52 protein-coding genes and 1 pseudogene (2 of these 53 cut by a window edge) are annotated in these 56378 nt (G+C 67.4%); 24 read left to right on the forward strand and 29 right to left on the reverse strand.

Going from position 1 to position 56378, the window contains the following annotated elements:
- Window positions 1–274: the beginning of an ABC transporter ATP-binding protein gene (locus JQ639_RS15745; protein WP_211966827.1), read on the reverse strand. Its footprint begins 851 nt before the window's first position; the window shows 274 of its 1125 coding nt (coding positions 1–274); the start codon lies at window positions 272–274; its stop codon lies beyond the left edge, outside the window.
- Window positions 275–480: 206 nt separating this feature from the next.
- Complete coding sequence (locus JQ639_RS15750; protein ID WP_211966826.1) at window positions 481–3144, reverse strand: sensor domain-containing protein; 2664 nt, start codon at window positions 3142–3144, stop codon at window positions 481–483.
- A 275-nt stretch (window positions 3145–3419) separates the two neighbouring features.
- Between JQ639_RS15750 and JQ639_RS15755 the strand changes: the two genes are divergently transcribed.
- Entirely contained in the window at window positions 3420–4517 is a 1098-nt protein-coding gene (locus JQ639_RS15755; RefSeq protein ID WP_211966825.1) for an NAD(P)/FAD-dependent oxidoreductase, read from the forward strand.
- A gap of 387 nt (window positions 4518–4904) precedes the next feature.
- Here JQ639_RS15755 and JQ639_RS15760 read toward each other — a convergent pair whose 3' ends face one another.
- On the reverse strand, window positions 4905–5090 hold the full coding sequence (locus JQ639_RS15760) for a YdcH family protein (protein WP_211966824.1): 186 nt from the start codon (window positions 5088–5090) through the stop codon (window positions 4905–4907).
- A gap of 345 nt (window positions 5091–5435) precedes the next feature.
- On the opposite strand from JQ639_RS15760, the gene JQ639_RS15765 reads away from it, so the two are divergent.
- A complete protein-coding gene (locus JQ639_RS15765) occupies window positions 5436–5642 on the forward strand; it encodes a YdcH family protein (RefSeq protein WP_211967233.1) in 207 nt (68 codons plus the stop codon).
- Window positions 5643–5666: 24 nt separating this feature from the next.
- Here the strand turns inward: JQ639_RS15765 and JQ639_RS15770 are convergent, their stop codons facing one another.
- Complete coding sequence (locus JQ639_RS15770; RefSeq protein ID WP_371745097.1) at window positions 5667–6527, reverse strand: GGDEF domain-containing protein; 861 nt, start codon at window positions 6525–6527, stop codon at window positions 5667–5669.
- A 404-nt stretch (window positions 6528–6931) separates the two neighbouring features.
- Between JQ639_RS15770 and purE the strand changes: the two genes are divergently transcribed.
- The 3 genes from purE to rpsU all read left to right on the forward strand — a co-directional run bounded on the left by purE (window position 6932) and on the right by rpsU (window position 9007).
- Window positions 6932–7420 (forward strand): 5-(carboxyamino)imidazole ribonucleotide mutase, encoded by a 489-nt coding sequence (purE, locus tag JQ639_RS15775; RefSeq protein WP_211966822.1) that lies wholly within the window; start codon window positions 6932–6934, stop codon window positions 7418–7420.
- Entirely contained in the window at window positions 7417–8541 is a 1125-nt protein-coding gene (locus JQ639_RS15780; RefSeq protein WP_211966821.1) for a 5-(carboxyamino)imidazole ribonucleotide synthase, read from the forward strand. The genes purE and JQ639_RS15780 overlap by 4 nt, the downstream gene beginning before the upstream one ends.
- A 172-nt stretch (window positions 8542–8713) precedes the next feature.
- Entirely contained in the window at window positions 8714–9007 is a 294-nt protein-coding gene (rpsU, locus tag JQ639_RS15785; RefSeq protein ID WP_211966820.1) for a 30S ribosomal protein S21, read from the forward strand.
- A gap of 85 nt (window positions 9008–9092) precedes the next feature.
- Here the strand turns inward: rpsU and JQ639_RS15790 are convergent, their stop codons facing one another.
- The 11 genes from JQ639_RS15790 to JQ639_RS15840 all read right to left on the reverse strand — a co-directional run bounded on the left by JQ639_RS15790 (window position 9093) and on the right by JQ639_RS15840 (window position 21812).
- The gene (locus JQ639_RS15790) at window positions 9093–9896 is read right to left on the reverse strand and encodes an alpha/beta hydrolase (protein ID WP_211966819.1); all 804 of its coding nucleotides are present in this window, start codon (window positions 9894–9896) and stop codon (window positions 9093–9095) included.
- 95 nt (window positions 9897–9991) lie between these two features.
- The gene (locus tag JQ639_RS15795) at window positions 9992–10942 is read right to left on the reverse strand and encodes a hypothetical protein (RefSeq protein WP_211966818.1); all 951 of its coding nucleotides are present in this window, start codon (window positions 10940–10942) and stop codon (window positions 9992–9994) included.
- A gap of 322 nt (window positions 10943–11264) precedes the next feature.
- Window positions 11265–12359 carry a calcium:cation antiporter gene (locus tag JQ639_RS15800; protein ID WP_211966817.1) on the reverse strand — a complete coding sequence of 365 codons (1095 nt, stop codon included), beginning with the start codon at window positions 12357–12359 and terminating at the stop codon, window positions 11265–11267.
- 101 nt (window positions 12360–12460) lie between these two features.
- A complete protein-coding gene (locus JQ639_RS15805) occupies window positions 12461–13300 on the reverse strand; it encodes an enoyl-CoA hydratase-related protein (protein WP_211966816.1) in 840 nt (279 codons plus the stop codon).
- Between the two features lie 79 nt (window positions 13301–13379).
- Window positions 13380–14780 (reverse strand): NAD(P)(+) transhydrogenase (Re/Si-specific) subunit beta, encoded by a 1401-nt coding sequence (locus JQ639_RS15810; protein WP_211966815.1) that lies wholly within the window; start codon window positions 14778–14780, stop codon window positions 13380–13382.
- Window positions 14781–14802: 22 nt separating this feature from the next.
- On the reverse strand, window positions 14803–15126 hold the full coding sequence (locus tag JQ639_RS15815; RefSeq protein WP_211966814.1) for a proton-translocating transhydrogenase family protein: 324 nt from the start codon (window positions 15124–15126) through the stop codon (window positions 14803–14805).
- An 11-nt stretch (window positions 15127–15137) separates the two neighbouring features.
- The gene (locus JQ639_RS15820; RefSeq protein WP_211966813.1) at window positions 15138–16268 is read right to left on the reverse strand and encodes a Re/Si-specific NAD(P)(+) transhydrogenase subunit alpha; all 1131 of its coding nucleotides are present in this window, start codon (window positions 16266–16268) and stop codon (window positions 15138–15140) included.
- 72 nt (window positions 16269–16340) lie between these two features.
- Window positions 16341–16493, reverse strand: coding sequence for an aa3-type cytochrome c oxidase subunit IV (locus JQ639_RS15825; protein WP_211966812.1), 153 nt, complete (start codon window positions 16491–16493; stop codon window positions 16341–16343).
- A 226-nt stretch (window positions 16494–16719) separates the two neighbouring features.
- Window positions 16720–18627 carry a M3 family oligoendopeptidase gene (locus JQ639_RS15830; protein ID WP_211966811.1) on the reverse strand — a complete coding sequence of 636 codons (1908 nt, stop codon included), beginning with the start codon at window positions 18625–18627 and terminating at the stop codon, window positions 16720–16722.
- Window positions 18628–18786: 159 nt separating this feature from the next.
- Window positions 18787–19572 carry a DUF4198 domain-containing protein gene (locus tag JQ639_RS15835; RefSeq protein ID WP_249123176.1) on the reverse strand — a complete coding sequence of 262 codons (786 nt, stop codon included), beginning with the start codon at window positions 19570–19572 and terminating at the stop codon, window positions 18787–18789.
- Window positions 19569–21812 carry a TonB-dependent receptor gene (locus tag JQ639_RS15840; protein WP_211966810.1) on the reverse strand — a complete coding sequence of 748 codons (2244 nt, stop codon included), beginning with the start codon at window positions 21810–21812 and terminating at the stop codon, window positions 19569–19571. Before JQ639_RS15840 ends, JQ639_RS15835 begins: the two co-directional genes overlap by 4 nt.
- Before the next feature lie 200 nt (window positions 21813–22012).
- Between JQ639_RS15840 and nikR the strand changes: the two genes are divergently transcribed.
- The 4 genes from nikR (at window position 22013) to JQ639_RS15860 (ending at window position 28581) form a co-directional block, all read left to right on the forward strand.
- Window positions 22013–22468, forward strand: a complete 456-nt coding sequence (gene nikR, locus JQ639_RS15845; protein WP_211966809.1) for a nickel-responsive transcriptional regulator NikR — start codon at window positions 22013–22015, stop codon at window positions 22466–22468.
- Window positions 22469–22566: 98 nt separating this feature from the next.
- Window positions 22567–24102, forward strand: a complete 1536-nt coding sequence (locus tag JQ639_RS15850; protein WP_211966808.1) for a sigma-54-dependent transcriptional regulator — start codon at window positions 22567–22569, stop codon at window positions 24100–24102.
- A gap of 312 nt (window positions 24103–24414) precedes the next feature.
- Window positions 24415–26640 (forward strand): L,D-transpeptidase family protein, encoded by a 2226-nt coding sequence (locus JQ639_RS15855; protein ID WP_249123175.1) that lies wholly within the window; start codon window positions 24415–24417, stop codon window positions 26638–26640.
- A 300-nt stretch (window positions 26641–26940) separates the two neighbouring features.
- Window positions 26941–28581 carry a peptidoglycan L,D-endopeptidase MepK gene (locus JQ639_RS15860; protein ID WP_211966807.1) on the forward strand — a complete coding sequence of 547 codons (1641 nt, stop codon included), beginning with the start codon at window positions 26941–26943 and terminating at the stop codon, window positions 28579–28581.
- A gap of 185 nt (window positions 28582–28766) precedes the next feature.
- On the opposite strand, the gene JQ639_RS15865 is transcribed toward JQ639_RS15860, so the two are convergent.
- A complete protein-coding gene (locus JQ639_RS15865; protein WP_211966806.1) occupies window positions 28767–29045 on the reverse strand; it encodes a DUF2312 domain-containing protein in 279 nt (92 codons plus the stop codon).
- Between the two features lie 386 nt (window positions 29046–29431).
- Between JQ639_RS15865 and JQ639_RS15870 the strand changes: the two genes are divergently transcribed.
- From JQ639_RS15870 to JQ639_RS15880, 3 genes are all read left to right on the forward strand, one after another.
- The gene (locus JQ639_RS15870) at window positions 29432–30874 is read left to right on the forward strand and encodes a caspase family protein (RefSeq protein WP_211966805.1); all 1443 of its coding nucleotides are present in this window, start codon (window positions 29432–29434) and stop codon (window positions 30872–30874) included.
- 95 nt (window positions 30875–30969) lie between these two features.
- Complete coding sequence (locus JQ639_RS35315; protein ID WP_349644701.1) at window positions 30970–31740, forward strand: tetratricopeptide repeat protein; 771 nt, start codon at window positions 30970–30972, stop codon at window positions 31738–31740.
- 114 nt (window positions 31741–31854) lie between these two features.
- Window positions 31855–32496: an OmpA family protein gene (locus tag JQ639_RS15880; protein ID WP_211966803.1), complete on the forward strand. Its 642-nt coding sequence runs from the start codon at window positions 31855–31857 to the stop codon at window positions 32494–32496.
- 53 nt (window positions 32497–32549) lie between these two features.
- Here the strand turns inward: JQ639_RS15880 and JQ639_RS15885 are convergent, their stop codons facing one another.
- Complete coding sequence (locus JQ639_RS15885; RefSeq protein WP_211966802.1) at window positions 32550–32882, reverse strand: DUF1244 domain-containing protein; 333 nt, start codon at window positions 32880–32882, stop codon at window positions 32550–32552.
- A gap of 203 nt (window positions 32883–33085) precedes the next feature.
- Between JQ639_RS15885 and JQ639_RS15890 the strand changes: the two genes are divergently transcribed.
- Window positions 33086–33682, forward strand: coding sequence for a DUF1036 domain-containing protein (locus tag JQ639_RS15890; protein ID WP_211966801.1), 597 nt, complete (start codon window positions 33086–33088; stop codon window positions 33680–33682).
- The gene (gene pyk / locus JQ639_RS15895; protein WP_211966800.1) at window positions 33679–35115 is read left to right on the forward strand and encodes a pyruvate kinase; all 1437 of its coding nucleotides are present in this window, start codon (window positions 33679–33681) and stop codon (window positions 35113–35115) included. The genes JQ639_RS15890 and pyk overlap by 4 nt, the downstream gene beginning before the upstream one ends.
- Before the next feature lie 88 nt (window positions 35116–35203).
- Here the strand turns inward: pyk and JQ639_RS15900 are convergent, their stop codons facing one another.
- The 4 genes from JQ639_RS15900 to ykgO form a co-directional block, all read right to left on the reverse strand.
- Complete coding sequence (locus JQ639_RS15900) at window positions 35204–35629, reverse strand: OsmC family protein (RefSeq protein ID WP_283811641.1); 426 nt, start codon at window positions 35627–35629, stop codon at window positions 35204–35206.
- A 131-nt stretch (window positions 35630–35760) separates the two neighbouring features.
- On the reverse strand, window positions 35761–36726 hold the full coding sequence (locus JQ639_RS15905; protein ID WP_211967229.1) for an alpha/beta fold hydrolase: 966 nt from the start codon (window positions 36724–36726) through the stop codon (window positions 35761–35763).
- 184 nt (window positions 36727–36910) lie between these two features.
- A complete protein-coding gene (locus JQ639_RS15910; protein ID WP_249123173.1) occupies window positions 36911–37555 on the reverse strand; it encodes a tetratricopeptide repeat protein in 645 nt (214 codons plus the stop codon).
- A 129-nt stretch (window positions 37556–37684) separates the two neighbouring features.
- On the reverse strand, window positions 37685–37810 hold the full coding sequence (ykgO, locus tag JQ639_RS15915; RefSeq protein ID WP_006611362.1) for a type B 50S ribosomal protein L36: 126 nt from the start codon (window positions 37808–37810) through the stop codon (window positions 37685–37687).
- A gap of 360 nt (window positions 37811–38170) precedes the next feature.
- Here ykgO and JQ639_RS15920 point away from each other — a divergent pair, with 360 nt between their 5' ends.
- A complete protein-coding gene (locus JQ639_RS15920) occupies window positions 38171–39040 on the forward strand; it encodes an amidohydrolase family protein (protein ID WP_211966799.1) in 870 nt (289 codons plus the stop codon).
- Between the two features lie 112 nt (window positions 39041–39152).
- Here the strand turns inward: JQ639_RS15920 and JQ639_RS15925 are convergent, their stop codons facing one another.
- Genes JQ639_RS15925 through JQ639_RS15945 form a run of 5 tightly spaced genes read right to left on the reverse strand, consistent with a single transcriptional unit; the run spans window position 39153 to window position 44587 of the window.
- The gene (locus JQ639_RS15925; protein WP_211966798.1) at window positions 39153–40706 is read right to left on the reverse strand and encodes an ABC transporter substrate-binding protein; all 1554 of its coding nucleotides are present in this window, start codon (window positions 40704–40706) and stop codon (window positions 39153–39155) included.
- Window positions 40707–40732: 26 nt separating this feature from the next.
- On the reverse strand, window positions 40733–41731 hold the full coding sequence (locus JQ639_RS15930) for an ABC transporter ATP-binding protein (RefSeq protein WP_211966797.1): 999 nt from the start codon (window positions 41729–41731) through the stop codon (window positions 40733–40735).
- A complete protein-coding gene (locus JQ639_RS15935; RefSeq protein ID WP_211966796.1) occupies window positions 41728–42738 on the reverse strand; it encodes an ABC transporter ATP-binding protein in 1011 nt (336 codons plus the stop codon). The genes JQ639_RS15930 and JQ639_RS15935 overlap by 4 nt, the downstream gene beginning before the upstream one ends.
- A gap of 9 nt (window positions 42739–42747) precedes the next feature.
- Window positions 42748–43641 carry an ABC transporter permease gene (locus JQ639_RS15940; protein ID WP_211966795.1) on the reverse strand — a complete coding sequence of 298 codons (894 nt, stop codon included), beginning with the start codon at window positions 43639–43641 and terminating at the stop codon, window positions 42748–42750.
- A 4-nt stretch (window positions 43642–43645) separates the two neighbouring features.
- Window positions 43646–44587, reverse strand: coding sequence for an ABC transporter permease (locus JQ639_RS15945; RefSeq protein ID WP_211966794.1), 942 nt, complete (start codon window positions 44585–44587; stop codon window positions 43646–43648).
- A 178-nt stretch (window positions 44588–44765) separates the two neighbouring features.
- On the opposite strand from JQ639_RS15945, the gene JQ639_RS15950 reads away from it, so the two are divergent.
- From JQ639_RS15950 to JQ639_RS15970, 5 genes are read left to right on the forward strand one after another with little or no spacing between them, the layout of a single operon-like run.
- Complete coding sequence (locus tag JQ639_RS15950) at window positions 44766–45809, forward strand: LacI family DNA-binding transcriptional regulator (protein ID WP_211966793.1); 1044 nt, start codon at window positions 44766–44768, stop codon at window positions 45807–45809.
- The gene (locus JQ639_RS15955; RefSeq protein ID WP_211966792.1) at window positions 45809–47251 is read left to right on the forward strand and encodes an amidase; all 1443 of its coding nucleotides are present in this window, start codon (window positions 45809–45811) and stop codon (window positions 47249–47251) included. The genes JQ639_RS15950 and JQ639_RS15955 overlap by 1 nt, the downstream gene beginning before the upstream one ends.
- Window positions 47248–48294 carry an aldo/keto reductase gene (locus JQ639_RS15960; RefSeq protein ID WP_211966791.1) on the forward strand — a complete coding sequence of 349 codons (1047 nt, stop codon included), beginning with the start codon at window positions 47248–47250 and terminating at the stop codon, window positions 48292–48294. Before JQ639_RS15955 ends, JQ639_RS15960 begins: the two co-directional genes overlap by 4 nt.
- Window positions 48291–49142: an amidohydrolase family protein gene (locus tag JQ639_RS15965; protein WP_211966790.1), complete on the forward strand. Its 852-nt coding sequence runs from the start codon at window positions 48291–48293 to the stop codon at window positions 49140–49142. Before JQ639_RS15960 ends, JQ639_RS15965 begins: the two co-directional genes overlap by 4 nt.
- On the forward strand, window positions 49136–49576 hold the full coding sequence (locus JQ639_RS15970; RefSeq protein ID WP_211966789.1) for an RbsD/FucU family protein: 441 nt from the start codon (window positions 49136–49138) through the stop codon (window positions 49574–49576). The genes JQ639_RS15965 and JQ639_RS15970 overlap by 7 nt, the downstream gene beginning before the upstream one ends.
- Window positions 49577–49588: 12 nt before the next feature.
- Here the strand turns inward: JQ639_RS15970 and JQ639_RS15975 are convergent.
- Window positions 49589–49927: pseudogene (locus JQ639_RS15975) on the reverse strand (DUF3175 domain-containing protein); the annotation flags it as partial.
- 59 nt (window positions 49928–49986) lie between these two features.
- Between JQ639_RS15975 and JQ639_RS15980 the strand changes: the two are divergent.
- Window positions 49987–50469 carry a YbaK/EbsC family protein gene (locus tag JQ639_RS15980; protein ID WP_211966788.1) on the forward strand — a complete coding sequence of 161 codons (483 nt, stop codon included), beginning with the start codon at window positions 49987–49989 and terminating at the stop codon, window positions 50467–50469.
- 209 nt (window positions 50470–50678) lie between these two features.
- Window positions 50679–51869, forward strand: a complete 1191-nt coding sequence (locus JQ639_RS15985; RefSeq protein WP_211966787.1) for an ABC transporter substrate-binding protein — start codon at window positions 50679–50681, stop codon at window positions 51867–51869.
- Between the two features lie 242 nt (window positions 51870–52111).
- Here the strand turns inward: JQ639_RS15985 and JQ639_RS15990 are convergent, their stop codons facing one another.
- The gene (locus tag JQ639_RS15990; RefSeq protein ID WP_211966786.1) at window positions 52112–53791 is read right to left on the reverse strand and encodes an acyl-CoA dehydrogenase family protein; all 1680 of its coding nucleotides are present in this window, start codon (window positions 53789–53791) and stop codon (window positions 52112–52114) included.
- A gap of 110 nt (window positions 53792–53901) precedes the next feature.
- On the opposite strand from JQ639_RS15990, the gene JQ639_RS15995 reads away from it, so the two are divergent.
- Window positions 53902–54807, forward strand: a complete 906-nt coding sequence (locus JQ639_RS15995; RefSeq protein ID WP_211966785.1) for a LysR family transcriptional regulator — start codon at window positions 53902–53904, stop codon at window positions 54805–54807.
- 172 nt (window positions 54808–54979) lie between these two features.
- Window positions 54980–55381, forward strand: coding sequence for a hypothetical protein (locus tag JQ639_RS16000; RefSeq protein WP_249123172.1), 402 nt, complete (start codon window positions 54980–54982; stop codon window positions 55379–55381).
- A gap of 24 nt (window positions 55382–55405) precedes the next feature.
- Here the strand turns inward: JQ639_RS16000 and JQ639_RS16005 are convergent, their stop codons facing one another.
- Window positions 55406–56378 carry the 3' portion of a gamma-glutamyltransferase family protein gene (locus JQ639_RS16005; protein WP_211966784.1) on the reverse strand. Its footprint extends 605 nt past the window's final position, so 973 of the gene's 1578 nt are visible here — the last part of the coding sequence; its start codon lies beyond the right edge, outside the window; its stop codon occupies window positions 55406–55408.

Genomic DNA, 56378 nt, shown 5'->3' on the forward strand with positions numbered 1-56378 from the left:
TCATGTTGACCGGCCGCCGATACGGCGGCACCGGCGCGATGTCCGTGCCATCGAGCAGGATCCGGCCCTCATCGGGCGCCTCGAAGCCCGCGAGCATGCGCAGCAGCGTGGTCTTGCCGCAGCCGCTCGGCCCGAGCAGGGCGAAAAACTCGCCGGCCTGGATATCCAGCGACAGGCCGTCCACCGCGGTGAAGCTGCCGAACCGCTTGACCACCGCAGCGACACGGAGAAGCGGCTGCGGCCCCGGCGCGGCGGCTTGCCGACGATCAGTCATGACCCATTGCCCCCTCGACCACTGGACCAGCACCCGCCGGCGCACCGCGCCCCCGCCGTTTCACCAAGATGCCGAACCTCCTTCAACCTTGATGACGAAAACCCGCCACGGCAATCGGCCGGACGGGCTGCGAGGTCAAGGGGATTTTGGTCGCGGATGGATCTTGAGGCCGATGGCTCCGGTCCACGGGCTGGCGGCTGGCAGCCTCAGCCGGTCTTGCGGGCCTCGGCCTCGTGCCAGGGGGCGCCGACCACGGCGGCATACTGCGCGATCGGCGCCGGACGGCCGAGCAGATAGCCCTGCACCTGGTCGCAGTTCTCCTGGGCGAGGAAGGTGAGTTGCTCCTGGGTCTCGACGCCCTCGGCAACGATGGAGATGTCGAGGCCGTGGCCGAGCCCGATCATGGCGCGGATGATCGCTGCCGACTGGGCGTTGCGGCCGAGATTGAGCACGAAAGTGCGGTCGATCTTGATCTTGTCGAACGGGAACGCCTGCAGGTAGGTGAGCGACGAATAGCCGCTGCCGAAGTCGTCCATGGCGATCCGCACGCCGAGCGCCTTGAGTCGGCGCAGCAGCGACAGGCCGCGGTCGAAGTCGTCGATCAGCACCCCCTCGGTGATCTCCAGCTCCAGCCGGCCCGGTTGCAGCCCTGTTTCCAGCAGGATCGAATGCACGAGGCCGACGAGATCGCCGTGCTTGAACTGGGCGGGCGAGAGGTTGACGGCCACCTGCATCGGCTTCTCCCAGGAGGCCGCCTCGCGGCAGGCCTCGCGCAGGATCCACTCGCCGAGTTCGACGATCAGGCCGCTCTCCTCGGCCAGCGGGATGAAATCGCCGGGCGGAACGAAGCCCCGCGTCGGATGAATCCAGCGCGCCAGTGCCTCGAAGCCGACGAATTCCGGATCGATCACACCATGACCGGTGAAGGCCTGCGGCTGATAGTACAGCGACAACTGGCCGTTGCGGACGGCGGCCGCGAGCTCCTGCAGCAGCACGCGGCGATCGCGGATCTGCTGGTCGGTCTCCGCCTCGAACACGATAACCGAGCCGCGCCCCTTGGCCTTGGCGCGGAACAGCGCAAGGCTGGCATTGGCGAGCAGCGACGCCGCATCCGTGCCGTTGCGCGGGAAGATCGAGACGCCGATGGTGAGCCCGGTGCGCATCGACTTGCCGTCGATGATGAACTCGTCGCCCATGACGTCCATCAACTGCTCGGCCAGTGCGAGCCCTGCCCGGGGCTGCGGCCCGTCGATGATCAGTCCAAACTCGTCGCCACTGAGGCGCGCCACAACGCCGCCGCGCGCGGCTTCCTGGATCCGCCGCGACACCCCGACCAGTAACTGGTCGCCGGTCGCATGGCCGAACACGTCGTTGATTTCCTTCAGCCGGTCCATGTCGACCGACAGCACCGCGAATTCCTCGTTGGAGCCGCTGCAGGCATCGATCATCTGCGTCAGTGCCTGGATGAAGGCGGCGCGGTTCGGCAGGTCCGTCAGGGGATCGTGATAGGCCATGTGGGCCATGCGCGACTCGGTCTGCCGACGGTCGGTGATGTCCTCGTTGGTCTTGATCAGATATTCCGGTTCGCCGGCATCGTCGAGCACCGTGACGCGCCGCGTCAGGAACAGCCGCAGGCCGTTGCGGGTCTGGATCGGCTGCTCCTCGACGGTTGCGCCTTTCTTGCGGATCGCGATGTTGTCGCGCTCGACGATCAGCCGCGCCGCCGAACCGTAGATTTCCTCCACCGTCGAGCCGATCACCGCCTCGCGTTCGCGGTGGAAGATCTTCTCGGCGCTGCGGTTGACGAACAGGTACTGGCCATCGCTGACCCGCTTGACGTCGAGCGCCAGCGGGATGTTGTCGATGATCATCTCCAGGAATTTCTTGGTGTTTTCCAGTTCGCTGGAGAGATTGCGGCGTTCGGTGACGTCTTCGAAAAGCGCAATCAGGAATTCCGGCTCATTGCTGTCGTTGCGGGCGACGACGCGGTTGCTGTCGAGCACCCGCATCTGACCATCGCGCTCGACCGAGAATTCCGAACGCAGATGGCCGGTCGGCGACTCGATCGCAGCGCGATCGAGCTCGTTGACGCTGATCGAGGCCTTGAGGGTGAAGATCTCGTCGGCGAGCTTGCCGATGACCTGCTCGCGCGGCAACTGCGAGAAATGCTCGAAGGCGCGGTTGGCGAGGATGTAGCGGCCGTCCTCGATGCTTTTCGCGGCGACGCAGACCGGGATGTTGTCGATCACCGATTCCAGGAAACGCTTGGTGGTGGCGAGCTGGCGCGACAGGTTGCGCTGCTCGGTAACGTCCTCGTGGGTCGAGATGGTGCCGCCGTTGCGCAAGCCGCGATGCTTGACCACGATCGCGCGGCCATCGGGCAGATCCGTGACATACCCGGCCTCGCTCGCCGCGGCGCGGAGAAATTCGTCGACGTCGCTGCCGCTCCCCGACACGCGCTTGCGCATCTCGAACAGCTCGTGGCCGGACATGCCGAGCCGCAGTTCGGACCGCGCCAGGCCATAGAGCCTGAGATAGCTGTCGTTGCAGAACATCAGGCGGTTCCTGGCATCGACCATGACGATGCCAAGGCTCATGTTGTTGAGCGCCGAATGGACGAAAGCGGTGTTGCGGCGATTGCTGCGCTTGGCGCGTTCCAGCGCCGAAACGATCCAGACGATAATGGCGGCAAGACAGGCGAAGATCGCAAAGCCGGTGAGCAGGATGAGCCAGATCATGTTCGGATCGGCAGCAGCTTCGGTCGGCAGGCCGTCGGTCGCGCGCGCACGCGCCGACGACAGGTCCGTCGCGAGCAGACATGCCGCCGCGGTTGCGAGACCGATCGCCTTGCCGCCCCCCCCACTTTGCATGCCGTTCACCAGCTACTCGCGCTTTTCGAGCAGGAGTGTCCGTTTGCACCGGTATGAATCGGGTAAACGCGTACCCGATATGCCCGCTAACTTGACTCGAACGCGGGCAAATGCCCTCTCATGATTAATGCGGTGATAAGACGGGGCGGCGCCGCGCGGCGCCATGGTTAATGAAGCCTGAAGCCACGCACAGCCCGGCACGAACCAGCATGCGGGATGCGACACGGCGAAAGGCGCGCGATCCCACTAAATGGGATGGGATGGGGAACGAGCGAATGGACAGGGTTGATTGCATCGTTGTCGGTGCCGGCGTCGTCGGCCTCGCCGTCGCGCGCCGCCTCGCGCTGGCCGGCCGCGACGTCATCATCGTCGAGGCCGCCGACGACATCGGCACGGGAACGTCGTCGCGCAACAGCGAAGTGATCCATGCCGGCATCTACTATGCTGCCGGCAGCCTGATGGCGCGGCTGTGCGTCGCCGGCAAGCGCGCGCTGTATGCTTATTGCGAAGATCATGGCGTTCCGCACCGGCGCTGCGGCAAGCTCATTGTCGCGACCTCGGCCGACGACAACGACAAGCTCGGCGCGATCCGCGCCCGCGCCGCGGCGAACGGCGTCGACGATCTTGCGCTGCTCGATACCGCGGCCGCGCAGGCGCTGGAGCCGGCGCTGAACTGCACGGCGGCGCTGCTGTCGCCGTCCACCGGCATCATCGACAGCCATGCCTACATGCTGGCGCTGCGCGGCGACGCCGAAGCCGACGGCGCGATGATCGCGTTCAACGCACCGCTGCAACGCGCAGAGGTCACCGCGGACGGCCTCACCGTCGAGATCGGCGGCGAGGCGCCGATGACGCTCGCATGCCGCCTGCTGGTCAATGCCGCCGGCCTCGGCGCGCCGGCCGTTGCACACGCCATCGACGGCATGCCGCGCGCGCACATTCCCACGGGCTATCTCGCCAAGGGCAACTATGTCAGTTGCAACACGCGCGCCCCGTTCTCCCGGCTCATCTATCCGGTGCCCGAGCCCGGCGGCCTTGGCGTGCATCTCACGCTCGACATGGGAGGCCAGGCCAAGTTCGGCCCGGACGTTGAATGGGTCAGCAGCCTTGACTATGAGGTCGACCCTGCCCGCGTTGCGCGGTTCTATCCCGCGATCCGGCGCTATTGGCCATCGCTGCCCGATGGCGCGCTGTCGCCGGGCTATGCCGGCATCCGCCCCAAGATCGTGCCGCCGGACATCGCCGTGCAGGATTTCGTCATCCAGGGACCGCGGGATCACGGCGTCGGCGGACTGATCAATCTGTTCGGCATCGAGTCGCCGGGCCTCACGGCATCGCTGGCGATCGCCGACCATGTCGCGGAGCTCGCCTGACCACGTCGCATCCCCGCCGACCTCAGGCATCGCGAAGGCTTGAAACCCAGGCTTCGAAATACAGGCCTTGAAACACAGCCCTCGAAATAAAGCGCTCGAAATAAAGCGCTCGAAACACAGGCTTTGCGCCTGCGCCGGATCTGCACCCCGGACCCAAAGATACGAAAGCCTGCTTCAGGCGTATCGCCCGAAGCAGGCTTTCGTGGATTCCCACCTGTCGTCCATCATGGTGACGTCGTCATCACATCCGCCGTCTCTGCACCGGCCTGTCGCAACGCCTGGCTGAGGATTGTCCAGTCCTCTGAGGTCCGTCGTTTTTGTCTCAGCCTGTCGACGGCATGCGCGTCATGGATTGATCGGTGATGGATGAGAGGACGCGTGCTGTTCCTAATGGAGCGTGTCGCTCGAGGCTTGCCTCAGACGCTCGATCTCGTCCTTGACCATCAGTTTACGGCGCTTCAGTTCGACGATCCACAGATTGTCCGTGGACAGATGCCTCATGGCATCGTGCAATTCGCTTTCCAGAACCCTGTGTTTGCGTTCCAGTTCAACGAGATGCGCCTCAATCGCCATAAGAAGTCTCCTCTATCAGATGGACCTCAGCTCTGGACCTGGACGATTGATAGTACATGAGCCGATACGGCTGTCGACAGGAACGTGTTACAGCTCCTCAAAATGTCATTGCATAAGGCAAACGATCCAATTTGATTCGCGCTGGCGTGAGTCGCGTTCACGATCGGCAACCGGCGCGCGATATCTCGCTCGCGCAGCATGCGACAACACGGCCATTCTCCACAGCTCTGGTTACCGTCGCGCGCAGCACTTGATCCCGCCGCTGGCAGGGATCATCATTTTCTGCAATGAGATTGTGGAACCCGTGCCGGATCCCGGCGCTCCATGATCCGACTGCTGCGCATGATGACCGAACAGGACAATCAGGAATTCGCTCTGGAACTGGCCCGGCTGCAGCAGGAACATCGTGACCTCGACGCCGCCATCGAGGCGCTGCAGCACTCCCCGGCCCCCGACCAGCTCCGCCTGCAGCGGTTGAAGAAGCGCAAGCTGCAGTTGCGCGACCGTATCTCTTTCATCGAAGACCAGATCACGCCCGACATCATCGCCTGACGGCCGGGTGGCGACGCTACGGTTTCAGGAGCGCGCGAGGCGGCGCGCCGCCTTGCGCGCGTACATCGCGAGATCGGCGCGCTCGAGGGCGCCCTGCGCGTCATCGGCCGCGGTCAGCACCGCAATGCCGCTCGAGGCACCTGCCGTCATCGGCTGCCCGCGGAACACGAACGACAGCGCGTCGACCGCATCCTCCAGCGCAGCCGCCTTGGCCAGGGCGTCGGCCTCCGTCAGATTCCACAACAGCACCGCGAACTCGTCGCCGCCGAGACGGCCGACCACGTCCGAGGCGCGCACATGGCGCAGCACGGCATTGACGACGGCCTTCAGCACCGCATCCCCCGCAGCATGGCCGAAGGTGTCGTTGATCGGCTTGAGGCGATCGACATCCAGCACGACCAGCACGCCGCTTGCCCGGTAGCGCTTGATGTAGGCGATCGCACGCGTCAGCTCGCGCTCGAACCCGCGCCGGTTGAAGACGTCGAGCAGGCCGTCGGTGTCGGCGAAGGCCTCGAGTTCCGCGATCCGCTCCCGGGCCTCGGCGAGCTCTGCGGTCAGGGCGCGGATGCGCGCCGCAAGGCGGGCGTGATCGCGAGGTGACGCCCCGCCCCGCGTGGCGAGGGGCCGCGGCGTGACGCCCTTGGACCGTGGGACCTTCGGACCAGCGGCAACAAGCCGCGCCGCTTTTGGGCCTGCCGCCTCGATCTTGGTCCTGGTCCCGTCCCGCTTGGCTGCCCCGGGTTTGGCGCCCCTGGACTTCACTGCTGACGACTTGGAGATTAACGACTTGGCGACTAACGACTTGGCGACTGACGACTTGGCGACGCCCGGCTTGGCGGCTTTCGCCTTAACAGCCTCCACCAGGACGAGGCGCGGCACAGCCACCCCGGCCCGGGCCGGCCGGCGTGGTCGCGCGATGTTCTCGGAGGGGCGCGGTGGGCGCAAACGAGGCATGGTCAGGGTCGGGCGATCATGGACAGGGAACCAGAACCGGGCCCGCAAGTTCCTACCATCCGCCCCGGCGAGCGGGAGGCGCAGGCCCCAATGCACAAATTCCCGATGGTCCGATTCGCAACGACAGGATAGTCCATTCCTACGGTACCGCCAGCCTGGCCCCGGCCATGCCGATGGGCGAGACAGCCGCCTGCCGCGGCGTCACGCCACTGCCAAATCCTTGACGTGGCGCGGGTTCCAGGCCCACCCTGCCATTCCAACACACGGGCAGACAGGCTAGACGTCCGCCTGCTACGCTAAGTTTTGATTCCGGATTTTCAGCGAAGACCATCTGAATGACAGCCAAAGTCGCCATCATCATGGGAAGCCAGTCCGACTGGGAGACCATGCGCCATGCGGCGGAAACCCTGACCGGTCTCGGTGTCGCCCATGAGGCCCGCATCGTGTCCGCCCACCGGACGCCGGACCGCCTCTATGCCTTCGCAAAGGGGGCCAAGGCTGCTGGTTTCCAGGTGGTCATCGCTGGCGCCGGCGGAGCCGCGCACCTGCCGGGCATGGCGGCCTCGCTGACCGAGCTGCCGGTGTTCGGCGTGCCGGTGGAATCGAAGGCGCTGTCGGGCGTGGATTCGCTCTACTCCATCGTGCAGATGCCGGCCGGCATTCCGGTCGGAACCCTGGCGATCGGCAAGGCCGGCGCCATCAATGCTGCCCTGCTGGCCGCCAGCGTGCTGGCGCTGACCGACGCCGGTCTCGCCAGCCGGCTGGCCGCCTGGCGCAAGCGCCAGACCGATGCGGTGGCCGAGCGCCCGGAGGGCTCCGCGTGACGTCCACCCGGCAGGCCCGGCTGAAACCCGGCGACACCATCGGCATTCTCGGCGGCGGCCAGCTCGGCCGGATGCTGGCGCTGGCAGCCGCCCGCCTCGGGCTGCGGGCCCAGGTGTTCTCTCCCGATCCGGATTCGCCGGCGTTCGACGTGGTGCAGAATGCAACCTGCGCCGAATATGCCGACGTCGAGGCGCTGGAACTGTTCGCCACCGACGTCGACGTCATCACCTATGAATTCGAGAATGTGCCGGCCGCGACCGCGATGATCCTCGCCGCGCGACGCCCGGTGCTGCCGGACACCAGGGTGCTGGAAACCACCCAGGATCGCCTCGCCGAAAAAACCTTCGTCGGCGGCCTCGGCATTGCCACGGCGCGCCATGCCGACGTGGCGTCGGCGGACGACCTCAAGGCCGCGCTCGGCAAGATCGGCACGCCCGCGGTGCTCAAGACTCGCCGTTTCGGCTACGACGGCAAGGGCCAGACCATCATCCGTGACGGCGACGACGTCGAGGCCGCATGGGCTGATCTCGGCACCAAGTCGGCGATTCTCGAAGCCTTCGTGCCGTTCGAGAAGGAAATCTCGGTCATTGCCGCGCGCGGCGCCGATGGCCGCGTGGTGTGCTTCGACGTTACCGAGAACGAGCACAGCGACCACATCCTGAAATTCTCCCATGCTCCGGCGCGCATCCCCGCGGCGCTGGCGGAGGAAGCCCGCGGCATCGCCACGCGGATTGCCGAGGCCCTGAACTATGTCGGCGTCCTTGCGGTCGAGCTGTTCGTGCTGCCGGCGGCAGGCCCGGGCACATCCCCCAGCCTCCTCGTCAACGAGATCGCTCCCCGGGTACACAATTCCGGCCACTGGACGCTGGACGGCGCCTCGGTGTCGCAGTTCGAACAGCATATCCGGGCCATTGCCGGCTGGCCGCTGGCCCAGCCCGTCCGCCATGGCGACGTCACCATGACCAACCTGATCGGCGACGAGATCGGCGACTACGAGAAGTGGCTCACGGTTCCCGGGGCGACGGTGCATCTCTACGGCAAGGGCGCCGCACGTCCGGGCCGGAAAATGGGCCATATTACCGAGGTGAAACCCGCGATATCCGGCCCTTCCGGCGCCTGACCGCAGCCCCCGGAAAAACGCTGGAGCCATGCGTAAAAGTGGCCCCGGCAGGTGGACATTCGCGGTTCGATCTGTTATTTCCGCGCCCTTGATACGGATGACGTGGCCTTTGCCGGTCCTTCGCAATCTTCCGAATTCACATTTTGACTACACCACATACAAAGGATGCTGCGTGCAGGTTCTTGTCCGCGATAACAACGTCGACCAGGCTCTCAAGGCGCTGAAGAAGAAGATGCAGCGCGAAGGCATTTTCCGCGAGATGAAGCTCCGCGGTCATTACGAGAAGCCGTCCGAAAAGAAGGCCCGCGAAAAGGCGGAAGCCGTTCGCCGCGCCCGCAAGCTCGCGCGCAAGAAGCTGCAGCGCGAAGGCCTGCTCCCGATGAAGCCGAAGCCCGCTTTCGGCGCTCCCGGCGCTGACCGTGGCGCTCGCGGCGGCGCTGGCGCTGCTCCGCGCGGACCGCGCTGATCATCGGAACGACGTTCTGAAGAACCGTAACGCGGGTCCCTCCGGGCCCGCGTTTTTCGTTGCCTGAGCAACGAGTTCCCCCGGACTACGGCATCTCCGCGAGGAACCGGCGCACCACATCGAGCGCGCCAAGCTGATCGAGATTGACGTGGGTTCCGCCGGCGAACGCCACGAACTGCTTCGGCTCGGGCGCCAGGGCATACAGCCACTGCCCCAGCGCAAACGGCACCACTTCATCCCGTTCGCCATGCATGATCAACAGCGGTGCCTTGAGCGCGGGCATGCGCTGGTCGGACGCGAAGCGGTCGCGCATCAGCCAGCGCACGGGCAGCCACGGAAACCGGCCCGCCGCGACCTCGACGATCGAGGTATAGGGTGCTTCGAGGATCAGGCGGCCGACGGGCCGGGTCGTTGCCAGCGCCACCGCCACGCCGCTGCCGAGGGAATAGCCCCAGGGCACCAGACGCTCGGGCGCATACTTCGCCGTCGCGAAGGCGTAGGCCGCGTCCGCATCCCTCAGCAGGCCATCCTCGGTCGGTGAGCCGCTCGATCCGCCATAGCCACGAAACGATACCGCCAGCAGTCCGGTACCGTCGGCGACGATGGCGCGGAAGCGCGCGACGCGCCAGGCCAGAACCTCGCCATTGCCATGGAAGAAGAGGACGACCGGCTTGCCGGGCTTCGGGGGCACATGCCAGGCGACGATGCGCTCGCCGTCCGTGGTCGCGAGCTCGACCTCGGTCGCGGCCGGAAAACCGGCCGCCGCCGGCGCCACGCGGATGGTCTGAGGGACGGGATACAGCAACGCACGCTGAAACACGAAGAGCGTCGCCACCACGGCGAGATAGCCGAGCGCGATGATGGCGGCGATCCAGCGCAGCGGCGTCATGGCGCTTGCGGGCTCACGGACGGGGAAAAAATGGAGCGCAACACGGCCTGCGCCGCGCGACCGGGAGCACGATAGCTCCTTGAGTCGTTGCACTTCTACTGCGGCACCACCGCGTTGATCACCGAGCGGGCTGCCGAGAACACATCGTCAGCCACCGTCGGCCGCGGCGGCGTCGCTGCGGCCTGCAGGTCAAGCGGACGGGCCCCCGGAATATCGGCGGGCGGAATCGGCCGGTTGGCGTCGGCCGCGGCGTGCGTTGGCGCCACCGAAGGCTGCGGCCGGCCGGGCAGCGTCTCGATCGCCGGAGCGACCACGTTCACCGGCGGCGGCAGCGGCTGCACGAGCGGACGCGGTGCGACCGGCGGCACTGTAGCCACGACGCTTGGATGCGCCGGCTCCCGCGGCATCACGGTGGCGGGTTCGGCCGTCTTGCCGAGATCCTTTGCGGCCTCCCGCGGCGGCTCCTTCACCGCTTCGGCGGCGCGCGGCGGCTCCGATGTCCGCAGACGCTCGATCGCGGCACGGGCCAGTTCGTTGGCGTCGCGGTCGCGGCGCTCCTCGGCGGTCGCCGGCGGCGTCAACGCCGCCGTCTCGGTCGCGGGCGCGCTGGCCGGCGCAGCCGGCGTTGCCGCCGGCGTGCTGCGGGCCACCGCCTTCTCGCGTGGCGGCTGGCGCCTCAGGTCGATGATCCGGATGGCGTCTGCCGGCTTCTCACCTTTGGCGGTGTCGGCGGATTTGACGTCGATGGATTTGGTTTCGGCGGCCTTCGCGGTGACGGCTTCGCCCCTGGCGTCCTTCGTCACGTCCTTGCCGGTCGCGTCCTTGCTCGTCACGTCCTTGTTTGTCACGTCCTTGGGCGTGACGTTCTTGGGCGTGACGTCGATCGCACCATGATCGTTGCCGGCCGGGCTCGCCTTGGCATAGGACGCCTTGGTGTCCGACTGCGCTTTCGGAACGATGTAATAGTTAACGATATACGCACCCACCACCGTCGCGACGATGGATGGAAAAATCTGCAGGAAGAACTGCGAGACGTATTTGAGCATGACGACGGCGCGACCCCACGGCCTTAGATCCCCGCGTGTGTGATGCTGGAACTTTTGGGCCGATTGAGGGATCAACTGCGACAGTTCAAAGGCAAGTCTGACAAACGCGCGACCACTCTCCGCGCAGCGCGATGGCAGGATCGACACGGCCCCGCCGGACGACCACTTTCGACCGCCTCCGCGCGACCGGCTGCGTCCAGGAAGGATCCGAGGCGGGCTCGAAGTCCGGCCCAAGCCCACCTCAAACCGCCCCTCAATCCAGACCAAGACCAGACCAAGGCCGGATCAAGTCCGGACCGTTGCCCGACCCCTGGCGGCAGGGCTATGGCGAGAAGATCTTGAACAGGTAGATCGCGAACACCACGAGGTGCACGAAGCCGAACAGCACATTGGTGCGCGGCGTGCTGAAGGTCAGCATGCTGACGGCGATGGTCAGCAGGAGCACCACCATATCCTGCTGGCTGAGGCCGAGCACCAGCGTCTTGCCCATGGTCACGGCGACCACCGCGACCGCCGGGATGGTGAGACCGATGGTCGCCAGCGACGAGCCCAGGGCGAGATTGATGCTCTTTTGCAGGTCGTTCTTGCGGGCCGCCGAGATCGCGGCGACGCCCTCCGGCATCAGGATGAGGAGCGCGACGACGACACCGGCGAAGGCCGGCGGCGCGCCCATCATCTCGGTGGCGGCGTCGACCACCAGCGAGAATTTCTTGGCCAGCAGCACTACGGCCAGCAACGCGACGACCAGCAGCGCGAAATTGATCGTCAGCTTCTTGCCGAGCGGAATACCGCTGTCGGGCGAGTCGTCGGTCTCGACGATGAAGTAGTCGCGGTGCAGCACCGTCTGGGTGTAGAGGAACACGGCGTACAGCGCGATCGTCACCAGGCTGACGAAGGTCAGCTGGCCGACGGTATAGACCGGCCCGGGCGCCGCAGTGGTGAAGTTCGGCATCACCAGCGTCATGGTCGCCAGCACGACCAGCACGCTGAGATAGATGCTGGACCCCGTCATCTGGAAGTTCTGCTCGCGGTAGCGCAGGCCGCCGGCGAGGATGCAGACGCCGACCAGGGCGTTGCAGACGATCATGACGACGGCGAACACGGTGTCGCGCGCCAGCGTCGGCACCTCCTTTTCGCCGAGCATGATGGTGGCGATCAGCGCGACCTCGATGATGGTCACCGACATCGTCAGCACCAGCGTCCCGAACGGCTCGCCGATCTCGTGGGCGATGACCTCGGCGTGGTGAACCGCGGCGAACACGGTGCCGAACAGGATGGTCAGCAGCAGCGCCGCGAACACGAGGCCCGGCAAGGTCCGGGAAAAGTCGACGCCGAGAATGGTGGCACCGGTGAAAAACAGGACGGCCAGCAGCGGAAACAGCCACGACGATCGTGGCATCGGGCCATGGAGATTCATGACGGCTGGCGCCCCACTTCCGAAATTCGCGATGGCGGCAGGATGCGCCGATACCCGGGCATGGCGCAAGAGGCCGCGCGCGGCTGGCCGGAACCAGACCCTCAGGACGTGCAGCTGAAATCCGGCGGCCGCTTCTCGACGAAGGCCCGCACCGCCTCGCGATGTGCCATCGTACCGGCGGCCGCGACCATGTTGTCCGCCTCATGATCGAGCGACGACAGGAAGTCCGCGGTCAGGGCATGGTCGAGATTGTCCTTGATGCCGGCGAAGGCCTCCGTGGGTCCGGCGGCGAGGCGCGCGGCCCAGGCCAGGGCCGCGGCCTGCAGTTCGGCATCGGGCACCACGCGGTTGATCAGGCCCAGCGCCTCGCCGCGGCGCGCGTCGATACGCTCGCCGAAGAACATCAGTTCGCGGGCCCGCGCCGGGCCGGCGAGGCGGGTCAGCAACCAGGAGATGCCGTAGTCGCCGGTCAGCGCGATGCGGGCGTAGCCCGTGGCGAGGAAGGCGCTCTCGGCCGCGATCCGCAGGTCGCAGGCGAGCGCGATGGCGAGGCCAGCGCCAGCCGCCGCGCCCGGCAGCGCCGCGATGGTCGGCTTGCGCACGCCCACCAGCGCCCCGGTCAGGGTGCGCTGGCGCTCGCGCAGCCGCGCCACCTTGTCGGCCTGGGACAGCTCCGCGCCCGAGGCGCGATCGCCCATGCCCTTGACGTCGCCGCCGGCACAGAACGCGGTCCCGGTGCCGGTGAGCAACAGCGCGCCAACGGCGGGATCGTCGCCCATCCGGCGGATCATCCGCCGCAGCGCCGGAGTCAGCTGGTCCGACAGCGCGTTGCGGGCGTCAGGACGGTTGAAGGTGATAATGGCGACGCGGTCACGCAGCGAGCACAGCAGCTCGGGCGTTCCGGTGTCGATCTCTTGGCCGATCGTCGGGGATGCGGTCATGGCGGCCTCGGGCTGGGGACGGCCGCACTATAGACCAGTCAGTGCCGTTTTGGCACTGACTGGTGGACGCTCGACGGCGTCACATCGCCTTGACGATGCTCTCGGTGACCTTCTTGGCGTCGCCCAGCAGCATCATGGTATTGTCGCGATAAAACAGCGGGTTATCGATGCCCGCGTAACCCGACGCCAGCGACCGCTTGATGAACATCACGGTGCCGGCCTTCCAGACCTGCAGCACAGGCATGCCGTAGATTGGTGAGGTCGGGTCTTCTTCGGCCGCCGGGTTTGTGACGTCGTTGGCGCCGATGACGAAGGCAATGTCGGCCTGGGCGAACTCGGAGTTGATGTCCTCGAGCTCGAACACCTCATCGTAGGGCACATTGGCTTCCGCCAGCAGCACGTTCATGTGCCCGGGCATGCGGCCCGCCACCGGATGGATGGCGTACTTCACCTCGACGCCTTCCTTCTTCAGGATGTCGCCCATCTCGCGCAGCGCGTGCTGCGCCTGGGCGACCGCCATGCCGTAGCCCGGCACGATGATCACCTTCTGGGCGTTCTTCATGATGAAGGCCGCGTCATCCGCCGATCCCAGCTTGACCGGCTTGGCTTCACCGCCGCCTCCGCCGCCGGCCGCCGCGGTCTCGCCGCCGAAGCCGCCGAGGATGACCGAGAAGAACGAGCGGTTCATCGCGTGGCACATGATGTAGGACAGGATCGCGCCGGACGAGCCGACAAGCGCGCCGGTGATGATCAGCGCCGAGTTGCCGAGCGTGAAGCCGATGCCCGCGGCCGCCCAGCCCGAGTACGAGTTCAGCATCGAGATCACGACCGGCATGTCGGCGCCGCCGATCGGGATGATCAGCAGCGCGCCGAGCACCAGCGCGATGATGGTGATCAGCCAGAAGTCGACCTGACTCTGGGACGTGACGAGGCCATAGATGAAGAAGATCAGCGCCAGCCCGAGCACGATGTTGATGATGTGCCGCGCCGGCAGGATGATCGGCTTGCCGCTCATGCGGCCCGACAGCTTGAGGAACGCGATCACCGAACCGGTGAAGGTCAGCGCGCCGATGGCGACGCCGAGCGACATCTCGACGAGGCTGGAGCCATGGATGTTGCCGCGGCTGCCGATGTCGAAGGCGCCGGGCGCGTAGAACGCCGCCGCCGCGACCAGCACCGCCGCCATGCCGACCAGCGAGTGAAAGGCGGCGACCAGTTCCGGCATCGAGGTCATCGGCACGCGGCGGGCGATCACCGCGCCGATGCCGCCGCCGATGGCGATGCCGAGGATCACCAGCAGCCAGGCGATGCCACCGGACGGCGGATGCGCCGCAAGCGTGGTGCCGATGGCGATCGCCATGCCGGCCATGCCGAGGAAGTTGCCCTGCCGGCTCGACGCCGGGCTCGACAGCCCGCGCAGCGACAGGATGAAGAGCGCGCCGGCCAGAAGATACAGCAGCGCGGAAAGATTGGCGTTCATTTCAATGCCCCCCAGATCGCGCTTACTTCTGCTTCTTCTTGTACATCGCCAGCATGCGCTGGGTGACGAGGAAGCCGCCGAAGATGTTCACCGATGCGAAGATCAGCGCGACGAAGCCGAAGCCCCGCGCCCACAGCGAAGCCTCGCCGTCGCCGACCAGCGCGACACCGACCGCGAGCAGCGCGCCGACCACGATCACCGAGGAGATCGCGTTGGTCACCGACATCAGCGGCGTGTGCAGCGCGGGAGTCACCGACCACACCACGAAGTAGCCGACGAACACGGCAAGGACGAAAATCGACAGCCGAAACACGAACGGATCGACGGCCTGCACGACATGTTCCATGGCGGCTCTCCTTATGCGCTCTTCGGCTGGAAGTTCGGGTGGATGACCGCACCGTCCCTGGTCAGCGCGGTGGCCTTGACCAGGTCGTCGTCCCACTTCACCGCGAGCGCCTTGGTCGACTTGTCGACCAGCGTCTCGATGAAGGCGAACAGATTCTTGGCATAGAGCGCGGAAGCCGAAGCGGCGACGCGGCCGGCAAGGTTCGGGAAGCCGACGATCTTGATGCCGTCGAGGTCGACGACCTCGCCCGACTTCACGCCCTCGACATTGCCGCCGCGCTCGACAGCGAGATCGACCAGCACGGAGCCCGGCTTCATCGACTTCACCATGTCGCTGGAAACGAGGCGCGGCGCCGGCCGGCCCGGGATCAGCGCCGTGGTGATGACGATGTCCTGCTTCTTGATATGCTCGGCGGTCAGCGCGGCCTGCTTTGCCTGATACTCCCTGGACATTTCCTTGGCATAGCCGCCGGCGGTCTCGGCCTGCTTGAACTCGTCGTCCTCGACCGCGATGAACTTGGCCCCGAGGGACTCGACCTGCTCCTTCACCGCCGGGCGCACGTCCGTCGCGGTGACGATCGCGCCGAGGCGGCGGGCCGTGGCGATCGCCTGCAGGCCGGCAACGCCGACGCCCATCACGAATACCTTGGCGGCGGGCACGGTGCCGGCCGCAGTCATCATCATCGGGAAGGCACGGCCGAACGCGTCCGCCGCCTCGATCACGGCGCGGTAGCCGGCGAGATTGGCCTGCGACGACAGTACGTCCATCACCTGCGCGCGGGTGATGCGGGGCATCAGCTCCATCGCGAACGCGGCAACGCCGGCATCCGCCATGCTCTTGAGCGCGGCATCGTTGCCGTAGGGGTCCATGATCGCGATGACCAGCGCGCCGCGCTTGTAGGCGGCGAGTTCGCTCGCCTCCGGCCGCTTCACCTTGATGACGATGTCGGCGTCCTTGACCGCATCTGCGGCGACGGTTGCGCCCGCTGCCTGGTACTCGGCGTCCGGCACGCCGGACTTGACGCCCGCGCCCGGCTCGACCGCGACCTCGGCGCCCAGCGCCTTGAATTTCTTCACGGTCTCGGGCACCGCCGCGACACGCGGTTCGGCCGCATCGATTTCTTTGGCAATGGCAATTTTCATGTTTCCCCCCTGCGGCCGAGCGGTCGCACACAATTCAGCCGCCGGCGACGAGCGCCGGCGGGACAGACGTGATCAGAGAAGGAAGATCGCCATCAGCACGACGAGCAGGATGACCGCGGTGGTGCCCCAGGTCACGAACTTCAGGAAGCCCTCGTAGGTGGCCTCGTGCGCGGGATAGTCGTTCCCGTCCGCGGTGGTGTAGGCAACTTCACTATGGTTGGCCATCGGTCCCCTCCAGCATCTTAAAAAAGGTATCGGGAATTAGCCCAATTGTGCATCAAGGGCAATGTCCGACGCTACCTTATCTGCCTGATTAAACGGCCCTAAACGCCCGATTAAAGAGCGCGCAAGCACGGCTTGCAATGCGATTCGGCCAAGTTTTTCACGATGTGGGATTTGGGAGGCGGGCGCAATCGACGACGACTGCGCCCAGCGCCCGGATCGTCCGCCGTCAGCCCATCGCCTCGAGTTCGGAAATCATGCCCTCGATCACCGACAGGCCGCCGTCCCAGAACGTCGGGTCCTTGGCATCGAGACCGAACGGCTTCAGCAATTCCGAATAATGCCGCGTGCCGCCCGCCGCGAGCATCGCGAGGTAACGCTCGGCGAAGCCTTCGGCCGCGCGCTCATAGACCGCATAGAGCGAGTTCACGAGGCAGTCGCCGAACGCATAGGCGTAGACGTAGAACGGCGAATGGATGAAGTGCGGGATGTACATCCAATAGGTTTCGTACCCCGGCTTGATCTCGATCGCCGGTCCGAGACTCTCGCCCTGGACCGACAGCCACAGCTCACCGAGGCGCTGGGCGGTGAGCTCGCCGTTGCGGCGCTCGGTGTGCACCGCCCGCTCGAAGGTGTAAAACGCGATCTGCCGCACCACCGTGTTGATCATGTCCTCGACCTTGCCGGCGAGCAGCGCCTGGCGCTGCTTGCCCGCCTTGGTCGACGCCAGCAGGCGCTTGAAGGTCAGCATCTCGCCGAACACGCTCGCGGTCTCGGCGAGCGTCAGCGGCGTCGGCGCCATCAGCGCGCCGTTCTTCGCCGCCAGCACCTGGTGCACGCCATGGCCGAGTTCGTGTGCCAGCACCATGACGTCGCGCGGCTTGCCCTGGTAGTTGAGCAGCACGTAAGGGTGCGCCGACGGCGTCGTGGGATGGGAGAACGCGCCCGGCGCCTTGCCTGGCCGCACCGGCGCGTCGATCCAGCGCTCGTCGAAAAAGCGCGAGGCGATGTCGGCCATCTGCGGCGAGAACGCGCCGTAGGCGCCGAGCACCATCTTCCGCGCTTCGGGCCAGGCGATGGTGCCGGTGGCCGCGAACGGCAGCGGCGCATTGCGATCCCAGAACGGCAGCTGCTTCTTGCCGAACCAGCGCGCCTTCAGCGCATAGTAGCGATGCGAGATCCGCGGATAGGCCGCACGCACCGACGCCACCAGCGCATCCACCACCTCGCGTTCGACACGGTTGGAGAGATGGCGGGAATCGGCAATGTCGCCGAAGCCGCGCCAGCGATCGGAGATTTCCTTGTCCTTGGCGAGCGTATTGGTGATCAGTGCGAAGGTGCGCTCGTTCGCCTTGAAGGTCTTGGCCAGCGCCTGCGCCGCGGCCTTGCGCTTGTCCGGCGCGCGGTCCTGCATCAGGCTCAGGGTCGGCTCGATGGCAAGGTCCTTGCCGGCGATCCTGAAGCGCAGCCCGGCGATGGTCTGGTCGAACAGCCTGTTCCAGGCGGCATAGCCGCTGACCGACTTCTCGTGGAACAGCTGCTCGACGCGGTCCTCGAGCTGATAGGGCTTGTCCTTGCGGATATCCTCGAGCCACGGCCGGTAATGGCCGAGCTCCGGCGTCTCCATCGCCTGCTCCAGCAGCGCATCGTCGATGCGGTTGAGCTCGAGCGTGAAGAACAGCAGGTGCACCGAGGCCGCCGTGATGCGCTCGGAGACGTCGCCATAGAACTTGGAAATCGCCGGATCGACGGTGTCGCCGGCATGGACGAGGCCTGCGAAAGACACCAGGCGTCCGGCGAGATCGTCGATCGCCTCGAAGCTGCGTACGGCCTCCGCGAGCCAGACGCCGCCATTGGCCGCTGCAACGCCCTCGGCGAGCTTGCCCTTGTAGGCGGTCTCGAACCCGATGCAATCGGCCTCGAGCTTGTCGAGGTCGCGCGCGATCTCCGGCGCGTCGATCGAGGGATAGAGGTCCGCCAGGTTCCACTCCGGCAAACGGCCTTGCGCGCTCTTTGCCGCGGCCTTGCGGGCCGGCTTGACGGCGGCCTTCGGGGCGGTCTTGACGGCTTTCGCAGACTTTGCGGCGGGCTTGGCTGTGGGCTTGGCGGCGCGGCGGGTCGCAGGTTTCGCGGGCATGAAGGGGTGGACCTCGGAAGCAGAGACGAACGAACGGATGCCACGCGAGCCGGCCGGCGCACGCCTGCATCCACCCACAGCATATGTGCCCCGGACGGATTCGATCAACCATCGATCCCATGACGTTCCGATGACCGGGCCGTCATGTCGCGCCCTGCATCAGGGCACCGCGACAGGGAACGCGAGCGTGGCGTTGTAGAGATCGCTGTCGGCAAGTTGCCGCAGTCTGGCCGGCTTCACCTCGTGGTCGATCGCGAGCAGGTGCGGGCCGGCCTTGACCAGCGGGATCGCGACGATGCCCGTGACGTCGCTGCGGAATTTCGGAATGTCGTTCTCGGCCATCGCGGTGACGCCATCGCCGCGCTCGACCAGAACGCCGGCGAGCGGCCGGCCACGGAACAGCACCTTGACGCGCAGCATCTGCCCGGGTGCCGCCGCCGCCGGATCAGACAGCGGCACCAGCTCGAGCTCGTGGCCGAGCACTTTGCTCCACGGCGCATCGCGGCCGGTGATCGCCTTGGCGAACTTCACCGACCACATGCCCTTGCGCGCGTCCGGATACATCAGCTTGCTGCTGTTGCGGTAGCTGCCGTCGGCGGTCTGCACCCAGAAGCCGTTGTCGTAGCGCGCCGCCAGCAGTTCGGCCCCGCCGGTATCCGGCGCAGTGAGCACGAAGGTGTCGTCGACGACCGCGGGCGCCAGCTTGCCGATCAGCGAGGTCTTGCCGTCACGCGTGATCGCCTCGATCTCCAGCACCTTGTCGGCCAGCGGCGGCGGCCGGTCGCCGGGATGGCCGTAATTGACCACGACACGCGCGCCGGCGCCGTCCCCGGTGCGGGACAGCCAGAGGTCATGGGCCTCGGCGGCCGGCGCCGCGACGATGCAGGCGGCAATGGCGGCGAGCGACAGGAAACGCACCGTCGTCTTCATGTCATGCGTGTTCATTTCACGACCATTTTGGTTGTGGGGAGCGCCATGGCCGCAGGGACAGGCAGGCGATAGCTCAGGCCCGCGAGCAGCGTGAGCCGCGCCTGAGGGCTGGTGACGATATCGGCGGACGACGCCGTGACCGGATCACCGAGATTGATCGCGATCTCGCTGGTGCGGTCGCCCGGATACCATGTCGCCTGGGTGAACGCGGTCCAGCCCTCGGGCCAGCCATAGGCCAGCCGCCCGGTCACCCGCGAGTACGGCGAGGTCGTGAGCTGGCCATCCTGGGTCAGCTTCTTGCGGCCGACAAAGGTGACGTAGGCCGAGCCGAACAGGCGCTGCGCATTCCACGTCGCGACGTCGAAATCGACGCCGACATTGGCGACATAGTCAGGCACGTTGGGGACATAGAACGACGGCGCGCTGTCGAGCAGCCGCGCGGTGACCTCGCCATAGTTCGCGAACAGCGCGAGGCTGCGGTCGGGGGCCTTCACCAGCAGCAGGCGGGCGTCGAGATCGAAGCCGTCGCGGCGGGCATGGCCGAGAAACGACACCGGCAACCCCGGCGCCTGCTGGAATGATTCATTCTCCGAGAACGTGCTCCACGCGTCGACCTGGAACGAGAAACGATCGAAGCGCAGCTGCGCACCGACCTCCTTGCTCTCGATCTTGAACGGCTTGATCCCGGGATTGCCGATCACTTCCAGGGCGGCGTCGATGCTGCGGAAGCCCTGCCCGTAATTGGCGTAGAGTTCGAGCCACGACAGCGGCGTGATCGACACGCCGGCCTTGGGGCTCAGCACGCCCGGCGACAGCGTCTGCGAATTCGCCGGCGTCAGATTGTCCTTGAGGTCATAGACAAACCGGTCGTAGCGGCCGCCGCCGGTGAGCTTCAGCCATTCGAGCGGTTTGACCTGCAGCTGGGCGAAGCCGGCGAGACTGGTCTGGTCGATGCCGAGGTTCGCCGTCGGATTGACCAGCGCGCGGGCGACCGTGCTGCCCTGGAAGGCGTCGATGCTGTCGGTGCGCCAGCTGCCACCGACGAGAAGCTGCACCGGCAATACATCGCCGACGGCGCCGGTCCACACCTTGCGAACCGTACCGCCCGCGGTGACGCGATCGTCCTGCTGCCAGCGCTGGCCGCCGCCGAAATCGGCGTAGCGGTTCGACAGGCTGTGGTTGACATAGAGCACGCCGGACAGCTCCTGGTCGGGCGCGCCGGCGCTGTAGTTGGCGACGAGGTTTTCATAGTATCGGTTGCCGCCGTCAGTGGCGTTGACGGCGGTGCGCGGCGACAGTGTCCCAGCGAGCACCGCATCGCGGCTGATGTAACCGGGGGCGCCGAAGGTGCTGCCGTAGGCCTGCAGGTTCACCGACAGCTGGCCGTCGGTGCCGACGCGGGTCGTCACCGTATTGAAGGCGTTGTAGCGGTCGACGCCGCTGTTATCGCGGCTGCCGTCGGTGTGGTAGCCCTCCCAGGCGATGTAGGGATCGACCGCCTTGCCCTGGCTGCTGTAGGTGATCAGCCCCCGCCCGGTGCCGAACGAGCCGCCGGAGGCCGTCACGCTCGCGACCGGCTCGGAGCGTTTGGTGACGATATTGACGGAGCCACCGAGACTGGAATCGCCGTACTCGACCGAGAACGGCCCGCGGATGATGTCGACGCGCTGGATGGCCTCGGGAATGAGGATGTTGAGGTCGGCATAGTTCGGTGTGTGCAGCGACGACACCTGGTTGATCGGCACACCATCGATGAAATAGGCGATATCGCGGCCATGCTCGGCCTCGGTGTAGCCGCGCATGGCAATGCCGTAGCCGAGCGCGCCCTGACCGAAATTGGAGATGTTGACGCCGGGCAGCGACCTGAAGAGATCGCCGTAGGTGGCGATCGGGCTGCGGCTGACCCAGGCCGCGTCGAGCGTAGTGCTCGCCGCCGGCAGCGCCGATACCGCCGTCGACAGGTCGTTGCGGCGCGGCCCCTGCGCGGCGCCGGGCCCGCCCGTCGTGACGGCGGCCGGCACGAGACGCGGCGGCTGGACCGCGCGAGGCGCGGTCGCCTGACGCTGCGCGGCGGCGCGTCGGTCGGCGGAGCGGCGCTTTGCCACCACTGTCGGCGCCGTCACGGTGACCGGCGCGAGCTGTCGCGCCTCGTTCTGCGGCACCGTCGTCTGCGCCGACGCCGGCGGCACGGCCATCGCGGCGCCGATCAGAAATCCCGAAACGGCCGCTGTCGTCCGGCCTCCACGCACTGTCATGCCCGCACAGGGCCGCGCAGATATGCCTCCCGCGGGAGAAACACCTCCTGCAAGCCCCACCCCTCTCTGGAACGGACCGCGTTTTCGTCGCACAGTCGCGACCGCGCCCCGCTCGAATGACTCCGGCGCAGCGACGTTACCCACCCCGGTATGACGTTACAAGAAAAACGTCATACCCATTCCCCGATCGTGGATCCCCGATGCAACGCACGACCATCACTCTCGATGACGACCTGCTGAGCGAAATCGACGCGCTGGTGCAATCGCGCGGCTACCAGAACCGCTCCGAAGCGATCCGCGACCTCGCGCGCGCCGGCCTGCAGCAGGCGCGCCAGGACAGCAGCGAGGGCGACTGCGTCGCGGCGCTGGTCTACGTCTACGACCACGCCGCGCGCGACCTGTCGCGCAAGCTGGTGCAGAACTTCCACGGCCACCACGACATGGCGCTGGCCACCATGCACGTGCACATCGACCATGACAGCTGCCTGGAGATCGCGGCACTGCGCGGCACGAGCGCCGAGGTGCAGCATTTCGCCGAACACGTCATCGCCGAGCGCGGCGTCCGCTACGGCCGCGTCGTGATGATCCCGACCGGCGAGAGCCAGCCCGCCAGGCCGGCGAAGACGAAGAAACGACCGCCGCACCACCATGGCTGAATGACTGAACTGTTGATATCGGACCGCGCGGTCGCCGCCTTAACAGCACGTTAACGTTCTGCGCAGACATTGCCCCAATTCGGGACAGGAGTTGAGTGATGTCGACGCGTATCCTTATCGCTGACGACGACGCCGTACAGCGTCGTCTGATCGAGAACATGGTGCAGCGATTCGGGTACGAGGCGGTGGTGGTGGACAGCGGCGACGCCGCGCTCGCCACGCTGATTTCGCCGGATGCCCCGACCATCGACGCGGTGGTGCTCGACCTCGTAATGCCCGGCCTCGACGGCATGGGCGTGCTGTCGAAGATGCGCGAGGCCGGCATCGCGACGCCGGTGATCGTGCAGACCGCCCATGGCGGCATCGACAATGTCGTCTCGGCGATGCGCGCCGGCGCCCAGGACTTCGTCGTCAAGCCCGTCGGGGCCGAGCGCCTGCAGGTGTCTCTGCGCAACGCGCTGACCACCAGCGCCCTGAAAGGCGAGCTGCAGCGCATCCGCCACAGCCGCGAGGGCCGCCTCACCTTCCGCGACATCGTCACCCGCAGCGAGGCGATGGACAAAGTGCTGCGGATGGCCCGCAAGGCCGCCGGCTCCGGCATCCCGGTGCTGATCGAGGGCGAATCCGGCGTCGGCAAGGAGTTGATCGCCCGCGCCATCCATGGCTCGAGCGAGCGCAGCAGCAAGCCGTTCGTCGCCGTCAACTGCGGCGCCATCCCCGACAATCTCGTCGAGTCGATCCTGTTCGGTCACGAGAAGGGCGCGTTCACCGGCGCCACCGAAAAGCACGCCGGCAAGTTTGTCGAAGCCTCCGGAGGCACGCTGTTCCTCGACGAGGTCAGCGAGTTGCCGCTGTCGGCGCAGGTCAAGCTGCTGCGTGCGTTGCAGGAGGGCGAGGTCGAGGCCGTCGGCGGCCGCCGGCCGGTCAAGGTCGACGTCCGCATCATCTCCGCCACCAACCGCCAGTTGCTCGACCGCGTGAAGGCGGGCTACTTTCGCGAGGACCTGTTCTACCGTCTTCACGTCCTGCCGCTGACCGTGCCGCCGCTGCGCAACCGGCGCGAGGACATTCCGCATCTGCTGCGGCACTTCCTGGCGCGGTTCTGCGCCGAGGAGAACCGCCACATCACCAGCGTCGACGGCAACGCGATTGCGCTGCTGGCCCAGGCGGACTGGCCCGGCAACGTCCGCCAGCTCGAGAACACCGTGTACCGCGCGGTGGTGATGAGCGAGGGCGATCAGCTCGGCATCGCGGACTTCCCGCAGGTCGCGAGCCAGAGCGGCATGATCGGCGGCCTCGACGGCATGGCCGAACCACCGGTGCATCTCGCGCCGCCGGTCGCGCCACTGCAGATCCCGTCCGCCTCACCGCCCGTGATCGCAGCCGCTGACGTGCCGATCGCCCCGCCGCTGCCCGTCGCCGGCACGCTGTCGATGCTCGCCCACGATGGCGAGGTGCGCCCGCTTGAGGACATGGAGGCGGAGATCATCCGCTTCGCGATCTCCTATTATCGCGGGCAGATGTCCGAGGTGGCGCGGCGGCTCAAGATCGGCCGCTCGACCCTCTATCGCAAGCTCGACGACGCGGTCGCCGAGCCGGCCGCGGGTTCCGCGAGCGCATCCGACCGCGACTGAGCCGCGTTCCCGACGCCCCCGTGGAACAGCCTTCGCGTGCACTGCACATTGAACCGTGGCGGCACGGCGACACACCAAGGAAAAGCGCGTCGCCGCGCGTGCAAAGCGTTGCAACACGGGGGCATCTGCAGTCAGTTTCGCGTGAGTTCATCCACAGGCGCTGGTCGCCTGTGTCGGCCACGTGTATGTCTGCACTGCGTCGATGTGCGACAGGCCGCGATGAAACCGGCGCTTTTGCAGCAGGTTGTCGGATCGAATCAGATCATAAAGGGCAGGCCGCCCGTCGGAACCGGGCCTGCAAGGGGTACAAGAATGCATGACGCTTCGAAAGGCCGCACCGCTTACGACCGCATGATCATGGCGGTGGCAGCGAGCTTCCTGATGGTCTCCTCGACCGCGGTGCTGGCGCAGGCGCCGGCCAAAAGCGCCCAGGACCTCGCGATCGACGCCGCCGTGCCGATGCCCGACCCCGCCAACGTTCCGCCGCCCACCGCCGCTGACATCCCCGCCGCGACCGATGCCCGGGCCGCCGACGTGAAGGCCGAAGCCGTCAAGGACGCAGTCAATCCGGCCGAGACTGCGACCTCGACCGGCAGCGCCAAACCCGCCGACACCGCGACTGCGCCGGCCGAGAAGCCCAGGGACGCCACCGCGAGCATTCCCGAAAAGGCGCCGGAGACCGCTGCGGCGCCGGCCGCGCCTGCAACCGCAGCCGCTCCGGCCCAGGACACTGTCAACAAGGACACTGTCAACAAGGACGCCGTCAACAAGGACGCCGTCAACAAGGACTCGGCGACCAAGGATGCCGCGCCTGCGCCGGTGCAGGCCGCCTCCAGCGTGCCTGCCGCCGACCAGGCGGTCGCCGACAAGTTGCGCGATCTCGTCACCACCCGTGGCGCCAAGCTGTTCGATCGCAAGAACGAGCGCGCCGCCGTGGAAGCCTTCTACAAGGGCCGCGACTACGCGCCGATTCTGACCGAGGGCGGCGCGGCCAACGCCCGCGCCAAGGCCACGATCGCCCGCCTCAAGGACGCGGCGAGCGACGGCCTCGATCCCGCCGACTATCCGACGCCGGACTTCGCCGCCGCCACCACGCCGGATGCCCAGGCCGAGGCTGAACTCAAGCTGATCGCGAGCGCGCTCGACTATGCCCGTCAGGCGCAGAGCGGCCGCATGCACTGGTCGCGCGTCAGCGCCGACATCCAGTATCCCGAACACCCGACCGACCCGGCCCAGGTGATCGCCAGCCTCGCCTCTGCCAAGGACGTCGCCGCCGCACTCGACAGCTACAATCCCAGGCACAAGGGCTACCTCGCGCTCAAGGCGAAGCTTGCCGAGCTGCGCACCCGCGCCGAGGCGCCGTCGACGCCGATCGGCGACGGCGAAGCGCTGAAGTTCACCCCGGCGCGCAAAAAGCAGGCGGCCGTGGTGATGGAAGATCCGCGCGTGCCACAGGTGCGCGCCCGCCTCGGCATCACCGAGAACGCCGACGACACCCATTACGACCAGAACGTCGCGACCGCGGTCCGCAAATTCCAGGCGAACAACGACCTGAAGGCCACCGGCGTGCTCGACGCGCAGACCATTCGCGCGCTCAACAGCCCGAAGAAGGATCGCCAGATCGACATCGTGCGCGTCAACATGGAGCGCTGGCGCTGGCTGCCGCGCGACCTCGGCGCGCCCGCCGTCGGCGATGCCTATGTGATCCTCAACATTCCGGACTACACGCTCAAGGTGATGCAGCACGGCCAGCAGGTGTGGACGACCCGTGTCGTCACCGGCAAGCCGGGGACCCACGCCACGCCGCTGCTGACGGAGACGATGAAGTACATCACCGTCAATCCGACCTGGAACGTGCCGCCGTCGATCATCTACAACGAGTACCTGCCGGCGCTGCAGCAGGACCCGCAGGCGCTCGAGCGCATCGGGCTCAAGCTCGAGCGCAGCCGCGACGGCAGCGTCCATGTCTGGCAGCCGCCGGGTGAGCGCAACGCGCTGGGACGCATCCGCTTCAACTTCCCGAACAAGTTCCTCGTCTACCAGCACGACACGCCGGACAAGCATCTGTTCGCCAGGGACGAGCGTGCCTTCAGCCACGGCTGCATGCGGGTGCAGAACCCCGACCAGTACGCCGCGACGCTGCTCAACATCACCATGCCGAACGAGCACTACACGCCGGAGCGCATCCGCAGCATGTACGGCTCGAACGAAGTCGACCTCAAATTCCCGACACCGATCCCGGTGAACATCACCTATCAGACCGCATTCGTGGACGACGCCGGCAAGCTGGAATTCCGCAAGGACATCTACGGCCGCGACGCCCAGATGCTGGCCATCCTGCGCAGCAGCGAAGGCAAGGATCTCGAGCAGGTCGTCGCCCATGCCCAGCCGAACTACAGCCGCCCCAAGGGCGACATTCCCCAGGGCGTGGCCATGAACAATGTGGGCGGCGGCGCCAGCAGCGGCTTCAATTTCTTCGAGCGGCTGTTCGGCGGCCCGCCTACTCCGCCCGCCCCGGTGCGGCGCTACACCCGCTGACATCGTCGGCCGGACAAAATTCAAACGAAATTACAAGGGCTTCGCGCGAGCGGAGCCCTTGTTCGTTAACCACGCCCGAAACGGGGTGGTACCCTGCGGCGCTTTTTTGCCATACTCCGGCGGTTAGCTCTTCACAGCCGGTTGATCGGGGGGCCGTCAAAGCTCGATTAACCGATCGCGATTAAGACTGCATTCACCATCCCCGCCGCATGGGGTGGCGCGGATGGGTTCGATTGACATCGAGCCGTCTGAGAATTGAGCCGTCTGGGAATTGGGTCGTCTTGAGGGGATCGTTTTAACGTGCTGAGCCGTTTCGCACGCAGCTCAAGCCTGGTGTCGATTCCGCGCGCCGGTGTCCGCCTTGGAGTGGCGGCACTGCTGCTGCTCGGAGGCGCACGCAGCGTGCACGACGCCACCGCGTCCGGCGACACCCGCACCCTCTCCTTCCATCACACCCATTCCGGCGAAAACCTCACCGTTACCTTCAAGCGCAACGGCCGCTACGACGAGGCCGCGCTGAAGCAGATCAACCACTTCCTGCGTGACTGGCGCTCCCAGGACTCGACCGTGATGGATCGCCATCTGTTCGACATCCTATGGGAGGTCTACCGCGACGTCGACGGCAAGCAGCCAATCCAGATCATTTCCGCCTATCGCTCACCCGGCACCAACGCCATGCTGCGCCGTCGCTCGGCGCATTCGGGCGTCGCGCGTTTCAGCCAGCACATGCTCGGCCACGCGATGGATTTCTATATTCCCGGCGTGCCGCTGGAGCAGATCCGTTTCGCCGGCCTGCGGCTGCAGCGCGGCGGTGTCGGCTTCTATCCGACCTCGGGCTCGCCATTCGTGCATCTCGACACCGGCAATGTCCGCCACTGGCCGCGCATGACCCGCGAGCAACTGGTGCGCGTGTTCCCGAACGGCCGCACTGTGCATGTGCCGACCGATGGCAACCCGCTGCCCGGCTATCAGCTGGCGCTCGCCGAGGTCCAGCGCCGCAAGACCGATGGCGGCAGCGATGCAGCCTCCGGCAAGCCAAGCCTGCTGGCGGCGCTGTTCCGCGGCAAGTCGCAGACCGAAGACGACGACGAAGGCGCCCCCGCGGCCGCCGCCCCCGCCGAAGATCCGGCGAAGGCAACGCCGGTGGCCCTCGCCGCCTCGCTCGACGCCGGCAAGCCTGCCGGCCCGATCCCGCTGCCGCGGGCCAAGCCGGTCATCCCGGTGACCTACCAGGTGGCGTCGGCCGAGACCCAGTCCGTGCCGCTGCCGGCGCCGAAGCCGGCTGCCAGCCGGATCGCCCAGGCCGAGCCCGCCGCGCCGGGCGCCGCCGAGCCGAAACCGCAGACCCCCGCCGACATCATCAACGCCCGCGGCTTCTGGGGCGACGACGCCATCAAGCCGAAACAGGCGACGCCCGAGCAGGTCGCGCGCCTCGCCGCCCGCAACGCCTTCGCCGCGGCCGATCCGCAGCACACCGCGAGCGTCCCCAGAGACAGCCAGGCGCTGGCCTATGCGCCGCCATCGTCACCGCTCGACCGCAGCCGCATCGTCGCCGCCAGCGCGCCGATGCCGCGCGCGCCCCGGCCATCGACGACGCCGCGCAGCGCCGAAGTCAACACCGTGGTCACCAAGGGCCAGCTCGACCGGCCGTCCGCTATCACCACCACCCTGCGGCTGTCGCCGGCGACCAACGGCAACAGCGTGTGGATGCGAGCGATGATCCTGGCGCCGAGCGCCAGCACCACCGCGATGCTCGCCAGTTCGCTGAGCGACCCGGACATGACCACGATGCGGCACCTGTTCATCAAGCCGGCGACGACCGTGGCGATGGGCTTCTCCAACGATCCGCAACTCGGCCTGACCTGCGAGCGCTTTTCGGGCTCGGCCTATGCGAGCCTCGCGACCACCTCGTTCACCGTGCGCACCGCCTCGCTGCGCTGACCTGCGGCAGCGCCGGCCGGTCCTTGCGCCATCGCCGGTGGGTGTCTCCGGCCCGCGTCGTCCCGGTTCATATCGTTCCCGATCTGTCGTCCCCGCCCCAATGCAACAACCCGGCGCGCCTTGCGGCGGCCGGGTGAATTGCGTGTCGACGAACGGGCGGGTGCGCGCGCCGGACGGCCGCGCCGTCACAGCATGCCGAGCGCCTGCATGTAGGTCTCCAGGATGGTGTCGTGCTCCTGGCGCTCGTTGGCATCCTGCTTGCGCAGGCGGATGATCGTGCGCAGCACCTTGACGTCGTAGCCGTTGCCCTTGGCTTCGGCATAGACGTCACGGATGTCGTCGGAAATCGTCTTCTTCTCTTCTTCCAGCCGCTCGATACGCTCGACGATGGCCTTGAGCTGATCCTTGGCGAAGCGGGTCGCCGGTGCTTCGTTGTCTTCCTTGAGGGCGGCAGAGGTGGCCATCGCAATACTCCCGAATGATACCTGACCGGAATGTCAGCACTCCCCGGACCCGGAGCATGCTCCCGGCCGCCTGAGATCACCTTGTCCCGTGGACGTCGTCTGAAGGCTCCGCCCGCATTCGCCGGACACGGCGGCGGCAGAGCATCGGAAAGGACACTCAAGAGATGGGGGCCCGCCGTCAAGGCGTGCGGTCGCTCATCCACAATGACCCCACAGGAAGTTGTCCACCGGACCACTGGCAGGTGTTGGGAACATCGCATCATGGAACCGGCCGGGCCGCCCCCTGGCTGTGAACCTGCCCGCTCCGCCGCCAGACACAGCTAGTGTCCCGCCTAGCCGGCCTGTCCAGGGCCGTGGCGGCGTCCGACCCTCGCCGAGGTGGCGCCATGCTTCGTTCCGCCCGTCCGTTCCGCTCCGCCCTGATCGCCGCCGTCGCCATGCTCGGCGCCCCGTTCCTCGCCCCCTCCGGCGCCCTCGCGGAAAGCCGCGTCGCCCTGGTGATCGGCCAGTCGGCCTATCGCTCCGTAACCGAGCTGCCCAATCCCGCCAACGATGCGAAAATGATGGCGCAGATGCTCGGCGACGCCGGGTTCGACGTCATCAGCGCCACCGACCTGTCGCAGACCGACATGCGTGCCGCCGTGAGCAGGTTTGCCGCCAGGATCGCGGACACCGGACCCGACACCATCGCGCTGATGTTCTATGCCGGCCACGGCCTGCAGATCGACGGTGAGAACTTCCTCGTGCCTGTCGACGTCGATCCCAGGCGCGAGGCCGATATCCCGCTGCAAGCGGTAAGGCTCAACGACGTGCTGAACACGCTGTCGTCGGTGCCGAGCAGGATGCGCATCCTGCTGCTCGACGCCTGCCGCAACAATCCCTTCCCCGACCTTGCCCGGACCGCTGGCCACGGCTTTGCCATGCTCGACGCCAAGGCCAACGCCACGGGCACGTTCATCTCGTACTCGACATCGCCGGGCGCCGAGGCCGAGGACGGCCGCGGCATCAACAGCCCCTACACCACCGCGCTGCTGAAGGCGGCGCGCGAACCCGGCCTCACCATCGAGGAGACGTTCAAGCGTGTGCGCGTCGCGGTCAATCAGGACACCAGCGGTCGCCAGACGCCGTGGGACAGTTCGTCGCTGACCGATGCCTTCCGCTTCTTCCCGACCAAGGACCAGAGCAACACGCGGCCGCAGACCACCCCGACGCGATCCGCCGATGAATGGAAGAAGCAGCTCAAGGACAAGCCGCCCCAGGCTGCCTACGACCTCGTGATCGCCGACGACAGCGTCGAGGCCTATGAAGCCTTCGTCGCCCTCTACGCGCAGCCGCCGTTCGCCGCACAGGTGCGGGGCCTGCTCGACCGCCGGCGCGAGATGATCGCCTGGCAGACGGCAAACTTCACCAATTCCCGCGCCGCTTTCGAGGCCTTCCTGAAGCTCTATCCCGACAGCGACCTCGCGGCGACCGCACGCAAGCTGATCGAACGGCTGCGTAACCGACCGCTGACCGCGCCGATCAACGTCGCTGCGCTCGGGCCGACCTGCCCGTGCGGCCAGCCAGGCCCGCCGACCAAACAGAAGGCCGATGACGATCGCCCGGCCAAGCGCAGCATGAAGCGCGCCAAGCGCGACGACGACGACACACCGCCGCGCCGCCGTCGCCGGCCGCCGCCCGACGAGGAGGTCGTCTATGAGGCGCCGCCCCGCCCCGTCTATGTGCCTCCGATCGTCGGCGGCATCGGGATCGGCATCGGCCGCTTCGGCGGCGGCGGCGTCATGCGTGGTGGCGGCGGCACCTATGGTGGTCGCGGCCAGCGCTACTAACGTGTTTTCGAGCGAAGCATGCCCCGGCGCGCGATCTTAAGGGATCCGCCGCCGTGGTGTAGACTGGCCGTGCGATGGCTCGGGACCCGCGCCGCATGATCGTCCGCCTCCGCCTCCGGATCGGCCTGCTGCTGCTGCTGCTGCTGCTGCCGGCGATGCCGGCGCGCGCCGCGGTCGACCGGATCGATGTCCCGCCCTTGCCCACGACGCCAGCGCAGCCGCCATCCGCCACCGAGCAGCCCCCGCCTCCCGTAGCGCCGCCGGCCGAAACGCCGGCGCAAACCACGGTCACCGCGCCGGCGGACGAACCGCGCAAGGCGCCGGCCCCGGGGACGACCACCGTTCCCACCTTCGATGCCAAGGCGATCGCCGCCGATCCGGCGATCAAACAGCTCAGCGACCGCATCGCCGCCAATCCCCGGGATCATGCGGCATGGTATCGGCGCGGCCAGCTTTATGCCGTGCAGGGCGCCTATCATCTCGCGATCAAGGACTTCAACGAGGCGCTACGCCTCAACCCGAAGGATCCCGAGGCCTACAACAACCGCTGCTGGACACGCACAGTGATGGGCGATCTCGGCGCCGCGGCCGGGGATTGCGAGGAAGCGCTGCGGCTGCGGCCGGGCTTCGTCGACGCGCTCGACAGCCGCGGCCTGCTCAACCTCAAGAGCGGACGGATCCGCGAGGCGGTCACCGACTTCAACGCCGCGCTCGCCGTCAATCCACGCCTCGCCTCCTCGCTCTACGGGCGCGGCCTCGCCCGCCTGCGCAGCGGTGCGGCGGCCGACGGCGAGCGGGACATCGCCGGCGCGCGGGCGATCGATCCCGGTGTCGTCGCCGCGTTCGCGAGCTACGGCCTGCGCTGAGCGCTCCGCCACCGGCTTGAACCCGCCACCGCCGGACTCACACCAACAACACGGGAGCCGCGGATGCCGGCAGGCGTCCGGGCCAGCCCGGACGGACAGCATCAGGAGGAGACGATGTTGACATCGTTCAGGACCAACACGACACGCACCGCATGTGGCGTCGCCCTCGCCGTCGCATGCGCCATCGCGCCGGCCCGTGCACAGGACGCGATCGGCACCGACCAGATCCTCAATGCCCTGACATCGAAGCCGCGGGTGACGCGCAGCATGGCGGCGCCGCGTCCCGATCCGGCGGCGACGGCTGCCCAGGACCGGTTCGTCGCCGGCCTGCGCAACCGGCCGACACGTTCACTGTCGCTGAGCGAACGCGACGAGATCGCGACCATTGCGCGCGACCGGCCCAACATCGATCTGGAAATCACCTTCGAGTACAATTCCGCCGACATCAGCGCCAAGGCGCTGCCCCAGGTGGAAGCTCTCGGCAAGGCCCTCGCCACACCGACCTTGAAGGGCTCGACCTTCGTCGTCGCCGGCTACACCGACGCCACCGGCGGCGACACCTACAATCAGGAACTCAGCGAACGCCGCGCGGATGCGATCAAGGCCATGCTGGTCGAGAAGTACGGCGTCACTGCCGCCGATCTCGTCACCGTCGGCTATGGCAAGACGCGGCTGAAGAACCCGGACAATCCGACCGACCCGGCCAACCGCCGCGTGCAGGTCGTGACCATGACCGACAAGGCCGCCGCGCAGTAATCGTGATCACAGCTGGCGCGTGCCACGCGGCACGCAGGGCATGACGCCGGCGCTCAGTGGCCAGGATGACTCTTCTTCATCGCCGCGAGCTGCTCCGGCGTCGCCGCGCCCTGGTGCTTTTCCTTCCAGACGTCATAGGGCATGCCGTAGACCGCCTCGCGGCTCGCATCCCTGGTGAGCGCGACGCCGCGCGCGTCGGCCGCGTCCTTCAGCCAGTTCGACAGGCAGTTGCGGCAGAACCCGGCGAGATTCATCAACGCGATGTTCTGGACGTCGGTTCGCTCGCGCAGGTGCGCGACCAGCCGACGGAAGGCGGCCGCCTCCAGCTCTGTTCTGGTTTTGTCGTCGAGCGTGGCGGTCTGGTCGGGTGCATTCTGTTCGGACATGGCCTGATCCCGGATTATGATCTGCGTCAGCCACAGAAATAGGAAATTGTCACAGATTTTGCCATATCGCGGGCCGAATCGGGGCCGAGCGCTTGCGCAGCCTGCCTTCGAGGGCATCCCCTGACCCGAGAATTGATCGTGATCGCCGTTGACAGGGTATGCCAGTTACGCGAAATCAACAATCGATTGATAAATCTGACGAAATGACCGCACCCGATCGTTCGCAGCCGCACACCGTTCGCCCGCGCGCCCAGCATCTGCTGGCGATGCTGACGGCTGTGGTGGCGCTGGCCGCGCTGTGCGGCTTCAGCACGCCCGCCGCCGCCGACTTCCGTCTGTGCAACAACACCGCAAGCCGCGTCGGCATCGCGCTCGGATACAAGGATGCCGAGGGCTGGACCACGGAAGGCTGGTGGAACATCTCCGCCCGCAGCTGCGAGACGCTGCTCCGTGGCACGCTTGTCGCACGATACTATTACATCTACGCGGTCGACTACGATCGTGGCGGCGAATGGTCCGGACAGGCGTACATGTGCTCACGCGACAAGGAGTTCACCATCAAGGGCACCGAGGATTGTCTGGCGCGCGGCTACGACCGCACCGGCTTCTTCGAGGTCGATACCGGTGACCAGCGCGCATGGACCGTGCAGCTGACCGAATCCGCCGAACAGCAGAAGCCGGCGCCGGGTCTGCCCGGCCTGCCCAACTCTCCCCCATCAGGCGGAGCGCCCCAGCTCGGCGCACCGCCCGCGACGCCGGGAATCCCCCCGGCCGCGGCACCAGGACAGAAACCGCAATGAGACGCCTGCGGCGCATCAAGATTCTCGCCACCCTCGGCCCGGCCTCCTCCGACAGCGCGACGCTGCGCAAGCTGTTCGAGGCAGGCGCCGACGTGTTCCGCATCAACATGAGCCACACCTCGCACGACAAGATGCGGGAGCTCGTCGCAACCATTCGCAACGTCGAGACCAGCTACGGCCGGCCGATCGGCATTCTCGTCGACTTGCAAGGGCCGAAGCTGCGGCTCGGCCAGTTCGCCGAGGGCTCCGCCCAGCTCAACAACGGCGAGACCTTCGTCCTCGATTCCAATCCCGCGCTCGGCGACAAGACCCGCGTGATGCTGCCGCATCCGGAGATTCTCGCGGCGCTGCGCCCCGGCCACGCGCTGCTGCTCGACGACGGCAAGGTGCGCCTGATCGCCGAGGACACCACGCCCGAGCGCGCCATCACCCGTGTCGTGATCGGTGGCAAGATGTCGGACCGCAAGGGCGTCAGCCTGCCGGACACCGACCTGCCGGTGTCGGCGATGACCTCCAAGGACCGCGCCGACCTCGAGGCCGCGGCGGAAGCCGGCGTCGACTGGATCGCGCTGTCATTCGTGCAGCGCCCCGACGACGTCGTCGAGGCCAAGAAGCTGACGCGCGGCCGTGCCGCGGTGATGTCCAAGATCGAGAAGCCGCAGGCGATCGACCGCCTGCCGGAGATCGTCGAGGTGTCGGACGCGCTGATGGTGGCGCGCGGCGATCTCGGCGTCGAATTGCCGGCCGAGCGCGTGCCCGGCCTGCAGAAGCAGATCACGCGGCTGGCGCGCCGCGCCGGCAAGCCGGTGGTGATCGCCACCCAGATGCTGGAATCGATGATCCAGTCGCCCGTGCCGACACGCGCCGAAGTGTCGGACGTCGCCACCGCGGTGTTCGAGGGCGCGGACGCCATCATGCTGTCGGCCGAGTCGGCCGCGGGCAAGTATCCGGTCGAGGCGGTCGCGACCATGAATCGCATCGGCGAGGAAGTGGAGCGCGATCCGACCTATCGCTCGGTGATCAGCGCCCAGCGCCCCGATCCCGAAGCCACCGTGGGCGACGCCATCGCCGACGCCGCGCGCCAGATCGCCGAAACGCTCGACCTGTCAGCCCTGATCTGCTGGACGAGCTCCGGCTCGACCGCGCTGCGCGTCGCCCGCGAGCGGCCGAAGCCGCCGGTGGTCGCGATCACGCCGAACCTGATCACCGGCCGCAAGCTGTCGCTGGTGTGGGGCGTGCACTGCGTGATCGCCGAGGACGCCCACGACCAGGACGACATGGTGGAACGCGCCGGCCGCATCGCTTTCCGCGACGGCTTCGCCAACTCCGGCCAGCGCGTCATCATCGTCGCCGGCGTTCCGCTCGGCCGCCCCGGCACCACCAACATGGTGCGCATCGCATCGGTCGGCCCGAACGGCGACGCCAACGTGTGACGGGCCGCGTCCGCGGCAATAGCGACCATTGAAAAGCCGCGGCGCCTGCGCACCGCGGCTTTTTTTGTTGCGCGTGGCAGTGTGGCGGTCAGCTCACCAGCGCGGCGTCGAGCGAGATCTCGGCCTTGAGCAGCTTCGACACCGGGCAGCCGGCCTTGGCCTTGGCGGCGAGCTCCTGGAAGGTCTTGTCATCGGCGCCCGGAATCTTCGCGCGCAGCGTCAGGTGCACGGCGGTGATGGCGAAGCCATCGGCGACCTTGTCGAGCGTCACTTCCGCCGTGGTCTCCATGTTCTCCGCGGTGAGCTTGGCTTCGCCAAGGATCAATGACAGCGCCATGGTGAAGCAGCCGGCATGGGCCGCGCCGATCAATTCCTCGGGATTGGTGCCCGGCTTGCCTTCGAAACGGCTGGCGAAACCATAGGGATAGGCATTGAGCGCGCCGCTCTTGGTCGAGATCGCGCCCTTGCCGTCCTTGATGCCGCCGCTCCAGACGGCCGATCCTTGCGTCTTCATGTCCAACTCCCTTGCTGCGGCCCGCCGTGAACCGGCGTCCGTCATCCAGTTATCGTCGATGGATATGTCAACTCGATGCCGGCCATCGTGTCCGGCCGGGCGGCCCATCCTGCGCGTCCGCGAGGACGACCTCAAGGCTCCGCAAACTGGCGTTGCGGCGTCAGTGCATCGACCATCGCGTCGATCGCCGCAATCACGGTGTCGGTCGCCGCGTTCTGGACCATGTGGCCGACGCCGGGCAGCTCCACGAGCCGGGCATGCGGAACCGCCGCGACGAAGGCGCGGGCGTGCACGTCGATCGGCACGATGGTGTCGGCATCGCCGGCGATCACCGTGGCCGGCACGGCGATGTCGCCATAACGGCCGACCTGCGCGAGCACGCCGGCCTTGAGGGTGACGCGGTCATGGGCGTTGGCGAGGAATTCCAGCGGGCGCAGCAACAGCGCCAGCGCAGCGTCGCGCACGTAGTGAGACGGCATCGCCTGGGGCACGAACGCCGAACGCGCACCCGGCGCAAGCACCGCCACCCCCGCAGGCAGGGCGAGCGTGCGCGCGAACAGCGGGCCGATCAACGGCGTCGCCGCCAGCGCGTCGTGCCAGGCGACGCCGCTGCCGCGCCAGGGATGAGTGACCGGAGCGAGCATCACAAGACCCGCGACACACGCCGGATGATTGAGCGCCATCGCCGGCCCGAGCGTGCCGGCAAGCGAATGCACCACGAAAATCGCGCTGGAGATGCCGAGCTTCTCCAGCCCCTCGTTGATCATCGCCGCCTGGATCGCCGGCAGCGAGTCGTCGGCGCGCGCGCGGATGCTGAAGCCATGGCCGGGACGATCGACCAGGATGACGCGGTGGCGCCGCGCCAGCGGCGTACCCAGCGGCAGACGCATGGATTCGAGATTGGAGCTCGCACCATGCACCAGCACCAGCGGCGGCCCGGCCGCATCGCGCGGGCCAAGCTCCACCACATGCAGCCGTCCGCCGGCGACGTCGACGAGACGCCCGGCCGGACGATAGATGCGCTCGATCACGCGCACGCCGACCCAGGTGATCAGCGCAAGGACCAGCAGCGCGATCACAACCCACAGCACGATCATGGCAATCATCCGGCGCTTCTCTTCTCAGGTACGAACCAGCGCCGCCATCGTTTCCATGCCACGCGGCAGCCGGCAAGACGCGATGAAAAGCGATACGGGAACATTCGGCGCACGGGCTGGTGCGACGGTCCAGACGCTCGCATTCCGTCCCGGCAGCCCCTTTGCGAATGTCAGATCCATCACACTAGATGTCGCGGCCCTCGACCTTCTCGGACAGGGTCTTGACCATCTCCGGCACCTTCTCGAGACGCGGGTTGAGCGCCAGCGCCTGGCGGAAGGCATCGAGCGCGCGCTTGTCGTCGCCGTACTCCTCCATGATCATGCCGAGGCCGGCCAGCGCACCGAAATGGCGCGGCTCCCGCACCAGCACTTCGCGGATGTCGGAGAGCGCGCGAACGTAGTCGTTCTTGAGGTAATAGACGGTGGCGCGCCGGTTCCAGGCCTCGATGTAGTCGGGCCGCAGCTTGACCACGGAATCGAGCAGCTTGAGCGCAACGTCGAGCTGTTTGGTCTCCATGGCCGCGCCGGCCCGCGCCATCAGCAACGCGGCGGTATCGCTGGGCGTGGACGACCAGATTGCCCAGATCCGCGCCTCGACATGCTTGGCGCTGGCGTCATCCGGCGCGACCTTCAGGGCGCCGAACAGGAAATCGAGATTTTTGGTCTTGTCGCCACCGACCCGCGGCAGCTCCTTGGGAGGCCCGGGGGGCTTGGCTGTGGCCGGCGGCCCGAGCTGCGGCCGCTGCTGGGCGGCGACCGGTGCCGCAGCGAACAAGATGGCGACGGCGGTCGCGGCGAGCAGGCGCAATGCCATGGACGGGTTTGCCATGGGCGAAGTCTAGACGTGCTTTATCGCACTGCAAAGCGCCGCAGCGTCAAACGGACGTGATATGGACAATCCAGAGCCCCGGCAGGCGCCGGAGCTTGCATGATCCGGCCGAGGCCAGGATCAGCCCTATCAGCCCTGGCGGGCCTTGAAACGGCGCTGGACCTTGTTGATCACGTAAACCCGGCCCTTGCGACGGACCAGACGGTTGGCGCGATGGCGGCCACGCAGCGACTTCAGCGAATTACGGACCTTCATGGGACTAACCTGCTCGTTGAAAGGCCGCGTATGAGGCCGAAAAACAAGGAAAAATTCGGGGATGCCCCGCCGGCAGCCGGGCTGCGCGAGACGGCCGGGTTCTAGCCATGCGACAGTGGAATGTCAATGCGACTGCACGTGATTTGTCCGCTTTTGTGGTGCGCCGCCTCCGTGCGCCAGCCCCGCTGCTTTATTACAACCACCTGAAATCGTAACAAAATTCCGTGCGGCGAACCGTCCACAGCGGCGTGAAGGTGCGCCAGCGGGATCGTGCAAGATCCCTTCCGCTGCGCCTGAATTCGTTATAGCGTATAATCAATTTCAGATTGGCCTTATCCTCCTGCTGCCCGGGTGCCTGCCATGCTCAATCTCGACGACGTCATCGCCATCGACATCCATACCCATGCGGAGGAGCCCTGCGGCACCCATGGCGACGACGGCTATGACGACTTCCAGGCCGCCATGGCCGAATACTTCAAATCGCCGCACAAGCATCCGCCGACGGTGCCGGAGACCGCCGCCTACTACCGCGCCAAGAAGATCGCCGCCGTGATCTTCCCGGTCGACGCCGAGCGCGAAACCGGCTTCCGTCGCTACAACAACTACGAGATGGCGGAACTGGCGGCGCAGAATTCCGACGTCCTGATCCCGTTCGCCAGCATCGACCCGGCCAAGGGCAAGCTCGGCGCCCGCGAGGCGCGCAAGCTGATCGCCGACTACGGCATCAAGGGCTTCAAGTTCCACCCGACGATGCAGGGCTTCTATCCCAACGACCGCATGGCCTACCCGCTGTACGAGGCGATCGCCGAAGCCGGCTCCATCGCCCTGTTCCACACCGGCCAGACCGGCGTCGGCTCGGGCATGCCCGGGGGCAACGGAATGCGGCTCAAGTATTCCAACCCGATGTACATCGACGATGTCGCGGTCGACTTCCCCGACATGAAGATCATCCTCGCGCACCCCTCCTTCCCCTGGCAGGAAGAGGCGCTGTCGGTCGCGACCCACAAGCCCAACGTCTACATCGACCTGTCGGGCTGGTCGCCGAAGTACTTCCCGCCGATCCTGGTGCGCTACGTCAACACCATCCTGCAGGACAAGATGCTGTTCGGCTCCGACTGGCCGGTGATCACGCCGGACCGCTGGATGGCGGATTTCGCCAAGCTCGACATCCGCGACGAAGTGCGGCCGAAGGTGCTCAAGGCCAACGCCCGCAAGCTGCTGAACATGTGATGCCACAGGCGCGCGCCGCGCTCCGCAGGAACTTGTCTGAAAACTTAACTGAAAATGCATCAGGCGCGGAGCTCTCCGCGCCTGATGGCGTTTTGAATGGCCTTTCGCCGATTTATTTGCTGCGCGCGATATTCCAGTAGACGGGGATGCCGGCGGCGAGCAGCCCGGTCAGGTTCTTGCGATAGCCGCGCACCAGATAGAACTGGCCGACCGGCACATAGGGCACCGTCTCCAGCGCGCGCAGCTGGATGGCGCGGGCATTGGCCTTGCGCCCTTCGAGATCGGGAATCATCGTGAACTCGGCGCGCAGCTTCTCGATGGTCTCGTCGCACGGCCAGCCGAACCACGCCTTGTCGCAGTTCGAACGCAGCGCAAGATGGCCGACCGGCTCGGACATGTCCGGCGCCGCCGGGCCCGACATGAACGCCGACCAGCCGCCCTGCCCGACCGGATTCCTGCTGGCGCGGCGCGTCGACAGCGTCGGCCAGTCCATCGCCTGGTAGTCGACGTTGAGCCCGATGTCGCGCATCGCCTGCGCCACCACCAGGGTCTGCGGATGCAGCGCGGTCTCAGTGGCGTCGAGCAGCACGATCGGCGCGCCGTCGTAGCCGCTCTCCTTGACCAGTTGCTTCGCGCGCGCCGTGTCGGGCTTCGGCCAGCCGGCATCAGTGTAATACGGCGAGTCGCACATGTAGAACGACGGGCAGCTGGTGTAGAGCGAGGCGTCGTCGACATAGGCACGCAGCGCCTGCTCCTGGTCGACGAGATGCAGCACCGCCTGGCGCAGCCTGGCGTTGTTGAACGGCGGCACCGCCTGGTTCAGCCGCATGACGCCCTGCAGCGCAGACAGCCTGGCGATGCCGACCTTGTCGTTGCCCTTGAGCAGCGACATCATATCAGGCGGGATTTCCTCGAAGATGTCGATCTCGCCGGCCTGCAGCGCATTCAGTGCGGTCTGGGCGTCGGGAATGATCACCCACTCGACACGGTCGACCCCAGCAACCTTGCCGCCGGACAGACCGTTCGGCGCCTCGTGGCGCGGCGCGTAGGTCGGCGCCTTGACGTAGACCACCTTCGATCCTGGCGACCACTCGTCACGCTTCATCATGAAGGGACCGGAGCCCACCGGATCCTTCACCGCCTCGTTGGTCGGCGTCTTCGCGATGCGCTCGGGCATGATGAACGGCACCATCGAGCTCGGCTTGCCGAGCGCCTCGAGCACGAGGCCCCAGCGGTCTTTCAGCACCAGACGCACCGTGCGGGCGTCGACGGCGTCGAGCGATGCGGTATGGGCGGTGAGCTGCTGGCCGAGCCCGTCGAGCTGGCCCCAGCGCTTGAGCGAGGCGACGACATCGGCCGCGGTCACCGCCGCGCCGTCGTGAAACTTGAGATCGTCGCGCAGCACGAACGTCCAGGTCAGGCCGTCGTCCGACGTGGTGAAGCTCTGCACCATCTGCGGCTTGATCGCGCCCTTGTCGTCCTGCGCGAACAGCGTGTCGTAGACCATGTAGCCGTGGTTACGGACCATGTAGTCCGACGTCACCATCGGATCGATGGTCTTGAGGTCGCCGAAGGGGCGCACCTTCAGCGTCGTCTGCGCCGATGCGGCGCTCGCCGCGACGACGGCCAGCGCCGCCGCCATGATCGCCTTGACAGATCTGTTCATGGTCGTTTCCCCCTGACGCAACATTTTCATTGTGATGACGCGAACGCCGGCGCGGCGTCTGCGCGCGGCACATGGTGGCAGGCGACACGATGACCATCCGCCTTGAGTTCGAGCGGCGGCGCCTGCGCGGCGCACAGCGCGCTCGCCAGCGGGCAGCGCGTGCGGAAGCGGCAGCCGGACGGCAGCGCACTCGCGCTGGGGATCTCGCCCTGCAGCAGCGCCCGCCGGCCGCGCTGGCTTGGATGCGTCACCGGGACGGAGCCGAGCAGCGCCTGCGCATAGGGATGTAAAGGGTTGCGAAAGAACGCGTCACGCGGCGCAATCTCGACAATGGTGCCGAGATACATCACCGCGACGGTGGTGCTGATGAACTCGACCACGCTGAGATCGTGGCTGATGAAGAGATAGGCCAGCCCGAGATCGCGCTTGAGGTCGGCGAGCAGGTTGAGGATCTGCGCCTGGATCGAGACATCAAGCGCAGCCACCGGCTCGTCCGCCACCACCACCGCGGGATTGAGGGCGAGCGCCCGCGCGATGCCGAGACGCTGGCGCTGGCCGCCGGAGAACTCGTGCGGAAAGCGGTCCCACTGATGGCGCGCGAGCCCGACACAGTCGAACAGCGTCTCGATGCGCCCGGCGAGCGCGGCGTCCCGTCCCTCGCCATAGTTGATCAACGGTTCGGCGACGATCTGGCGCGCGGTCATGCGCGGGTTGAGCGAGGCGAACGGATCCTGAAACACGAGCTGGACATCGCGGCGGGCGCGCCGCAGCGGCTCGCCGGTGATGCGGGTGACGTCCTGGCCCTTGAGGCGGATCGCACCCGCGGTCGGCTCGGTGAGCCGCAGCACCAGCCGCGCGACCGTCGACTTGCCGCAACCGGACTCGCCGACCAGCGCCAGCGTCTCGCCCTGCGCAAGAGTGAAGCTGACGCCGTCGACGGCGCGCACCGCGCCCTCGCCGCCGAACCAGCCGCGGCGGAACGTGTAGTGCTTGGTCAGCCCCTCGACCTCGAGCACCGCCGTCATGCCGCGCCTCCGCTCATCGCCGCCGGGGCGGCCTCCGGATGCCAGCACGTCACGACATGGGACGGCGCCAGCGATTGCGCGCGCGGCGGCGTCCGGCACTGCTCGGTCGCCGAGGCGCAGCGCGGCCCGAACGCGCAGCCCGCCGGAATGGCCGATGGCGACGGCACCATGCCCCTGATCTCGGTCAGGCGCTCGACCACTGCGCCGCCGGCGCGCCGCGACAGCCGCGGGATCGAGCGCATCAGGCCGCGCGTGTAGGGATGGCCGGCATGGTCGAACAGCGACACCACGTCGCTCTGCTCCACCACCTTGCCGGCGTACAGCACGGCGACGCGATCGGCGATCTCGGCGACGACGCCGAGGTCGTGGGTGATGAACATCACGGCCGTGCCGATCTCGCCGCGCAGCTCCGCCATCATCTCCAGGATCTGCGCCTGGATGGTGACGTCGAGGGCGGTGGTCGGCTCGTCGGCGATCAGGAGGCGCGGCCGGCACGCCAGCGCCATCGCGATCATGACGCGCTGGCGCATGCCGCCGGACAGTTGATGGGGATAGGCGGCGAACCGCCGCTCGGTATCGGGGATGCGCACCTTGCGGAACAGCGCCAGCGCTCGCTCGCGCGCGGCGGTCGCCGACACGGCCTCGTGGCGGCGGATGCCTTCGGTGACCTGCTCGCCGATGCGCAACACCGGATTGAGCGAGGTCATCGGCTCCTGGAAGATCATCGCAAGGTCCCGCCCGCGTAGCCCGCGCAGCGTGACCTCGTCGCAGGCGGCGAGGTCGACATCGCCGAGACGGATGTGGCCGTCATCGATGCGCGCGCCGCGCGGCAACAGCCGCATGATCGCAAGGGCCGTGAGGCTCTTGCCGCAGCCGGATTCGCCGACGAGGCACAGCGTCTCGCCGGCGGCGACGGTCAGCGACAGGTCGCGCACGATGGGACACCAGCCATCCGCCGTCTGCACCGACACCGTGAGGTTCTCGACCGACAACACAGGTTGCGACATGCCGCCCTCCTAGCGCCGCGCGCGGCGCGACAGCCGCGGATCGAGGGCATCGCGCAGGCCGTCGCCGAGCACATTGACGGTGAGCACCAGCAGCGCCAGCGCGACACCGGGAAACGCGATCATCCAGGGCGCGCGCTGCAGGTACTGCCGCCCCTCCGCCAGCATGTTGCCCCAGCTCGGAATGGTCGGCGGCGTTCCCGCGCCGAGAAACGACAGCACCGATTCCACGATCATCGCGGAGGCGAACACATAGGTCGCCTGGACGATCACCGGCGCGGCGACATTCGGCAGCACATGCCGCCACAGCAGGCGCGACAGCGGCGTGCCGTTGGTCACCGCGGCTTCGACGTAGGGCTGCTCGCGGATCACCAGCACCGAGCTGCGCACCACGCGCGCCATGCGCGGGATCTCGGCGATGCTGATGGCGATGACGACATTGCGGATGCTGGAGCCGAACAGCGACATCAGCGCGATCGCCAGCAGGATGCCCGGAATCGCCATGATGCCGTCCATCAGGCGCATGACGAGGTTGTCGATGCGGCGCAGGAAGCCGGCGATCAGGCCGAACAGGAGGCCGACCGCCGTGGTCACCGCCGCGACGAGAATGCCGACCGTCAGCGAGATGCGCGTGCCGTTCAGCGTGCGCGACAGCGTCGAGCGGCCGAACTGGTCGGTACCGAACAGGTGGTCGAGACCGGGCGTGCGCAGGCGCTGCAGCGGATTGAGCCGCGCCGGGTCGGGCAACACCAGCGGCGCAACCAGCGCGATGACGACGAACAGCGCCAGCACGGCGCCGCCGATCGCAATGACCGGATGGGCGGCGAGGAAGGCGGCGGTGCGGCGCGCGGTGCCATCGCGGCGCGGCACGGCGGCGACATCGGCGACGATCTCTCCGGCCGACATGGCGTCAGTACCGCACGCGCGGGTCAAACAGCACGTAGCTGAGATCGACCAGCAGGTTGATGACGACATAGACCGACGAGAACAGCAGGATCAGCCCCTGTACCACCGGATAATCGCGGCGCTGGATGGCATCGGTGGCGAGGCGCCCGAGGCCGGGTATATTGAACACCGTCTCGGTCACCACGACGCCACCGAGCAGCGCCGCCATGCCGATGCCGACCACGGTGACGATCGGCACCGCCGCGTTGCTGAGCGCGTGGCGGATGGTGATGCGCGACGGCGCCAGGCCCTTGGCGTTGGCGGTGCGGATATAGTCTTCCGACAGGACCTCGAGCAGGCTGGCGCGCGTCACCCGCGCCAGCAGCGAGGCATAGAGCAGCGCCAGCGCGACGCCCGGCAGCACGAGGCTGCGCAGGCAGGCGAGAAAGCCTTCGGCCAGCGGGACATAGCCCTGGGTCGGGAACCAGCCGAGGCTGAGCGCGAAGACATAGACCAGCAGGAACGCGACGACGAACACCGGCGAGGAGAAACCGAGCACGGCGAACGCCATGACGATGCGGTCGACGAGACCGCCGGCCCGCACCGCCGCCAGCGTGCCGAGCGGCAACGCGATCACCAGAGCGAACACGATGGCCACCAGCGCCAGCATCACCGTCGGCTCCAGCCGCTGGGCGATCAGGCGGGTCACCGGGATGTCGGAGAACACCGAGCGGCCGAGGTCGCCATGCAGCAGTTGCCCGCCCCAGGCCGACAGCTGATCGATCATCGGCCGGTTGAGGCCAAGCTGCTCGCGCACCGCCTCGATCTGCGCCGACGTCGCCTGGTCGCCGGCGATCACGATGGCCGGATCACCGGGAGTGATGCGCAGCAGGAAGAACACGAACAGCGCCACGAACACGAAAACGGGCACTGTCGAGACCACGCGGCGCAGCGCATAGCCGATCATGGCCGCGCCACCGCCCAATCGCCCTGCCCCGCCACGCTGACCTCCCGGCCGTTAATTTGTAACGTTTCAATCAGCCTCACATAGTTCTTATCGTGCTTCAAGCACATATTTTTCTTGCAAAGACGTCATTGATGGGAAATCTTGTCGCAGATTATTTTATCGTTTCAAAAGGACCGTGATGGCGACGATCCGCGACGTGGCGCGACTGGCAAACGTGTCGGTGACCACCGTGTCGAACGTCATCAACAGCCCGGACAAGGTCAGCCCCGAGCTGCTCGCGCGCGTGCAGGCGGCGATCGACAAGCTCGGCTACGCTCCCCATGCAGCCGCCCGCAGCCTGCGCAAGCGCGCCAGCGGGCTGCTCGGCCTGATCGTCGGCGACATCACCAACCCGTTTTTCTCCGAGCTGTTCGAGGCAGTGGAAGTCGCCGCGGCCGAGCGCGGCTTTTCCGTCATCCTCTGCAACGCGAACGAAAACCCGGAACGGGAAGAGACCCATTTGCGCATGCTGCGCACCCAGCGCATCGACGGACTGATCCTCGCACCCAGCGGCGTCGTGTCGATGAACCGCGCGGCGCTGCTGGCGGCCCTCGAAATTCCCGTGGTGCTGGTCGACCGCGCCATGGAGGGGCTCGGGTATGATGCCGTGGTGCTGGACAATCACCGCGCGGCCTATGACGCCACCAGCCATGTCATCGCCTGCGGCCACCGCCGCATCGCGCTGATCAACGGCTCGCCGACGGTGCGCACCGCCACAGACCGTCTGCAGGGCTATCGCGAGGCGCTGCTCGCCGCCGGCGTCGCCTTCGACGCGGACCTTGTGCGCGACGCCGGCTTCCGCGAGCAGCCGGCCCATGAAGCGGCGCTAGCACTGTTGCGCCAGCCCGATCGCCCGACCGCGATCTTCACCACCAACAATCTCATGACCATCGGCGTGCTGCGCGCCGTCGCCGAACTCGGCCTGAGCTGCCCGGCGGACGTGTCGCTGATCGGCATCGACGACCTGCCATGGGCCGAGGCGGTATCGCCGCGCCTCACCATGGTGGCGCAGCCGGTGCGCGCCATGGGCGAGGCCGCGCTCAACCTGCTGGCACGGCGTCTCGCCGGCAGTCATGCCGGCCCCGGCACCACCGTGGTGATGGAGCCGCGCCTGATCGTGCGCAACTCCTGCGCCGCACCGGCACGCGAATCCAACACCCTGTCCCACAGCAAAGGCCGCTGATGTCCCACGATCTCGTCACCCTCGGCGCCGTCGCCGTGCACCGCCTGCTCGCGCGCGGCGAAGTCACCTCCGCCGAGCTGGTCGAGGCCGCCGCAAAGCGCATCGCCATGGTCGAGCCCGCCGTCAACGCGCTGCCGACGCTGAGCCTGGAGCGCGCTCGTGCCCAGGCGGAGGCAGCCGACCAGGCGCGGCGCGCCGGCCGCGCGACGCTGCTCGGCGGCCTGCCGATCGTCGTCAAGGACAACAACGACGTCGCCGGTGTGCGCACCACCAGTGGCACGCCGATTTTCAGGGATCGCGTCGCCGAGGTGTCCGACCGCACCGTCGCCCGCCTCGAAGCCAACGGCGCGATCGTGCTCGGCAAATCCAACCTCTCCGAGCTCGGCGGCGCCCAGACCACCAACGCGGTCCACGGCGCGACGCGCAATCCCTACGACACGCGCCTGACCTGCGGCGGCTCGTCGGGCGGCGCGGCGGTGGCGCTCGCCACCGGCGAAGCGTGGCTCGCCCACGGCAACGATCTCGGCGGCAGCCTGCGCATCCCCGCGGCGTTCTGCAACGTCACGGGCCTGCGCCCGACGCCGGGGCGAGTGCCGCGCAAGCGCCTCGCCAATCCCTTCGACACCATGGCCGTGGAAGGGCCGATGGCGCGCGACGTCGCCGACCTTGCCCTGATGTTCGACGCCATGGTCGGCTATGACCCCGGCGACCTCCTGACATCGCCGGGCAGCGAACCGCCGTTCCGCGACGCCGCCGCGGCGCCGCTGCGGCCAGAGCGCCTCGCCGTCTCCGTCGACCTCGGGGCGTTGCCGATCGCCGCCGAGATTCGCGCGGCGATGGCCGGACTGACCGACGTGTTCGCGCGCGCCGGCGTCGCCATCACCCACGCTTCCCCGGATGTCACCGGCACCATGGACGCCTTCCTGGCGCTGCGCGGCGCGAGCTTCCTGTCTGCCTGGGACCCGTTCCTGCCGGCGCAGCATGCGCTGTTTCCGCCGCCGGTGATGGAGGACATCGAGCGCGGCCGCCATCAGGCCGGTGTCGCACTCGCAGCCGCGGAACGCACCCGCGCCGACCTCTATCGCCGCACCATCGACTTTCTCGATACCCATCGCTTCCTGGTCTGCCCGGCGACACAGGCGATGCCGTTCGATATCGGGACGCTGTACCTGCACGAGCTCGAAGGCCGTTCGCTCTCGACCTATATCGACTGGATCGCGATCACCGCGATCTGGTCGCTGACGGGCTGCCCGGCGATCGCCATCCCGATCGGCTTCTCACAGAATGGCCTGCCGATCGGCATCCAGATCCTCGCGCACCCGCGCCGCGAGGCAGACCTGTTTCAGCTCGCCGCCTGGATCGAGCGCGAGCTGGCGCTGCCGTGCGCGCCGATCAATCCGCGCCCGACGGCGCAGCCACATGGCGGGGACTGCGTGCGGTGACGACGCCCTCCCCACGCCCGCCGACCTCGTCCCTGCCGGTGCGCCGGCTCGGCCGCAGCCGCCTGAACGTCAGCACCATCGGCTTCGGCGCCGCGCCGATTGGCGACCTCTACGGCCACCTCGACGACGCCACCGCCATCGCCGCGGTCAACAGCGCCTTCGACGCCGGCATGACGCTGTTCGACATGGCGCCGCTCTATGGCCACGGTCTCGCCGAGCATCGCTGCGGCACGGCGCTGCGTCGTCATCCGCGCGACGCCTTCGTGGTCTCGACCAAGGTCGGCCGCTGGATGGATCCGACGCGCAGCTCGGGCGCCCGCTCCGGCTATATCGGCGGCCTGCCACACGCCGCCGTGATCGACTATTCCTACGACGGCACCCTGCGCGCGTTCGAGCAATCGCTGCTGCGCACCGGCCTGCCGCGCATCGACATCCTGCTGATCCACGACGTCGATGTCTGGACTCATGGCAAGGACGCCATCGAGCGCCGCTTCGGCGAGGCCATGGACGGCGCCTACCGTGCGCTCGAGCGGCTGCGCGCCGAGAAGGCGATTGCCGCCATCGGTGTCGGCGTCAACGAGGCGGAGATGTGCGAGCGCTTCGCCCATGCCGGCGACTTCGATGTCATGCTGCTGGCGGGCCGCTACTCGCTGCTGGAGCAGCCGGCGCTGCACACCTTCCTGCCGACCGCCGCGCGCAAGGACATCGGGGTCATGCTCGGCGGCGTGTTCAACTCCGGCATCCTCGCCACCGGCGCGCGTCCCGGGGCGCATTACAACTACACCGAGGCGCCGCCCGCGATCATGGCGCGCGTCGCGCGCATCGAGGCGGTGTGCGACGCCCACAATGTGAAACTCGCCGATGCAGCGCTGCAGTTTCCATTGGCGCATCCCGCGATCGCGAGCGTCGTGCTCGGCGCGACATCGCCGCAGGAAGTCGAGCGCAACGTCGCGGCGCTGACACGCCCGATCCCGGCCACCCTGTGGCGCGATCTCAAGAGCGAAGGCCTGCTCGACGCCGACGTGCCGGTGCCCACGCCATGAGCCGCATCGACGCCCATCAGCATGTCTGGCGCCTGTCACGCGGCGACTATGGCTGGCTGACGCCTGCGCTCGGGCCGATCTACCGCGACTTCACGCCGGACGACCTCGCGCCGCATCTCGCCGCCCATGACATCGCCGCCACCATCCTGGTGCAGGCGGCGCCGACGGCGGCCGAGACAGCTTTTCTGCTCGACATCGCCAGAACGACCGACTTCGTCGCCGGCGTGGTCGGCTGGACGGATTTCGATGCGCCGGACGCTCCAGCCGCGATCGCCGGATTGGCCGCCAATCCTCTCCTTGTGGGCCTGCGGCCGATGGTGCAGGACATCGCCGACGACGACTGGCTCGCACGTGCCGCGCTGGCATCGGCGTTCGATGCCATTGTCGCGCAGAACCTGGTGTTCGACGCGCTGCTCAAGCCGCGCCATCTGCCCCGGCTGATCGCAGCGCTCGATCGCCATCCGCAGCTCGCGGTCGTGATCGACCATGGCGCCAAGCCCGCGATCGGCGGGGACGACGACGATGCCTGGCGCGCCGGCATCGCCGCGGCGGCACGCTATCCCAACGTCGCCTGCAAACTTTCCGGTCTCGTCACCGAAGCGCCCGCGCATTGGCAGATCGACGACCTCCGCCCTTATGTCGAATATCTGCTGACGTGCTTCGGCCCGCAGCGGCTGATCTGGGGCAGCGACTGGCCCGTCGTCACACTGGCCGCCGACTATGGCCGCTGGGTCGCGGCCGCTGAACACCTGATGGCGCCCCTCGACGACGAGGCCCGCGCCGCCGTATTCGGCGGCAACGCGCGCCGCATCTATCTCGCCCACCGTGGAAAGCCCATCGCATGCTGAAAGGGATCGATCCCCTCCTGTCGCCGGACCTGTTGTGGCTGATGGCCGCGATGGGCCATGGCGACGACCTCGCCGTGGTCGACGCCAATCATCCGGCCGAGCGCATCGCCATGGCTTCCATCAGCAAGCGCCTCGTGCGTCTGCCCGGCCTCGCACTGCCGCAGGTGATCGCCGCGATCCTCACGGTATTTCCGCTCGACACTTCGGAGCCCGATCCCGTCCGCGCGATGATCGACGTGCGCACACCTGACACACCGCCCATTCACGACGCCGCCCTCCATGAGATCAACCGCCGCGTGCAGCCACCGCTTGCGCTCGGCGCGCTGGAGCGCTTCGCGTTCTACGATCACGCCAGGTCGAGCTTCGGCGTGGTGCAGGTCGGCGATATCAGCCCGTTCGGCTGCTTCCTGCTGCGCAAGGGCACGCTCGGCTGAAGCCTCACGCCCGCCGAAGGCGCGGCGCAGTTCGTCCTTGGCTGCCTCCAGCTTGCGGCGGCGGGTCTGCGGCAGATTATTGCCGGCACGGTTGATGTAAAATACCAGCATCGACATGGCGGAGCGATAGGGATCACTCTTGCGGCGGTGGCTGTGCTCCGCCGAACGCTTCAGCGAACGCGCGATCGCCGCCGGACTGTCGAGCGTAAATACCTTCTTCCTCAGGTCGAGCGCATCGCTGGTCGCGGTGACGCGTTGCGACCAGCGGCGGGGCGTCCTGCGTGTTCCGGCCCTTGTCCGCGCCGGCCGGTGCCGGCCCGGCTGCTTGTGCGATCCCGACGATTTCGGCATGGTAGCATCTCCTTCCGCGCCTCGGCGCCGCATTCATCCCCCCTGTCCAGGACAACGTCATGAGCCTCGAATCGGTCCGCGCGTTCTTTGCCGCGAACGCCCCCGACATCACGGTGATGGAATCGCCACAGAGTTCCGCCACCGTCGCGCTTGCCGCGGAGGCCTTCGGCGTCACGCCGGACCGCATCGCCAAGACGCTGTCGCTGCGGGTCGGCGACCGCGTGATGCTGGTGGTGACCTGCGGCACGGCACGGCTCGACAACAGGAAGGCGCGTGCCGTGTTCGGCGGCAAGCCGCGCATGCTCAACGCCGAGGAAGTGGTCGCCGCCACCAGCCACCCGGTCGGCGGCGTCTGCCCGTTCGGCCTGCCGACGGCGCTGCCTGTGTATTGTAACATCTCGTTGCGCGCGTTCGACGAGGTGGTGCCGGCCGCCGGTGCCACCAACAGCGCGGTTCGGATCACTCCCGAACGCATGGCTGCATTGACCGCCGCCGAGTGGGTCGACGTCTGCGAACTGGCCCCGCCGGTCCCTGCGGGCTGAGGCGCACGGCCGGCTCGCCCTGCGGCGAACTGCGTCGCGCCCCGCGAGCAAGCTCCGTGTTCTCGGAAACAAGGCCTGTGCTCTGGGAAACAAGCCCCGCGCTCTCGGAAAAAGGTCTGATCGCACAGTCCGGCAACTTTGCTGTACAACGGGGCCACGCCGCACCAGCCGGCAGCTCCAAAACCCTATCAAGAAGTCGGGAGGCATTGATGAAACTGAGATTATTGACCGTTGTGGCCGCTTGCAGCCTGTTGCTCGGCGGCGCCGCGTCGGCGCAGGGCGTCAAGATCGGCATTCTGAACGACCAGTCGGGCGTCTATGCCGACTACGGCGGCAAGTGGTCGATCGAAGCCGCCAAGATGGCCATCGAAGACTTCGGCGGCGAGGTGCTCGGCCAGAAGATCGATCTCGTCTCCGCCGACCACCAGAACAAGCCCGACCTCGCGGTCAGCATCGCGCGCAAGTGGTTCGACGTCGACAAGGTCGACATGATCACCGAGCTGACCACCTCCTCGGTCGCGCTGGCAGTTCAGGACCTTGCCAAGCAGGAAAAGAAGATCGACATCGTGGTCGGCGCGGCGACTTCGCGCATCACCGGTGATGCCTGCACGCCCTACGGCTTTCACTGGTCGTTCGACACCCACGCCCTCGGCGTCGGCACCGGCGGCGCGCTGACCGAGCAGGGTGGCGACACCTGGTTCTTCCTGACCGCCGACTATGCGTTCGGCTATTCGCTGGAGCAGGATACTGCGGAGATCGTCAAGGCCAAGGGTGGCAAGGTCCTCGGTTCGGTCCGCCATCCGCTGAACTCGTCGGACTTCTCCTCGTTCCTGCTGCAGGCCCAGAGCTCCAAGGCCAAGGTCATCGGCCTCGCCAATGCCGGCCTCGACACCTCCAACTCGATCAAGCAGGCGGCCGAGTTCGGCATCGTCTCCGGCGGCCAGAAGCTCGCCGGCCTGCTGATGACGCTGGCGGAAGTCCATGGCCTCGGCCTGCAGGCGGCTCAAGGCCTCGTGCTCACCGAAGCCTTCTATTGGGATCGCGACGACAAGTCGCGCGCTTTCGGCGAGCGCTTCTTCAAGCGTACCGGCCGCATGCCCAGCATGATCCAGGCCGGCACCTATTCGGCGACGCTGCAGTACCTCAAGGCGGTGAAGGCCGCCGGCACCAAGGACAGCGACGCGGTGGCCAAGAAGCTGAAGGAGCTGCCTGTTGATGACGCCTTCGCCCAGGGCAAGGTGCAGGAGAACGGCCGCATGGTGCACGACCTCTACCTGTTCGAGGTCAAGAAGCCGTCGGAATCCAAGAAGCCGTGGGACTACTACAAGGTGCTCGCCACCGTGCCCGGCGACAAGGCGTTCCCCACCGCCAAGGACAGCGGCTGCCCGCTGACCAAGTGAGCTGACGGCCGCGCACCCGCGCGACACCCGGACGCGCCGTACGGTTCGAGATCAAGGCGGAGGCGAAAGCCTCCGCTTTTTTTTGTTGGTTGTCGCAGATATCGGACGTCGGAAACAAAGATCGAGCAATGCGCCTCCCATGGTGAGGAAGCGCGCAAGCGCCGTCTCGAACCACGAAGCCGAGGCGCTCCGCAGAACGAGGAGCAGTGCATCGCGCCGGGACGCCAATCAAAGCCGAACGCCTATCCCGCCAGCACGCTGTCGATATCGGCGGCCTCGGCGTCATCCACCACCAGCGGATCGCGCGGCAGGAGGCGGTGGGTGAGGACAAGGCGCGCCAGCGCCAGGCGATGCGGCGCGGCGATCGCCGCAGCCTCATGGGCGAGGCCGATCGCCGAGGTGATGTGATAGAGCGCGGAGGCCGCCTGCCGCGCCTGCGGCTCCGCCTTGCGGGCGGCGACGTCGGCGGCGAAGGCACAGGCCCGCTCGAGCTGGCCGGCGAACAGCGCCTGGGTCGGCGCGTCGAGCGCGGCGGCCTTCAACAGCGCCGCATTGTGCGCCTTCAGCGCCGGCAGCGCGTCATCGCGGGCGATGGCGCGCGACACGTCGAGCGCGACGATGTTGGACGTGCCCTCCCAGATCGAGCCGAGATGGGCGTCGCGCAGCAGCCGCGCGTCGGGCCACTCCTCGATGTAGCCGCAGCCGCCGCGCACCTCCATGGCGTCGCCCGTGACCTTGCGGGCGTCGCGGCAGGCGCGGAACTTGATCAGCGGCGTCATGATGCGCGCGAGCCTGGCACCCTCGGCCTCGCCGCGGTTGGCGCGGTCGAGCGCATCCGCGGTCAGGAACATCATGCTGCGCGCCTGTTCAGTCCACACCAGCATCTTGGCGAGCTGGCGGCGCATCAGCGGCAGCTCGATCAGCCGCTTGCCGAACGCCTGGCGGCGGCGGGCGATGAACAGCGCCTCGCTGGTGGCGCGCCGCATCAGACCAGCGGCCCGCACCCCGTTCGACAGCCGCGAGTTGTTGACCATGTCGGCCATCTGGTGGAAGCCGCGGCCACGCTCACCGACGAGATAGGCCTCGGCACCTTCGAGACGGATCTCGCCGCTCGCCATCGAGCGGGTGCCGAGCTTGTCCTTGAGTCGCAGGATGCGATAGGCGTTCGGCGTGCCGTCGCCGCGGATCCTGGGCAGCAGAAACAGCGACACGCCCTTCAGTCCCGGCGCATCCTCGCTCCGCGCCAATACCATCGCGAGGTCGGCGTCGGCGTTGGAGCAGAACCACTTGTCGCCGGTCAGCTGCCAGGTGCCGTCTGCCTGAAGCGTAGCGCGCGTCGCGGTGGCGGCGACGTCGGAGCCTGCGCCCTGCTCGGTCATGAACATCGCGCCCTGGGTCAGCTCGTCGAAATCGAGGGTCGTCAGACGCTCGATGAAGCGGCCGACGAGATTGGGATCGCCGTAGCGCTTCAGGGTGCGGGTCAACGAATCCGTCATGCTGACCGGGCACATCAGGCCGAACTCGGCCTGTACGAACAGGTAGGTCAGTGCATACTTCGCCGCGGGCGGCATCGGCTCGGCCCAGCCGAGCGCGCCGCGATGCGACACCGCCGCGAGGCCGAGTTCGGCGAACGCCAGCTTCTCCATCTCGACATAGGCCGGATGCTTCTCGACGACATTGCAGTCCTCGCCGGTACGTCGGCGGACGCTGAGCGTCGGCGGATTGTGATCCGCGATCGCAGCGAGCTCGTCGAGACGGCCGCCCGCGAGGCCGCCGAGGCGATCGAAGGTCGGCGCGAGATGCCGGAACAGCGCGTCCGGCAGATAGTGGCCGAACAGCGCCGCGGAATCACGGTCGGCGCGATAGAGGTTGAGACCGCGCGAATCGGGGATCGGGCCAGCGAGATCGAGATCGGCCTTCATGGCGGTGCCTCCGGTGAACGGTTTCCCGCCATGGTCGCGCGGCGGATCGATAGCGTCCAATACTAATTTCCGTGCTATTGATACATCAGACGTATGGATTGGAGTCGGACATGGACCTTCGCCAGCTACGCTACTTCGCGGTGCTCGCCGAGGAGAAGCATTTCGGCCGCGCGGCGCAGCGGCTGGCGTTGTCGCAACCGCCGCTGAGCACCGCGATCCGCCAGCTCGAGGCCGAGATCGGCGCGAAGCTGTTCGCGCGCACCAGCCGCCATGTCAGCCTGACGCCTGCCGGCGTTGCGCTACAGCGCGAGGCGCAGGTGCTGCTGCGCCGCGCCGACGAGGCCCGCGCGCTGGTGAAGGCGGTGGCGGAGGGCCATGGCGCGCGCTTTCGCGTCGGCTTCGCCGGATCGATGCTGTACCGCGGCCTGCCGGCGCTGCTCGCCGATGTCGGCACCCTCGCGCCGGACATCGAGCTGACCTTGCAGGAGCTCAACTCGACCGAGCAGATCGAGGCGTTGCACCGCGACGAGATCGACCTCGGCTTCATCCACGGCCGCAGCACGCCCGACGGTCTCGACGGCTTCCGCTATCACGCCGAGCCGTTCGTCGCCTGCGTGCCCGACGGCCATGCCGCTGCGCGCGCCCGCACGCTGCGCCTGACACGGCTGCAGCACGAGGATTTCGTGCTGTTCTCTCAGCGGGTGTCGCCGGACTATTTCCAGTCGGTGATGGCGATCTGTCTCGCCGCCGGCTTCATGCCGCGGGTGCGCCACGAGGTGCGCCACTGGCTGAGCGTGGTGTCGTTCGTCGCCAACGGCCTCGGCGTCGCGCTGGTGCCGCGCACGCTCGCGACCTCGCATCTCGCCGGCGCCACCTTCGTGCCGATCGAGCGCAGCGACATTCTCTCGGAGACATGGTGCGTGTGGAAGGCCGGCGAGGCGCGCCCTGCGCTGGACAAACTCATTCACGCCGCGCGCGCACGCTCACGCGCGCTGAAACAGCCTTTCCGCAGTTGAAACAGTAGCGCAACTGCCGAGTCGCGCGAAGCGACTTCGACGCAGCCGTTCGAAGATGGCCGCCGGCCGGCAGCACGATGACATTCCCGTGATTGGCTTGTTTTGATGCAACCAATGCCGCGTGGCCGTGCGTTTCCCACGATGGAACCGAAGAGCGGCCGTCGATCGCGCCATGCGGATCGGCGGTCGCATCATGATCAGCACTATTGGCACGATTGATGCTTCGCTCTTCGTCCAAGGAGGTGATGTGATGCGCACAGTCATTTTCTTGGCCCTCACCCTCGGGCTTGCTACGCCGGGCCTTGCCGTCGCCCATGACGCCGACGGCCGGCCCAACTGGATCGCGGAGGGCGCCTATAAGGGAAAAGACGGAGTCCACTGCTGCGGTCCGACCGACTGCGAGATGCTGGACTCCCGTGACGTGCAGGTGCGGCCTGACGGCATCTGGCTCGCGCGTTTCAAGGAGTTGGTGCCGTTCGACCAGGCGACGCCGAGCGAAGACGGCAAGATCTGGCGCTGCCACAGCCTGAGCGGCGAACGGCGCTGTTTCTTCATGGGGTACGGCACGATGTAGCGCGTCCGGCTCGCCGCGCCGGGATCAGTACCCCAGCGCCATGCCGTCCTTGCGATGGTCGCTGGCGCCGAGCAGCACGCCGCGGGCGTGATCGATGTAGATCGCCTGACAACCGCCGAGCGGGGTCTCCACCCACTCCAGCCTGTGCCCGCGTCCGGTCAGATCGTCGCCGATCGCGCGCGCGATCGTCGGCTCCAATTGCAGCACGCCATCGATGGCGAACGACCGCGGCGCGTCCGACGCCGACTGGATGTCCATCCCCAGATCGAACACGTTGGACAGAAACTGGGCGTGGCCGGTCGCCTGATAGTGGCCGCCCATCACCCCGAACGGCATCACAGCCCGGCCATCCCTGACCACCATGCCGGGAATGATGGTGTGCATCGGTCGCTTGCGCGGTGCCAGCGCATTGGGATGGGACGCGTCGAGCCGGAAGCCCCAGCCGCGGTTGTGCAGCAGCACCCCCGATTGCGGTGCGTAAATGGCGCTGCCGAACGCGGCGAACAGCGAATTGATGAACGACACCGCGTTGAGATCGCGGTCGACCACGGTGAGGTACACCGTGTCGCGATGGGCGACCTCGTCCCAGTCGGCGGCGCTGGAAGCGCGCGCCGGCGAGATCGTGCCGCGCAGCCGGCCGATGAACGCATCGCCGGTGAAATGCGCCGCATCGAGCGGTCCGAACGCCGGATCGCAGAAATAGGCGTCGCGGGCGCGATACGCCGCCTTGGTCGCCTCGGCCAGCAGATGAATGCGATCGGCTTCGCTCAGCGATCGCAACGCGTCGCCCTCCAGCATGCGCAGGATCATCAGCGCCGCGAGCCCTTGCCCGTTGGGCGGACACTCGTAGACGTCGTGGCCGCGATAGCGCGCCGTGATCGGCGTCACCTCGTCGCCGCGATGGGCAGCGAAGTCTGCCGCCGCGTGGCAGCCGCCGAGCTGGCCGAGCACCGCGGCGATCTCGTCCGCCACCTCGCCTTCATAGAAGGCGTTGCGG

Origin of the sequence: Bradyrhizobium sp. U87765 SZCCT0048 (assembly GCF_018131225.1) — a bacterium.
Classification (GTDB): domain Bacteria; phylum Pseudomonadota; class Alphaproteobacteria; order Rhizobiales; family Xanthobacteraceae; genus Bradyrhizobium_A.

Coding starts and splice junctions, on each gene's coding strand:
- JQ639_RS15750 (WP_211966826.1), bottom strand. CDS start 3,144: ATGCAAAGTGGGGGGGGCGGCAAGGCGATCGGTCTCGCAACCGCGGCG.
- JQ639_RS15755 (WP_211966825.1), top strand. CDS start 3,420: ATGGACAGGGTTGATTGCATCGTTGTCGGTGCCGGCGTCGTCGGCCTC.
- JQ639_RS15760 (WP_211966824.1), bottom strand. CDS start 5,090: ATGGCGATTGAGGCGCATCTCGTTGAACTGGAACGCAAACACAGGGTT.
- JQ639_RS15765 (WP_211967233.1), top strand. CDS start 5,436: ATGACCGAACAGGACAATCAGGAATTCGCTCTGGAACTGGCCCGGCTG.
- purE (WP_211966822.1), top strand. CDS start 6,932: ATGACAGCCAAAGTCGCCATCATCATGGGAAGCCAGTCCGACTGGGAG.
- JQ639_RS15790 (WP_211966819.1), bottom strand. CDS start 9,896: ATGACGCCGCTGCGCTGGATCGCCGCCATCATCGCGCTCGGCTATCTC.
- JQ639_RS15795 (WP_211966818.1), bottom strand. CDS start 10,942: ATGCTCAAATACGTCTCGCAGTTCTTCCTGCAGATTTTTCCATCCATC.
- JQ639_RS15800 (WP_211966817.1), bottom strand. CDS start 12,359: ATGAATCTCCATGGCCCGATGCCACGATCGTCGTGGCTGTTTCCGCTG.
- JQ639_RS15805 (WP_211966816.1), bottom strand. CDS start 13,300: ATGACCGCATCCCCGACGATCGGCCAAGAGATCGACACCGGAACGCCC.
- JQ639_RS15810 (WP_211966815.1), bottom strand. CDS start 14,780: ATGAACGCCAATCTTTCCGCGCTGCTGTATCTTCTGGCCGGCGCGCTC.
- JQ639_RS15815 (WP_211966814.1), bottom strand. CDS start 15,126: ATGGAACATGTCGTGCAGGCCGTCGATCCGTTCGTGTTTCGGCTGTCG.
- JQ639_RS15820 (WP_211966813.1), bottom strand. CDS start 16,268: ATGAAAATTGCCATTGCCAAAGAAATCGATGCGGCCGAACCGCGTGTC.
- JQ639_RS15825 (WP_211966812.1), bottom strand. CDS start 16,493: ATGGCCAACCATAGTGAAGTTGCCTACACCACCGCGGACGGGAACGAC.
- JQ639_RS15830 (WP_211966811.1), bottom strand. CDS start 18,627: ATGCCCGCGAAACCTGCGACCCGCCGCGCCGCCAAGCCCACAGCCAAG.
- JQ639_RS15835 (WP_249123176.1), bottom strand. CDS start 19,572: ATGAACACGCATGACATGAAGACGACGGTGCGTTTCCTGTCGCTCGCC.
- JQ639_RS15840 (WP_211966810.1), bottom strand. CDS start 21,812: ATGACAGTGCGTGGAGGCCGGACGACAGCGGCCGTTTCGGGATTTCTG.
- nikR (WP_211966809.1), top strand. CDS start 22,013: ATGCAACGCACGACCATCACTCTCGATGACGACCTGCTGAGCGAAATC.
- JQ639_RS15850 (WP_211966808.1), top strand. CDS start 22,567: ATGTCGACGCGTATCCTTATCGCTGACGACGACGCCGTACAGCGTCGT.
- JQ639_RS15855 (WP_249123175.1), top strand. CDS start 24,415: ATGCATGACGCTTCGAAAGGCCGCACCGCTTACGACCGCATGATCATG.
- JQ639_RS15865 (WP_211966806.1), bottom strand. CDS start 29,045: ATGGCCACCTCTGCCGCCCTCAAGGAAGACAACGAAGCACCGGCGACC.
- JQ639_RS15870 (WP_211966805.1), top strand. CDS start 29,432: ATGCTTCGTTCCGCCCGTCCGTTCCGCTCCGCCCTGATCGCCGCCGTC.
- JQ639_RS35315 (WP_349644701.1), top strand. CDS start 30,970: ATGATCGTCCGCCTCCGCCTCCGGATCGGCCTGCTGCTGCTGCTGCTG.
- JQ639_RS15880 (WP_211966803.1), top strand. CDS start 31,855: ATGTTGACATCGTTCAGGACCAACACGACACGCACCGCATGTGGCGTC.
- JQ639_RS15885 (WP_211966802.1), bottom strand. CDS start 32,882: ATGTCCGAACAGAATGCACCCGACCAGACCGCCACGCTCGACGACAAA.
- JQ639_RS15890 (WP_211966801.1), top strand. CDS start 33,086: ATGACCGCACCCGATCGTTCGCAGCCGCACACCGTTCGCCCGCGCGCC.
- pyk (WP_211966800.1), top strand. CDS start 33,679: ATGAGACGCCTGCGGCGCATCAAGATTCTCGCCACCCTCGGCCCGGCC.
- JQ639_RS15900 (WP_283811641.1), bottom strand. CDS start 35,629: ATGAAGACGCAAGGATCGGCCGTCTGGAGCGGCGGCATCAAGGACGGC.
- JQ639_RS15905 (WP_211967229.1), bottom strand. CDS start 36,726: ATGATCGTGCTGTGGGTTGTGATCGCGCTGCTGGTCCTTGCGCTGATC.
- JQ639_RS15910 (WP_249123173.1), bottom strand. CDS start 37,555: ATGGCAAACCCGTCCATGGCATTGCGCCTGCTCGCCGCGACCGCCGTC.
- ykgO (WP_006611362.1), bottom strand. CDS start 37,810: ATGAAGGTCCGTAATTCGCTGAAGTCGCTGCGTGGCCGCCATCGCGCC.
- JQ639_RS15920 (WP_211966799.1), top strand. CDS start 38,171: ATGCTCAATCTCGACGACGTCATCGCCATCGACATCCATACCCATGCG.
- JQ639_RS15925 (WP_211966798.1), bottom strand. CDS start 40,706: ATGAACAGATCTGTCAAGGCGATCATGGCGGCGGCGCTGGCCGTCGTC.
- JQ639_RS15930 (WP_211966797.1), bottom strand. CDS start 41,731: ATGACGGCGGTGCTCGAGGTCGAGGGGCTGACCAAGCACTACACGTTC.
- JQ639_RS15935 (WP_211966796.1), bottom strand. CDS start 42,738: ATGTCGCAACCTGTGTTGTCGGTCGAGAACCTCACGGTGTCGGTGCAG.
- JQ639_RS15940 (WP_211966795.1), bottom strand. CDS start 43,641: ATGTCGGCCGGAGAGATCGTCGCCGATGTCGCCGCCGTGCCGCGCCGC.
- JQ639_RS15945 (WP_211966794.1), bottom strand. CDS start 44,587: ATGATCGGCTATGCGCTGCGCCGCGTGGTCTCGACAGTGCCCGTTTTC.
- JQ639_RS15950 (WP_211966793.1), top strand. CDS start 44,766: ATGGCGACGATCCGCGACGTGGCGCGACTGGCAAACGTGTCGGTGACC.
- JQ639_RS15955 (WP_211966792.1), top strand. CDS start 45,809: ATGTCCCACGATCTCGTCACCCTCGGCGCCGTCGCCGTGCACCGCCTG.
- JQ639_RS15965 (WP_211966790.1), top strand. CDS start 48,291: ATGAGCCGCATCGACGCCCATCAGCATGTCTGGCGCCTGTCACGCGGC.
- JQ639_RS15970 (WP_211966789.1), top strand. CDS start 49,136: ATGCTGAAAGGGATCGATCCCCTCCTGTCGCCGGACCTGTTGTGGCTG.
- JQ639_RS15980 (WP_211966788.1), top strand. CDS start 49,987: ATGAGCCTCGAATCGGTCCGCGCGTTCTTTGCCGCGAACGCCCCCGAC.
- JQ639_RS15985 (WP_211966787.1), top strand. CDS start 50,679: ATGAAACTGAGATTATTGACCGTTGTGGCCGCTTGCAGCCTGTTGCTC.
- JQ639_RS15990 (WP_211966786.1), bottom strand. CDS start 53,791: ATGAAGGCCGATCTCGATCTCGCTGGCCCGATCCCCGATTCGCGCGGT.
- JQ639_RS15995 (WP_211966785.1), top strand. CDS start 53,902: ATGGACCTTCGCCAGCTACGCTACTTCGCGGTGCTCGCCGAGGAGAAG.
- JQ639_RS16000 (WP_249123172.1), top strand. CDS start 54,980: ATGCGGATCGGCGGTCGCATCATGATCAGCACTATTGGCACGATTGAT.